Below are 57,671 nucleotides of genomic sequence, written 5' to 3' on the forward strand. Positions count from 1 at the left end.
AACCGGCCAAACTTATACTACATATTGTAGTAAGTGCCAGCCTCGTTAATAATTTCTTGTTCATTTTTTTCCTCCCCAGGGTTATTGTTTGACATTCGTTGCGAAGCGATTTGTCTCCCCGAGTATTGCAAAGTAATTGTCATACTGCCAAGATGCCATTATGTCACCATGATGCGTTTTTACTGTCATATGACGGCTTATCGCCCGATTAGGACGGGATTATGATGGTCCTGACCAGCATTTTGTCCAACAAGTCCTCCAGCTCGGTTGACGGTCGTTGTGACTGAACCCGTTGAATAAGAATTGCTCACGATTCCGATAGGATTGTATCCGACTAAACCACCAACGCGGGATAGTCCATCCACTTGGCCAGTTGCCATAACTTTGGCTGACGGTGCCACGCACATTATAGCCTGCAATTCCTCCAACGTATCCAGCAGATTTGGTTCCCCTCACGTTGACAGCCGATATAGACTGAGTAATCGATGCGTTGTTAACACCGACCAGACCACCCGCATAATCATAGGCGCCCTCTCCGAGCGCTTCTACACTGCCGGATGCAAATACATTACTGATTTGATCGAAACTTGTACCGGTAACACTTCCTACGTTCCTATTTCCGATTATGTTAACATCCATTAACCGGACGTTACGAACAACACCTGTAGCCGTTAAATTGCCAAAAAAACCGACATCCATTGACAAGGGCTGATTAATCGTCAAGCCAGAAATCGTGTATCCGTTCCCATCGAACGCACCCGCGAAATTGGCAATCGGGTTCCAAGTATAATCCGTTAGTTGGATATTAGCACCCAATTTGTAATAAGCGCTCGGATTAGTCCTGATGTCATCCAGCATCGCTGCCGTCGTGATGATATAAGGGTCCTGTTCCGTACCGTTTCCCGTTCCGGAAAACGCATGTGCCCGTGAAGGGGCGACGGAAACAATAGCTACGGCAAGAATAATGACCACTAGGATTAATTTTAAATAAGAAGTAAGATTTTGGTTTAAGCGAAATTTCTTAATTAATGGTAACAATAAAAGTTCCTCCTTCTTGTGCGACAAATAAAATCATCTGAATGGTTTAGGCTAATTCCACCTCATCTCATATAGTACTAAGTACAGCGACTCTATTTTCTCTCACGTGAAAATTTAAATTTAAGCATGAAAAATAACCGTTCATTGAAAGAACGGGTACCCGCTTTTCAGACTCTCTTTATTTTATCGCCGCTGCCCTATAATCAAATAACATTTATCTGTTATACCAAAATTAGGATGTTATTATATGCCTTGCAGTATCGACATACATTTAATAAATATTTATATGAAACAATGCTGCTTCCCTGTTCACAATCACTCTCTCTCCTTATGTAGGTTTTGGCTGTTATTTTGATACGAAGATTTTAGCATGGTATGACTGAACAAATTCTGAACATTCACACTCCTGTTTCTTCGAAGAATGCACTAATCCAAAATCTGGCTTAGATTATAGAATATTTGAGAAGAACAATAAAACTCTTTCTAAGAAGCCAAAGACTGGTGAGGATTTATATAAGTTTTTAGTTGATATTTACTATCAGCGATACAGCAGTATATCCCCTGTAAAGGATAACCTTCCCTACATCAATGATGATCAGAAGAATGCACTGGCCACGTATTATGGTTCAGGACAGCAACAACATCAACAGAGAAAATGCACGCACGAGGCATTTGGTTGTACAAGGGAACTGTTTAGAACAATTCCAGGAGAGCCTGAGAGTTAAGATTAATCAATTTGGAGGGGCATTAGAGGAGTTGGTGATACAACCTGACGTGGAGTTCAGTGAACCTAATGTGGAGATTGATGGAGTCATTCCGTGGCCAATTAATGAAATCACCGAGCTAGTTCTTAACGGGTTGGCAGTCGCGCTTTAGACAAAATGAAGGGTAACATCAATAGCAACATGACGATTAGCCTATTGTTCCCGCGGCTTAATGGGGTAGGATACTTTAATTTTGGATTTGATCATGTGGATTTTTTGAGAATAGTTTAGTAATCGTCACAGGTATTGCAAGTGATGATTAACATCCTTGGAATATGATATTTCTTTAGAATTAGTGGAAGCTTTGAATGGAAAAAATTCAGAGTACCGCCTTTTTTTTGTTTTTGAACTGTTGATCAAACTCACATGTATGTCAGTTATCCGTTGAAGGCGGGCAAAGGGAAAGAAAGTAAAGAACTGCCTGCGGTTAAGCCGGCATGACCAGGCTGAGACTCCCCTTGGTATATTACCGGTTCAAACCGAACGATGTTTGTTGAACAAATGTCTCTGCGGTGATGAATTTTTAAAGTTCATATCATTTAGACGTTTCAGGCTTTGAGCCAGCAACTCCCCATGTTTCCCCGTCAACTTTATAATCACCGCCTCTCCAATGAAGTATGTAGTCTCCAGAACGCAAACCATCGCTGAAACCTTGGTCGTTAGAATTCCAAGTCACTGTATCGTGAGGAGCGATTACTAAACTTTCGATATATAATTTGTTTGAATCAATGTGAGTTAAACTTACCTTTACTGGATGATCAGAATGATTCTTCAAACAAAGTTTAACATGACCCCCGCCTTTAGGGACACTAAACACTTCTCTTACTGTTGCGCTTCCGCCCGATCTTTGAGAAATAATATTGTCTCCGCTATTTTTACTTGGTGAGGCTGCAGCTTTTTCCTTCATGGTTTTCCACACCTATCTCTTGATATGGTTTACCAATTAGGGACTAGTGAATACAATCTGGTAGTCGCTTTTCTTATCTTCTCTATATTCAAATGCACAACTCTATAGACAAAAACGCCAAGGATAATGAATGCGATTTTTGTTGCCCAGAATACCACTTTTCCACTTTTTGAAAACACAAATAGGTCACTCTGAGCCCAAGTGACCTATTTGTTAAACAGTTTTATACCAGACGATCTAATACAATCATTGGCTCAGTCTCTTCCCACATCGGGTGCACGATTTATCCACGAACGCTCTACTTTGCGAAATATTTTGAACATCGGAAACCGGTGGAATGTCTTCTTCTTTCAGATGGGCAAGAGCAGGGTTTTTGGCCCACTCCCGGTATGATGCTAAATCCTTCCATCCCATCTGCCAGGAATCAACAGCATTAACAAAGCCCTAATTAATGATTACGCTTGAAGATTTGCGGAGTAGTCCTGTGTAAAAAACCGGCAATATTGCACCGGGCTTAACGCTTAATTTTATTTCCCGAAAATATCGTTTAGTTTTGTACCGACCACTTCCTTTATGGTAGAAGCCATTTTGCATTTTTAAGCGTGCAGCGGAATTTACAATGCTTATCCGGTACGACAGCGACATCCGATAAAAAGGAAAGTTTGAAAGTTAGCGTGATTAAATTTTTATTGCCCTGCAACCGCCGGTGTAGTATTCTACATCCTGAGTATTTTAACCACTTCATTACCGAACCTCAGGGGGAAGACATCATGATGCTTCGAACACGCACGAGACGATTCGCCGCGCTTATCGCGGCGGCAGTAACCTTCACTACACTAGTCCCAGGACTCCCGGCAAGCGCGGACGCAAGCCCGAACCCGATGGAGGGGATCGTGCTCACGAAGCATGAACGACTCGGTCCCGAAGGGTTTGGGACCATCAGCTATGAGGATGGGATCTTCTACCTCACTGGAAAGAACAACCGTGCGTACTCCGACGACGGTGGGTCGAGCTGGAAGAAGCTGTACGGCAATAACGCCCAGATGGACACGGCCGGCGACGGCAACGGGAATTTCCTCACCGTCGTCGGTTCTGGCGGATATATTCGCTGGGATACGACCACACGGGCATTGGAATCGTTCGAAAAAACCATCTACTACCCGGGATTTAAGCCGTCCATGCCAAGCGTGGCCTACTTCAAGGGGTCTTTTTATGCGGCAGGCTACGAGACGGCCACGATGCCGCAGCTCGGCAGAATCTTCAAGCTGAACGACGACGGCGAATCCTGGGAACACATCGCGGTGCAAGGTCCTGCGCTGGAGAACAAGCGGTTCAATAAAATCAGAACGAACGGAACCACGATGGTCGCCGTCGGGGAGTACGGTCTGATCGCGACCTCGACGGACGGCGTCACGTGGACCCAAAGAGAATCCGGGTCGAGTCAGCACTTGGTGGACGTCACGGTCCCGGCCGACGGAAGCCCTATCATGGCCGTGGGCATGTACAATACGATCACGATCTCCGAAGACGGCGGGGAAACTTGGCAAGCGTATGGCTTCAAATATGATGACCCGGATATTTACAGCGTTACTTATGCACGCGGGTATTACGTCATCTCCAATGAATACGGAAAAATCCTTTACTCAACCGATGCTCGGAATTGGTCGGAATTCAATCACGGCTTCGGAAGAATAGGGATTAACGCCATTAATATCGACCTGCCGGGGCAGATGGTGCTTGTCAGCGGAGGTGGCTTGGTATATTCCGTAAGTAAGGCTACTACCTCTACAGCGTTAGCAAGCAGCGCGAATCCGGCTTCGGTCGAACAAGAAGTCGTCTTTACGGCAACCGTGTCGAAGCCGTCGAATTCCCCGGTGACGGCCGCGCCGACGGGGACGGTTACGTTCAAGAACGGCGAATCGGTACTGGGCAGCGCTCCGCTCACGGTAGGACAGGCGACTTATTCCGTGTCGGATTTAAGCATCGGGACGCATCAAATTACTGCGGTATACAGCGGCGATGGAGCGTTTGGGACAAGCGCCTCCGCTCCGCTTGGTCAAGTCGTGACCGACGCAGTGCCGAAGAAGTCCACGACCACGACCGTGACGAGTACGCGAAATCCGTCTACGGTGGGTCAGTCCGTCACGATTCACGCGACGGTAACGGGACCCTCCGGTACGCCGACAGGTACCTTGACCTTCAAGGATGGCGACACGGTGTTGGATGCCGTACCGATGACGGTAGGCGCGGCAACCTACTCGACGACGCAGTTCATGGTAGGCGTGCATCCCATTACTGTGACGTACAGCGGAGACGTTCAGTTCGAAGGCAGCACCTCCGCCACGCTCCATCAGACGGTAAACGCCGACGATTCCGGCAACTCCGATAACGGGTCCGGCGGAAGCGGCGGCGGAAGTGGCGGTGGAAGCGACCCGACGACGGGAACGACCCCGACGGCGCAGCCAACGACGCCGGAACAGCCGGATGCGCAGAAGCCGGAAGGAAACGGGGAAATCCCCCAAGACCCGAACGATATTTTCAGAAGCCAAGTCGTTCGTGCGGACAGCAACGTCATTGCCGGCGTTCAAGCGAGAACGGCAGAAATCTTAGAAAACGGCGGACAATTCGCGTCGATTCAATACAACGATCTCGGGGATCACTGGTCTATCCCGAACGTCGAGAAGCTGACTAAGCTCGGCGTCATCCACGGGTACCCTACCGGTGGCTTCGAGCCCGATGCGGTCATTACGCGGGCCGAATTCGCGGCGATGATCGACAGGGGCTTCGTGGATATGGCTAGTAGAAAAGTTGAGATCAATGAGGAAGATTTCGCGGCCTTCAGCGATATCGAGGGGCATTGGTCTTCCGATAACTTAAAGCAGCTTGTAGCGGTCGGCGTTATGACGGGATACGAGGACGGCACGATCCGTCCGGAGAAGTTGATAACGCGCCAAGAGATGGCCCTCATGATCACTCGAGTACTGAATGCATATATTTTGAACCGCGATACATCTGATGTAGCGTTTAGCGATTTGGACGGCGCGTACGGCGCGGAGGCGATTAAGAAGGCTGCGGCACTGGGCATCTTCACTGGGAAGACGAAACAGCGCTTCGACCCGTTTGCGGGTGCGACGCGCGCCGAGTCCCTCCAGACGATCATCAACACTTATACGTTAAGCCCAGCCATCAAGGAAGCATTGGACAGCTTGAGTTGATGTCGGGCGTCTATAACATAAACCGATAGGACGACCCAAATATATAAAACCAGCGGCAGTCAAGGACCTGAAAATAAAGTCTTAGACTGCCGCTGGTTTATTGAACTAACGTTCTCTGTTAATTCGACCATATCTGGCGCACGGGTCAGCACTTTCCGATGCGACTTGCCGAGAATCCTCTGATATTCCTCGAATCTTCGTTCGATGAAATGTTGAAAAACCGCTCTGTAAACGGGCGGTTTTCTTATCTTGCATGAATGCTTCTAACGGCTCCAGAGTCGAGAACGTCTTCTTTGCATCCTTCTTCCGTTGCTCATCATAGAGTTTGGTTAACTCTACGAATGATTCAGCTTTAATCTTCGTATAACTCGATTTGGTGTATCTGATTATGTACGTCTTTTGCCCTTCCTCTTCAACCCATTCGTAAACGACGTCATATTTGTCCCTCAAATTCTTCAAATGAAGTGCCCGGCGCAACACTGCATAGTGTTCTTCAATGGCTTCATCGCATTCCTCCATAATCTTCTCGTATGCGCAGCCAACTCGCATCATAATCTCTAATGCCCGTTCATCGCCGTATCTCGCGAGAAATTCCTTCAACGAAACCAGCGCATATAGCGTTATTTGTTCCTTGTCATTCGGATTTCTGTATTCATAACAGCCTACAACCAAATTGCGGTCGGTCATTTCCTCCTTACTGAATTGCATCTTAAACAAATACTCGAGTGTCTTCTGCTTCATAACGGTTTCCAACATCTGTTCTTTATCAATCCTGATGCCCGTTGTCACCCACGGAAACGGTAGTTGGCCGTTACTTTCACGCGGTATGCTACCCCTAATATTCAAAATCGGCAAACCCGTAGCAATTGCGTACGACCTGTTATATCCTTCGTCCGCGAATATTTCCTGTTCTTCTCGCATGTGTCCTGCCCCTCCTTTTAGTACCAAGTTCCATTCGGCGCGAAGTGCCACCAGTTGTCTGCGAAGTGAATCTCCGCTCGATTGTATCATATGAGAACCATAAGTTCATCTAATGGTTGCATTATCCTGCCCGTTGGCTAATGCCGGCTGCCAGTCTACAACTTTATTTTTCAGTCTAACACTTTATTTTCACAGAACAGCGGTAACACGGCTCTCTGGCAGTCGCCTTAATTAAAGGCGGCTTACAAGGTGGGCTTTAAGAGGAAATACTTCTGCATAAATGCTTGTATTAATGTCGGTGTACATATTTTTCATAGATTAAGGTAATGATAGAAAAAAAATTATGGGAGTGAGCATGAGATGTTTAAAGACTGGGTGTACAATATACCTTCTTTGAGACACTGGCTAAGTAAGTTGCCTTCCTTACCTTATCCATTAAAAGCATTGTTGATTGTAGTGGTTGGAATTATGCTGTTTCGTCTTGCTGGAAAAAGATCGCTCGCAGAAATGACAGTGGCGAAGCCGTCATAAGAATAGCCATAGGTACGGTACTTATCCAACCCCTTGGTATGAAAAATGAGTGGGAGGCAATTTATGGAGGCACTCTGCTCATTATTGTAGTTATAATCATAACGAAAATGATGCAATACATACCGAAATTTAGGGATCTTATGATCGGCGTCCCTTCCGTAGTTATTAAAGACGGTGAAATGATGCTGAAGGAGATTAAAAAGGCCAAGTTAACCACTGGTGAGGTGGAAGTTAGCCTACGACAAAACAAAGTCGGTAATATAAAAGATGTAGATTTGGCTATTTTCGAATCAAACGGTAAATTATCGACTATTCTAAATAATGAGCAAGCTGCGGCAACAAAGAAGGACATCCAGATGACCCTGGATGTCCTAGCCAACAATGGTTTTCGCATTCCTGAAGAAAAAATTACCGAAGGGAAAACAGCACCATTATTTGAAAGAAGCTTATAAGGAGGCTGAAAAAGTTGATAACATACCAAATCAGTATTGAGTTTGACTCATATTTTTTTCTGCTGACTGGTTATGTAAACAGCTTACTATAAGGTATCCGAGAAATCCAGGCAGGTACGTGTAAAAAAGTTTCCAGATCGATACTAGCATACTTCGTCAGAATTATCTTAACGCAAGAATTTATTATAATAGTGCTGATCGCCAGCTTTCTGTATCCCATGAAAAATCTGATTGGCCTTTTAACACGTTTAGCCTTGTTCGGAATGATGGCCTACACTCTGTTTTCAGGCTCTATTCCGAATTGGGGGGATAAATTATTGCAATGGTCATATTGTCCTTGCCTATCCTCATAAATTTGTTGGTTAGATTCCTGAAAATGAAAATAATAAAGGCTTAAACCGTCCTTTCAACAGGACATTTTTTTTTCAACACATAACAAACTAAATGTCTGCTTTAAATACTCTCTTATATCAAATTTCAACTTACAAAAATCACTTATATTATTATTCAACTGTATATCAATCTTCTCATTTATTCTAAGTCCAGCTGATCGACTCAACAGCTGCCGTTAGATCTACAATGCCAGGGGTCGTGTAGATCATTGTCATCTAAATCCCATCTTCCTTGTAGTGTCCCATTAATATGGTCACTTGCTGTAAATCATTCCCGCACTAATTAAATAATGGCCAAACGTGTGTCTTAGCGCATGCAAAGTTAGATGTTCAATCCGCGTTCTATTCCGGTAATTCTCCACAATATGCTGTGCACCGCGATCGGACAATTTCTTCGATCGCTGAGAAACAAAGAAATAAGGACAAATTCATATTCTATGACCATTTCGAAGCGCAGTTCAGAAATTTTAGAAAACAGGCAACTAGGTGCTTGATGCTATAGAAATTTTTAAATTTTGCATATTGTCAGCAGAAAATAATGTTTTAGACTGTCGGTGCTTCATTAAATTAACGCACAGAATACCACGGAAATTAAACGTGAAAATTGAGAAGGTATAGAAAAATAAATTGAGACAGTAAATGATTAATAAACGAATCCATCAGGGGACTAACGTAAGATGAGTGTGCGGGCGTTCAGCGAATAACCGCTAGAGGGATGACGGCGCAGCATCGACTTCAAACTTACGATCATGGCCAGTAGGACAACGGACGCTGCTCGGCTAGTCGACTTTCGGACGCTCATGTTCAGTATCCGGCATGTTGAACCTTCGCCGCCATTATATGATGAAGACTTTGACAACGAATAACGGACTATATAATGGAATGCGTGGTTACTGGGTATATTAAGCCTGTATGACATTAGGAGGTCGATATCATAAAAGAACAGAAGAGGCAACAAGCGATAGTAGAAGGCGGACGTAACGAAGGGATGCATGGTCGTGGAATCAAATAAATATCAAAATATCCGAGATCAAATTAAAAATGGAGATTTTCTAATTTGTAGTGGTAACGGACCAATGAGTGAATTAATAAAAAAAGTAACCAATTCTCCTTATAGTCACGTTGCTTTTATTATGTGGTTCCACGATCGCCTTATGGTTCTAGAGAGTGTTGAAACAATCGGCGTGCGCATGGTGCCGTTATCATCCTATGTACAAAATTATAACAATACAAATAAACCTTATGATGGGGATGTATTTATCGGTAGACATAATACTCTTTCTCATCTATTGCTTAGTCAAAATACAGAAAAAACTACTACGTTACGTATAATGCAACGCGCCCTAGATTTACTGGGAAAAAAATATGGAACAAAAGATTTAGCGAAGATTGCATTAAGACTTACTGTTGGTTTAGGTAGACGAGAAGATGACGATGAATACATCTGTTCTGAATATGTCGCAGAGTGCCTTAGCCCTGGAGGAATATCTTTTACAAACATTGGAGGGTTTATTGTTCCGAAGCATATAGCGGAGGATCCAATGGTAAATGTGTGGAGTAGAATCAGCGTACGTTAAATATTCCTCCTTAATTTAGGCTTTGTCCAGGAATAATAACATCTTCAATGGGTACCATATGGAAAAACCGAACTTATGAATTGGAGTCGTGACCATGATGGTAATCATTGGCGTATTGTTGAGCAGACCCTAGATATTGGGCTGTGTTATTTTTTGTTTTTTTAAGTTCCCTTTCTTGCTGTCGCTGGCTACTTTTGATTTCGCTCCGTCAGTCAGCAGCATTTCATAACACAATTTTGCCAGCGCCAGTGCTGCATTCGTACCTACAGCAGACGGAGTATATCCTTCGCTTGATCCCATTGGCTCTGCCAAAATGTACGCAAAGATCCCGAACTGCTTCCCTACTGCCAAAAATGCGATTCACGCGGCGGGCTGGAAGCGGTTCGGTTGAATGAACCTTATGTATACCTGTGTCATTTCAATATTATTGATATCGCCATTCCCATCACCATTGATGGGAAATACATTGGAGCCGTGATGGCAGGGCAAGTTAAACTTGCAGATCCGGACAAAGGCACCCATCTGGAACAGATCGTCTCTTCCAAAAATGTGCCCATGCATGAAGCGAAGCTGCAGGAACTGCAGGACGATTATGAACAGCTGCCTGTCATGACCTATGAAGAGATTGTAAAAATCTCCAACATGCTGTCCCCGCTGTGCAACTATATTGTAGAGGAAGCTCTCAATAAAAACTTGCTGGTGGAGATGTTCGAGAAGGCTTCCGGCTCCCAGGAATCCGTTAATCTATCCACGATTTTGCCTGGGTACTCCATTCGCAATATTGAATCCATCAAAAAGGAAATGACCAATGCGATTGCGGATGCCTATCTCAAAAACTGCCCAAGCGATAATGCATGTACCAGCCCTGCGTTACAGCCTGCTTTTGAATATATTCACAGTCACAAGAGTGAGCAGGTGACATTGAAACACATGGCAGATCTATGCCACCTTAGTCCAAGCTATTTCAGCAGACTATCTGCCAAGGAAACCGGGGAGAATTTCACAACCTATCTGGCCAAGCTCAAAATCAAGTGGGCCAAGCAATTGCTGGAGGTTACCGACATGCCGATCTCACAGATCAGTGATGAGCTGGGTTTTAACGAATCAGGGTACTTTATCAAAATTTTCAAAAAATTCGAAGAGATCACGCCTGCCCTATATCGCAAATACATTCAAGAGCAATCTGTCACCTAGTCTGACTATTTCATCTGTTCCTGAACCCAGATCGCAGAACCGGCCAGCATCTCCATCAATCCGTTAAAGTGAGGCGCTACCTCCTGAAATGGATAATCTCCTGCATAGTCGTGGATAAGCATCAGAACTTTACCCGAATTCCGTTCCAGAACAGCAATGCTTCCTTCTCCAAAACCGCCAATCGGGAACGGATTCAGGTCTTCAGGCAGGTCGTACTCTTTCTTATACTCATGATACGCTTCCAAAAATGCAGGGTATGCCCAGTCCAATTCCTGTACGGAATAGAGCGCAGGATCACCGAAGTGGCAGGCACCGTAGTACAGCAAAAGGTCCCGGTACGACTCGGGAAGAATAACGTTGTGCTTTTTCTCAAAATCAACGATCGCCTGCTCCGATTCCCGCGTACAGCTCTTCCCCATTACGGTCTGATATGCCTGATTCAAAAGAGCCCGAATTGGTTCTAATGCCGCTGATTCCATGAAACATCCTCCTTTTATAGGTGAGATAAAGCCTGCCATCATTGTACCGATGTAAAATATTATTGATTAGGCCCTCGATCTAACGAATTCGAGTTCGTCCCTCACTGTTAATAACAATACAACCCCGATAGAGTTTTATGAAATAGAATTTTTTAGCCCCTGGTTGTCATTATCTCCAGCAAGCGACGTAATGCGGCCGATAGATGTTCACTTTGGGCATGTACAAGTCCCACTTCCAACCTGCAGTATGGCTCTGGCAAAGATATCACTAAAACCTCTCCTCTTAATTCGGCTTGAACAGCCGAAGATCGCGGGAGTAAAGATACCCCTATTCCGGCAGATACACCACTTAGGATCGTGTTCAGTGTACCAAATTCCATTACATTGAGCGTATGGACACCACGGCTATGTAGAAAAGCTTCAGTTTGAATTCTGTGTGTACACCCGATCTCAAAGAACAACATCGGTTTACCTAATACTTCGGGCATCTGATGCAAGCCGGGTTCCGCAATCAGAACCAGTTCTTCATCAAACACCTTGATTCAAGGATTCCATTGAAGTAATCGGAACATTCATTAGCAAAAACCGGTTCATTCTCTATTAACATACCAAATTCATGGTTCTTATAGAAACCATTAAACGTAAAGTTAGCAGATCTGGTAATAACCGAAGTCCCATCGAATATATATAGCTTTGAGTGTAGGTCCTGCAGCGCATATATGTTGGCACCAGCACTTAACAATCTATCTAAGCCATCAATGTTGCTTGCGCCTTGTATAAAATCCTCCCGATAGAAGCGGGTTATGATGTTGCACTCAAGCTCCTCATCGCTTTCTAAAACCGCAGAGAGACTTATGGCCGTGTTTCTCCCTATGAAAGGAGAAATAATGTTGATTTGCGTTGTACAGTTGTCTAGAAGCCTTAAATCTTCCCTGTTAGGCTTTGTCCTCTTTTAAGTTCATTGTTGGGAATCAAATTCAAACGCAAATCTGATGATATCACCCTTGGTATCAATTTCCTTGCATTCTTCGGTACTCGATCGGAGAGAGACCATTGCGCTTTTTGAACGTTTTACTGAACTGGTATACGTCAGAATAGCCACAGGCTCTCGCGATATCTGTGACGGAATCACTTGTGAACAGGAGCCGGCAAACCGGCAAACGGCATGCTCATTGCGAAGATGATTCAGGTACTCCTTGGGACTGCACCCGTACCGGGATCCAAAGGTTCTGCGTAAATAAACAGGTGAGAAACCCGTCTGCTCCGCCAATTCGGTAATCCGCAACTCGGTAGCAAATGCCGTATCTAACTTCTCCTTGAATTTACGAAGAGCCTCTACTATTCCGTCCCCATCGTTGTGCCTCCCTCCTGCTTCCGCTGCCTCGTGTACCTCTTGTACCAAACGATACCAGACTGACTTTACTCTGGTCTCTCGCACAAGATCTCCAGGTACCCATTCCCTTTCCGCTTCCCGGAATTGTTCCCCAATCCGGCCCGCACGCTCACTCTGTAGAGGCATAAGAAATGGAAGCCGCAGCCGCTCAATCGACTTTGGCGTATCCCATTCGTTCTCATTTTTTATGAGCGAAGCGCAATCAAACAGTATCATCGTCATTCGGAGTGGATGTGCATCAGACGATTTCATGTAAAGAGGCAGTCCAGGCCATAGGTATACCAATGTTCCCCCGCTAACCTCTAGATCACTCTCCTCACAACGAAAGGTTCCCTTCCCACTGTAAATGTAATAAAAGGTATGTCCTGATACCGTCTGTCGTATATCTTCCCAGCCTGGCAAGGGCGGCTTAGCGATTACCCAATGGATATGCACTACCATATTTCCCAAGGCGTAGTCCATATAAATTCCTCCTTTCCTTAATAGTATCATTTATGACAAATGATGAAGATTGTTTTTGCCATTGTCGCTGGCTTGGTACCAATGCTACACTCCCAACATACAGGCCATCCATGATGTTCTATTGCAAAAATATACTGGAGATGATGAATATGATTCGAACGTTTCAGCAGCATCGACTTAGGGAATCCCAACAGCTTGATGGATTATGGGATTTCGTTTTTGACAAGAATAATGTTGGATTATCTGAAGAGTGGAATACGAATTTCCCTTCCAATTATGATCGTGTGCCTGTGCCAGGTTGTTGGAATAACGAGCTCGGCAAATACGAATACGAAGGTGTTGCGTGGTACCGGACATGGGTAACCCTTGACAATCCCAGCCATCTACGTCTACTGTTCCACGCTGTCATGGGACATGCCGATGTATATTGGAATGGACAGCATTTAGGGTACCATTATGGTGGATTCACTCCTTTTGACTTTACTATTCAGGATGTTACCTCTGGTGTACACGAACTCATTGTCCGCACAGACAGCACTCTGGGGACCAATACGTTACCCTATCATATTGTAGACTGGTTTCATTACGGTGGAATCATCCGGCCCGTTGAGGTTCAACTTTTGCCTGATGTCTGGATTGAGGGGATGCGCATCACCTATGAAATGACTGGAGATTCCAGTGCAGATGTCCGAATCCTACTTAAGCTCTGCTCGATGTCGGATAAACCCGTCGAAGTACCTGTCTCTCTCTATCGAAACAATGAGATGTTTCAAAGTGATAGCGCTTACCTTTCTGCTAAGGGTAGCACGGAACTTGTGCTCGAACAAGCTTGGTCAGACCTCCAACGATGGGACACGGACGATCCTGCCCTATACATGATCAGAGCAGTCGTGGGTCAAGACGACCGGACAGATCGCATCGGGTTCCGTACCGTGGAGACGCGGGACAAGAAGATTTTACTGAACGGCAAGGAGCTTTATCTGCAAGGAGTTAATCGTCACGAAGAGCACCCGGAATGGGGCTTCGCTTTTCCCAACAAATTGATGACCAAGGAGCTTGGTATTATCCGCCAGATGGGATGCAACACGATACGCGGGTCACATTATCCTCAGAGTGAGTACTGGATCGACCTGCTTGATGAGCAAGGTATCCTCTTCTGGAGTGAAATTCCGATTTGGGGCGCTGCTTTTCCCGCTGAGGAGACAGATGATCCCCTCTTCGTGGAACGAGCATTGACCATGATGGATGAGATGATCGAGCGAGATTTTCACCATCCTTCAATCCTGTTCTGGTCTGTACACAACGAGATTGATACACGCTCTCAGCAGGCTTATGATCTATCTGTCAAAATGACCGAGCTCGTTCGAAGCAAGGATCAATCCAGACTGGTCGCTTTTGCCACGATGCACCCTATGACAGACATCTGTCTTGGACTATTCGATGTCATCGGGATTAACTATTATGGCGGATGGTACTTCGGACATGTCGAGTTTGAGGAGATGCTAGAAGCCTTTCATGAGCGTTGCAATGAGTATGGAGCCGAGTATACCCCGGTGCTCATGACCGAATTTGGTGGAGCTGGTGTATATGGAGATTCTGGCTGGGAACCGCGCTTATTCAGCGAGGATTATCAAGCTGATTTGCTCGGCAAGTCGCTGAAGCTCTTCCGAAGCGACCCGAAGATTAGTGGCACTTACGTTTGGCAATTTGCAGATACACGGGGCCAACTTCTGAGCCATCAACCGCACTTCAGAGACCGGGCACGCTCCTTCAATAACAAGGGGCTGGTTAACGAATATCGCAAACCCAAGCTTGCCTATCGTGTGGTGAAGGGTATTTACACCGACCACAGTGATCCGTATGACTGGGGTTCTACACTGAAATGAGTTTGTAGAGATTCTATAAGCTTTTTTTGAACTCGCACTAATTAGGGGGTACTTTTGGAACACGTACTTATATGGTCATAGGCTATCCTTTTGAGGATAGCCTCAAAATATAAAGCCGTTTTATAAACCGTCATCCCAATGGTAATGGCAAAGCCGGCGAAATTCCAATCTTCATGTCGGCAGGCGAGTTAGCTTTTGCGGGTGCCTTCGGAACCCCTGTCGGTTTCTACCAGGAGAATGACACCGTCAAATACGGCCCGATTATAGTTTAAGCCCGTTAGCTTAATAGCTTGTATCTTTACCATTATGAAAGCTTATTCATCATGCTTCATGGAGATTAAGCTCATAAGTCTGTTCAATGTGACGTTTACCCCAAGATTCGTTTTCTTGTTCGGAAATCTTCTGAAAACCTGCTTTCACATACATGCCAATAGCCGTTTTCTGGTCCTCTGTCGTTTCCAGAAAAATGAACTGGTAACCTCTTTCTTTGCAGTAACTGATCGCCTCATGTAAAAGCTTTTTCCCGAGTCCCATTCCTCTGGCATCCGGATGCAGCATAAACCACCTTAACTGCGCTTTTTCATTAGAATGGCTGATGATAGCTATGCTGCCAATTATTTCGCCATTGGCTTCCGCTAGCCAGAAACGGTCCTTGTCCGAGCTGTAGGTTTGAAGCAAGTCGTAAAACGTCTTGCAGACATATCCTTCAAAAAAAAGATTATAACCGCACTCCTTTGCATAGATCCATCCGTGCATATGAATGAGCATTCCTACGTCTCCTGGTTTCAATTCAGTCCGGATGCTTACGCTCCGCTCTGTAGGATTGTCCGATAGCTCTCTTTCAATGTTAGTCATGCTTCTGGCAATGCTTACTTGGCTTTGATACGGCAATCCGATGATCATATTGCGAATCTGATTATCGGACAAGGTATTCATTTTTGACAACGTCTCCTCACCGAGACTCGACAAGTACAGAAAAAAAGATCTGCCATCCTTCTCGGATTGGACCCGGTAGATTACGCCCAGCTTTTCGAACCGTTTGAGAATCCGGCTTAAATAGCCCGCGTCGATACTTAGAAGGTCGATGAGCATTCTGGCCGTGCAATGCTCCGTGTTGCCGATTTCGTAAAGAACTCGGGCTTCCGAAAGTGAAAAATTGCTATCCAGAAGGTGCTTATCAAGCAACCCGAGCACCTTCGTGTAGAATCGGTTAAATTTGCGAATAGTCGGGATTAAGGACATTTCCGAACCCATTTGTAAGCCTCCTAAATTAACTGAACTACATTAATCCTTATACTTTAATTGACTAATATCAACTAAGTAAAAAATATAATGATTTTAATTGACTTTGTCAACTATATTAGCAACAACAGTTGGAATTATCCTGTCCGTTAGCTTAATGAGGCTACGATAGTCCAACACTTTATTTTCTTTGGACAACAACCAGCCGCCGGAGCTTACCGACAGCTGGTTGCTTATATACAAAGTTTCTAATTATTAATGAAAAAATTCCCGAAAGATTTTTAAGTATATCAGCAAACAGACATGCCTGTATTAACAGCAGCACAGAAGTTTATCGATATAATAAAGGTTTAGTTTATATAAGTAGTACGAAAAAACTCAAAGGTTTGATCTTATGCTTTACCCATAACGAACTTCATTTGATTAGCAAAAAAGGCGTTCCCTTCAGCTGAATATTAAACTATAACACGAAACCTTTCTCTAACTAAGGTTAGAATTTATTATTTTTCATTAATGTGCGCTCACAAGCCATAATCCTATGGCTTGTGAGCATTAAATTAAATACACTCTTATCTCCCATCCAAATAAAAATTGATTCAGTTTCGTTTTACAAGTACCTGCCCTTCTCCTTTGCCATTTCGAATGACAAGCTATCTGACTATTCGGTTTGCTCGGAGGACTACAGGACTCACGGGTATTCTGTATTAACAAGAGTCAGTTGTTGGTTTTCTTCTTTACCTGAACAGGCACATTAAAATCATCGACATTAATATGTCCAAACCCGCCTTTGGATTGGTCGACCACCTTTATATAAAGCTCCTCGCCGATATAATCCGACGCATCCCAAATCTTCCGTTGATATTCCTCATAATTGGTTGCTGTCTCTTTAAATAACTCTTTGCCGTCCGACGCCCGAACCAGCGCAACATACAGACGATCTATATCCCGGCCGCCGCTGATAAGGAAGTTGATCTTACCGTTCCCACCAAGGACGAAATTTTGAGATCTTAGCGATCCGGTTAAGCTATCGCCGCCGGCTTGCTCGTTGAAGCCCCACAAATGGTAGCCGCCCGGAATTTTATGCGACGGGTTGAAGTAAATGTTGTCCCAGAAGAACTGGGTATTGGTCACATGGACATTCTGGAAGGCGTCTCCTTCCGTTATCCACCCCGTTAAGTCGCCCGTAGCAAAATCATGGTTAGGCAGCTCTGTAATATCCTTATACACAGAATTATCCCACTTATCGGGTACATAGACCGGAGCAGCCGGTTTACCCGTTAAAGCATTCATATCCCATACTTGCATGGATTTGATATTGATATCGCCATCGGCCCAGACCTGTAAGCCTAAGGAGTCGTATCTGCCTATATAGACACGAGTTGTCAGCTTCTTCTTGTAATTTGCAAAGGCTTCAATGACCGAGCGATCGAGAAAGATATGGAGTTTCAAGTTCTCTCCTTTAAGATCTACATATCCTCCTTGAATGCCGTCCACACGCACATCCGGATCAATGCTGCTCTTGGTTCGATCCACGTTAAATGTCCCGTTCTTCTTGTCGTAGTAAATGAGCGTCTCTTCTTGGCCTTTTTCCGAGCGTCTCACCTTGAGACCAAATTTCTGGGCTTCACGCGGATCAATCTCCATCACAATCTCTAGCATGTCGCCTTTGACATTCTTAATCAATTGATTGGCACTCTCCAAATTTTTGTCCGAAAAATCAACCCACTTTTTCCCTCGAAGACTCTGCAGTTCTTTAATCGGTTCGATATGCAATTTATCATGCTTATCGAGGCTTAGGGAAACCGGCAAAGATAAATTATGAGCCCATCCGGATTGATATTCAGCTTGCGGTGTTCTAACATTTTGCACCATGGAGAATACGACCGTTCTTCCGTCGGGTGTGACCAGACCGCTCTCTGCGGTTAAATAGCCGTCACCTACATCCATTTTGGAGGGTGCCTCCTGATCAGGAATAAATTTAAAGTTATCCCGGTCCCAGGTCCCGATCCAGTAAAAGACCTCAACATCTCTTTGCACATCGTTCGCTGGAGGAACATGCTCCGGCTTTTCATGGGGATTAATCATGAAAATATATTTTTGCTTGCCCGTACTATCCGTGCCTAACGGCAATAACACTGGTAACTCCCATACCGTACCCAACTCCGGATAACGGCTTCTGTCACTAACGTATAAAGGCCCCTTATATTCCCAATTGTACATATCATCGGATACATACACCAAAGCTGTGCCGCTGCTGAAGTCTGGAAGACCAGATGTCACTAACTGATACCACTTGTCCACCTCTTTGTCGTACCATACAAACGGATCGCGGAACTCGTTGTGGATGCCTTTTCCGTTCTGCTCCGTTACCGGTTTAGGATATTTCACCCATTTTTCCAAATAGGGATCGGACAAATCCGCCGGAGTTGCCAACCCTGTTCTTTGGTTCGGCGACAAGGAGTCGTTGCCAGCGGTATAGAACAGAACAGGATTGCCGTTTCGATCATACGCTGCACTGCCTGACCACGTGCCGTCCGGATCTAGGGTGCCCGCTTCGGGCACAAGAGCAGGTCTTACATTTTCCCAGTTCACCATATCGTCACTCACCCAATGCCCCCAGTGGATTTGATGCCAGAATGGACCTTGCGGGTTATGTTGATAAAATAAATGGTATTTGCCGTTATAGTAAATCGGTGCATGTGCTTCATTCATCCAGTTTTGCGGAGGCATCGCGTGGTACTGGGGTCGGTGCTGATCTCCGTCAAACACACTTGGATCCTCATCAATGTCCGCATTCGGAATTTTCGGAATTGAACCTCCATGAAGCGCCTTCACGCCCTCATATCCAGCAAGTATCTCCTGGTTCGTAAGGGCTTTATTATGCAGCTTCACTTCATCTAGGAGTCCGCTGAACATATTGAAGGAGAACACCCCTGCTAACTCTACAGGTTTATTATTTTTCCCGATGATCAGGCTTTCGGTAGATGGTGTGATCGGAACGTTGAGGGGGGTTACTTGGGAAGCCACTTCCTCACCGTTTAGATATAACTTAATTTTTCCATCTTCTTTACTGAAAGTAGCGGCCACATAATTCCACTTGTATTTTTCCAACGGGTGATCCTTTACCCATACCTGAATCCACTGACCGCCAATGCCTACTTGCATCGACCATGTACCGTGCCGATACATACCAAGAGAAAAGCCTTCCGCTTTATCCTGGTCGGATTGGTTTACGATCGCAGACAGCTTGTTTCCGTCTCCCCACTCATAGCTACGCGGTGCAACCCAAGCTTCGATGGTTAACGCGTCGCTTACAGGCACAGTATCGTTTGCATTGACCTCAATATAATTCGAGTATCCATCGAACAATAAGGCGCCGCCTTTTATTCCGCGCGGAGTCCATCTCGGATCCTTCGATGCCATATACCTGGCGTTGTTAAATACATAGTTCACATCGTGCTTAAGATTGTGTACTTTCTCCAACGCCTTCTTTCCTGTGCCTTCATCAAGGTTTAAGTAGAAAATAGTACCCTTACCACTTGCTTGGAAACTATCAACGGCAATGCTGGCTTCATTGGAATGATCGACAACCTTTACATAGAGCTTCTTGTTGTAGTGTTCTTGCACTTTCCATGAGATTTTCTCGTTCGCACTGACATTCCCGGTTTTCATAAGCAATGTATTGCTGTTCGCATCGTAAAGTGCAACATAGGCGTTTTCTGGTTTGAGGATATCCAAAACAGTAAAGTTAATCGTTCCGGTTCCCTGAAGCGTGAAAGTATTAGAAGTGATGGAGCCCTTTCCTTGCAGGGAGGATTTGGCATAGAAGTTCCCTTCTTTGCTCGCATGAGCTTCATCAGTCACTTCAAAAGCATCTCCCTCAACCGTCCAGCCATCGAGATTTCCGGTTTCAAAGCTTGGATTATCGATTTCATAGCGCTTGAAATCTGGCTTGATATCTGTCGCAACAAATCCTTCAGCTGGCTCCGACTCATGGTACATGGAGAATGCGTCCGCAAAAATGACTCCCCAATCCGAGGTTGCATTATCGACGACCTCCACATACAGTTTCTTGCCCAAATATGTGGAAAGATCCGCCTTGTATTGCACCATATTGGCAAGCCGCATGCCCAGCGCGGGATCTGGGAAGCCCACGTCGGCGAATGCGCTATTTCCGTATCGGGCAATAACTTGTCCCGTATCGACTTCCACAATATTTATAAATACCTTGTCTGGGTTCTTCGCACCGCCAAGCCTGAAGCTGATCCAGCCGCTGCCACCCAGCACGAAAGTGCTGGAATGGAGTATACCTGTCGCAGATTCGTCATACTTCCAGCCGTTTAAATGATAAGCTCCTTCCTGGTTATACGGTATTTTTTCCGCCCACCAAGTCGTTTCGTCGGTTACGCTATTCGGACCGAACGCATCGCCTTTGACAACGGTCCATCCCGTCAAATCTCCTGTTTCAAATCCAGGATTCCGGATTTGATAGACTGAATCCGGAACTGACAATCCCATGTCATTCTTAGGAATATTCTTGATTTGATAAATCGTATCCGTAACCGATGATTTCACATCATTCTTAGGAATGTGCGTTTCTCCAGCAACAGTTCTATTTTCGGATGCGACAGAGATTCCCGGAACAACAAGCTGGAGAACCATAGCCCATATAACCATTCCCAATATCCAACATTTTCCTATTTTGACTTTCCTCATTCTCGAGCCTCCTTCGAAACTTGTTATACTTGCGAACATCGATACCTCATTTCGAAATGCTCTCCTTGTACAAAGATGAATAGTCATGAAGAAGGGAGAATATGAATGAAACGTTTCCAAACGGAGGAATGCAAAGTTTCTTGATCATTTGTGCATACCCCATTCGTAAGGAGCGCCTAAACAACCGTCTTACCAAATGGACTGCATATCCCATATATCCAAGGATTTAACAAACGGTTCTCCATCTCCCCAAATCTCGAGTCCCAAAGCATCCATACGGCTCGGATATACCCGGGTTGTCAGGCTTTTCAATCCGTTTGCATAGGCTTCGACCATGGAGCGATCCAAATAAATGTGGAGCTTCAGATTTTCCCCAAGTAGCTCCAACTTTCCGCCTTGAACCCCTCCACACTTTTCTCCCGGGTGCAGCGTCGTTTTCGACCGGTCGACCAAGAGCATCGTTTGATTCCAATCATAATACAGCAGAGTTTCTTCCTCTCCGTCCGGCGTACAACGGACCTTGACTCCGAATTTTTTGGCGCTGCCGGGCTCCAATTCCAATTGAATCTCAAGCATGTCACCATGAACATTCCTAAGCTGCACATTAGTTTCAGCCAATGACTGGTCCCGAAGCGATAGCCGCTTAGGGCCACGCAGCGATTGAAGCTCCTGAATCGGCTCTATTCCCAGACGCCCGTCATCCCTCAAATACACGCTTAACGGCAAGCCTCCGTTATGAGCCCAACCCGACTTATATTCCATCTCAGACGTCCGGTCGCCTTGGGCTATCGTAAAGACGATATTTCTGCCGGTCTTCGGATCAACCATTCCGCTCGGTCCGGTAAAATGGAAATCCCCGACATCAATCAATTGAGGCTTTTCTTGATCGGGGATGAACGAAAGATTTTGCTTGTCAAGTTGTCCGATCCAATAGAACACCTCGACATCTGCTCCTTTTCCCACAGGGCTGACAAGCAGCAGATGTTTGTTCACCCCCAGCTTGTCCCTGCCAAGGGGAAGAAGCACAGGGAGCTCCCAGATGGGTCCAAGGTAAGGAAACTTCTGAATATCCGCTTTAAAAAACGGCCCTTTATACGTCCAATTCAGCATATCTTGTGACGCAAATGCCAGTGCTGCTCCACCTTCAATTCCGGACCCGACCAAAGCGTACCAGCCGTCATCGTCCTTCCATACGAATGGATCTCGGAAATCCCCAAATGCGCCCATTCCCTTCTTCTGCACGATCAACGGCTCTGGATGTTTGACCCACTGAACCAGATCCGGGTTTCCGTCAAGGGTATAAGTGCTTCGGGCAAGCGCTACGCTCTGATTCGGAGAAGCGCTGTCATTACCTGCCGTAAAGAACAAGACAGGAAGTCCGTCAGCATCATAGGTTGCGCTTCCCGACCAGATCCCGTCCGGTGCGAGCTGATCCTTTTCGGGCGCCAGGGCCACGGGTAGATCACGCCAATGCACCAAATCCTGACTTACCCAATGTCCCCAATGGATCTGATGAAAGAACGGCCCCTGCGGGTTATGCTGATAGAACAAATGATATTGCCCGTCAAAATAGATTGGTGCATGGGGTTCGTTCATCCAATGGGCCGGCGGGCTAACATGATATTGCGGTCTGTGCCGATCAAGTAGCAGTGGCGTCCGGTCTAGCTTGATCTCGTCATAGTTTAATTGTGGCCGGATACCTTCATGAAAGGTGTCCAGCACATGACGATAAGAAGCGGCCACTTCTTCCGCGCTCAGCGCCCGATTATAAATCTTGAGTTCATCAATGATACCGCTAAACATGTGAAGGCTGAACACTTCCGCCAGCAGGCTGCTATGGTTATTCTTGCCAATCAGGAGATCTGTTTCCGCCGCCTCAGCCAGACGGGAACCACGAGGCACGGCAGCTGAAGCGATTTCACTGCCGTTTAAATACAGCTTGATTTCCCCTTGGTTCCCATCGAACACAGCATTCACGTATGACCATGCATTCTTGGGCAGTTCATGGCCGTCCGGCGACCAAAGTTCCTTCCAGTCTCCTCCTTCCAGCCCGACTTGGAAGGACCAGGAACCGTGACGGAACATGCCGAGCAGATAACCCTGCTTGCGATCCAGGTTGTAGCGGTTCACGATGGCGGATAATTTGCCATCATCCCCCCATTCATAGGAGCGTGGGGCTACCCATACTCCTATGCTTAACGCTGATCGGTACTCTGGCTCGGTGTTCTGATTTCCCTCATCGAACGAATGCGCAATGTAAGTCGAATAACCATCGAACAGAAGCCCATTTCCAATTACCCCCTGTCTCCACCGTGGAGGGCAAGGTTGAGTAAACTCCGCTTGGTTAAATACGTACTGGATATTATCCTGGACTTGGGATACGCTCTCCAGAGCGCTTGTGCCGGTTCCTTCATTGAAGGCCCAATACATAATCAATCCCCGATTATCGGTTGCATGGCTCATACTTCAACCCTCCTGGATGTCTGCTCCGTTGGACCATTAGGAATATGAATGGAGTTAAGAGCATGCATATAAAACGAGTTCACTACAACTTCCCCTGATTTCGCACTTATCTCAATACGATCCATCGGAGCATCAGGGAATATTTGATCCGTCAGTGCAACCAAGCCCTCATTCGCGTACACTTCAACCGCGTTGCGATCCAGCCAGATATGCAGCTTGATCTTCCCATTCTCCGAAACCATTCTAGCACCGTGCTTGCACGCAAACGATGGATGGAAATCAGTCAGGCCCGATTTCGAGCGGTCGATGAATAGCCATTGGCGCACAGGGTCATAACCGATAATAGTCTCACTTTGCCCAGAGGACTTCATTTTAATATGAACCTCGTCTTCGGAACGAATGTCGATATCCGCTTCAATTTCAAGCAGAACATCATTCGTTTTTTGCGTAAACGGCACCTCTGGCGTAACCTTAACCTCATTCCAGCAGAGCGTTCCTTTCCGCAGTTGCTCTATTTCCCGAACAGGCATTTGGGTCAGAACTACGCCCTCGTCTCGGCTGGTCAATGATAAGACGCGAGGCAGAGTCATTGTGCCTCTCCAGGCCCCAGTAGGCGTTTGGTTAGCATATTTCCAGTTGCTCATCCATCCGATGATCACACGCCGTCCGTCCTGCTCAGCTATATCCGACCAGGTGACCCCCGCATAATTGTCCCGGCCATAATCCAGCCACAGGATATGATCGGCCGGATGGTCATTGATGAACGTATTTCCGTCGAACTCTCCGATAAAGTATTGCGTGCGTGAGCCTTCCGGGCAGTTGGGATTATCTCCGATGCTTATGATAAGTACCCATTTGGAATGTCCGCTGTCATCAACCGGCAATTCAAAGAGATCAGGGCATTCCCAAACTCCGTCATGCGAGCCTTCACTCTTTCCGAATTCGCCTGACAACGACCATTCACGCAAATTGTCGGAACGATAAAACCGAACGTGGTCTCCCGCGACAAGAGCCATAATCCAGGATTCACTTGACGAATGCCAGAACACCTTGGGGTCCCGGAAGTCGACCAGATCATGCTCGTCGAGTATTGGGTTCCCCTCATATTTGTGCCAAGTTCGGCCTTTATCGCTACTATAAGCCAGGCTTTGCCGCTGGCGAGGTTGTCCGGTCTCCGGACAGCTGTCTGCATGAGTGAAGAGTGCGATCAATCCATGGGAACCATCGAACAGTCCGCTGCTATTATTCCAGTCAACCACACAGCAACCAGAGAAAATTGCGCCATGCTCATCCGGGAACAGAGCGATAGGCATATGCTCCCAATGAACCAGGTCTTGGCTTACAGCATGACCCCAGTGCATTGGTCCCCATTGGTTACTATAAGGATGGTGCTGATAAAACAGATGATAGACTCCTTCGTAATAGACTAATCCGTTGGGATCATTCAACCAATGGGAGTGAGGTGAAAAATGAAAACCCGGCCTAAATCTATCATCATCGTGCTGTTTATTTGTCTCGATTATCTGGGTAATTTCATCTGTCGTCGGCATAGATTGAAGAGCCCCTTTCCGTGTGGTTACTAATGCACCGCCGGCATTAGCAAAAGTTAGCATACCGATGATTTGCTGTTTGGTCAGCTGATTCAAAGAAATACCGGCTTTCAGTATCTTATATAACAAGCAGCCCAGAAAAGCGTCGCCGGCTCCTGTCGTATCAGTGACCTCTACTTGAAAACCCGGCACATATCCGTCATGACCCACTAATCGGTAATAACAGCCTTTTTCCGCTAAAGTTACGAAGATCCCGGCGATGCCGAATTGCTGTTGCAACTCTAGCGAGCCTTTTTCCACATCAGTTGTACCCGTTATAAAGTGGAGCTCATCTTCTGATATTTTCAGGATGTCGGCATACTTCATGCCCCAAAGGATATTCCGTTTCGCTTCCTCTTTACTCTCCCATAAAGCAAACCGGATATTCGGATCGAATGAAAGCAGGACTCCTGCCTCTTTAGCCTTCACAACTGCCGCTCTTGTTGCCGTACGGGCCGGCTCATGGGTCATCGACAAAGAACCAAAGTGCAGTGCATGGCAGTTTTCAATCCTATCGAACGGGACATCCTGCGTGCGCAAGTATGTATCCGCTCCTGGTTTCCGGTAGAAGCTGAACGATCGGTCTCCGTTGTCATCCAGATGGACAAATGCCAGCGTTGTATTAGCTTCATCTGTAAACGTAAGCGCAGACACGTCGATGCCGCCGTTCATCAAGGTATCGTGCAGCAAGGAACCGAATTGATCATCCCCTACTTTGCTAATCAATGTCGCTCTAGCTCCTAAACGGGATAGAGCAGCTGCTACGTTAGCCGGAGCCCCTCCAGGATTGCATTCAAACTGTTCGTTGCCTCCCGCTGTACGACCTGATGGCGTAAAGTCTATCAATACTTCCCCAATGGTTATTACATCAAGCACAGTTTTCTCCCCACCTATCGTTTGATTATTTATTTTTTAAATTTGCATTATATCGGTCCAACCCTTTTTGATAGATTTCCATTAATTCGTTTAGCCCCATCTTCTCGAGTGTCTTCACATAGCTGTCCCACTTTTCATCTACCTCGCCATCGACGATGAACTTGCCTCTTTGGGTATTTACATATTTAATAAGTTCTGGCTCGATCCGATTGATTTTATCTAGTTCGTCCGGTTCAAAGAAGATGCTCGGATAGTTTTCCTTTTTCATATATGGAGTGTAATATTTCTCCAAATACTCAGCACGCTTCTGAGCTCGGGGTTCCATATCAACAACTTTTCCGAAGTCATCGAAAGTAATGACGCCCGGATTTCCTGTGCCAGGAGCCACTTTTTGGCGGAATTCACCTGCGGAGACTCCTTGGGGAAGCGGCAGGTTCACCATTTTTCCTTTTTCGTCCTTCTTGAATACGACATCCAACGGACCCCAGTGAATTTGAGCCGCCATGTAAGGGTCATACTGTTGATCGATCCAACGCATCGTCATTGCCGGATAACGGTTCTCTTTTGTAATCACAAAGCTACCTCGTCCCGGACCGCCGCCGTTGTTGCGACCAATCATTTGATCTCCATTTGGGCCTTTAAGCGGGGGGAGCAGAGCATAATCCTTACTACGCTCCGGTCCGACAACTTCTTCAACTTCCCACCAAACGTAGGAGCCGAGCGTTTCATCTAGTGTTTTGCCTTTTGCTAAATACTGAGCGGCATCCTGGGTGAACGATTCAGGGTCAATCAACCCCTGCTTATACCAGTTATCATGAATATATTTTAATGCTTCCTTATATTGAGGTTGCGAAGCGGTAAAGATCACTTTACCTTCGCGGACGATCCGATGTTCCAAATTATCCGGAATACCGAAAGCACCGAATATGCCAGCAATGTCACTACACCACTGCATGTGCATAAAGCTTAATGGGATTTCATCAGCCTTGCCATTGCCGTTCGGGTCCTTCGTTTTAAAGGCAATCAAAGCCTGCGTGTATTCGTCCAGCGTTTGAGGTACTTTTAAACCCAGTTTATCGAGCCAATTTTTATTGATGACGTGAAAGAAGGGGTTGGTATCGAGCTTATTCTCTTCCCACGACGGCAGCCCATAGATGTGACCGTCTGGTGCTGTGATGGCTAGTTTAATGTCAGGCCGACGATCAAGAAGCGCTTTCAAATTAGGCGCATATTGATCAATTAAATTCTCCAGCGGAATAATGGTTCCGTCTTTACCGTAATTGATTAGCTCGTAATCTGTGAATCCGGCTCCGTAAAAGGCATCTGGCAAATCTCCGCTGGCCAACAACAAATTTTTCTTTTCTGCAAAGTCAGTGTCCGGAATGTTTTCCCAATCAATTTTTACGTTTGTTTGTTTTTCCAGCCGCTTAAATATTTCCATTTTCGAGTAATCTGGCGCTAAAGCAGCTTTTGGGGACACCATCTTTAATGTCACCGCTTTTTTAACAATCGGAAGACCGGTTTTATTAAAATTTGCATCCTGATCCGGATTCACCGTCTGATTTTTTGACTCGCCACCGCCTCCCGAACATCCGCTAAGAGCAAACACTCCAGCCAGCATTAGAATTCCAGCCCTTTTGAATAATTTCATCGTACATACCCTCCCTATGTCAGTCCACAAGCTGAGAACTTCCCTTGTCCTTGTTACTTTATTTGTCTAAATGCTGAATTTATGGTTTCTGTTGCACATTCCCCCTTTCAGGCACCCTGGCAATGTTAGCCTTTGATCGAGCCGATCATCACGCCTTTTACAAAGTATTTTTGCAGGAAAGGATACAAAATCAGCAACGGTAGGCTGGATACCATGATGACACCATATTTGATAAGCTCTGTAACGCGCATCTTTGCTGCGTAGGATTCCACATCGATCATCATGCTCGAGTTGGCCTGATTCTGGACAAGAATGTTGCGAAGGACCAGTTGTAATGGATACTTGCTTTCATCGTTTAAGTAAATCAAAGCGTCAAAGAAACCATTCCAGAACCCGACAACATGATACAGTACCATTACGGCTATAACGGACTTAGACAAAGGCAATACAATGCTCCAAAAAAATCTGGTATTGGAACAACCATCAATGGAAGCGGCCTCCCACATTTCATCCGGGATGGTCGACTGAAAAAAAGTCCTTACGATAATGACATTAAACACACCTCCCGCTCCAGGAATAACAAGTGCCCAGATCGTATTCAGCATATGAAGATCTTTGATCAGCAAATAGGTTGGGATCAACCCCCCACTAAAAAACATGGAGATCAGTAAAAACCACATTATCACCGGCTTTCCAGCCAGTCCTTTACGGGCTAACGGGTAAGCTGCACATACGGTCACGGCAACTCCGATTAAGGTTCCTAGACTCGCATATAAAATCGAATTGGCATATCCAATCCATATAGATGAATCGCTGAATATTCGCCCGTATCCATCCAGCGTAAACCCTTTTGGAAAGAACCATACTTCACCTGAGTAGATGAGATTGGGGTCACTGAGTGAAGCAATCAATACAAAATACAGCGGGAATAATACAAGCAACATAACTATGGTCAGCATGACGTAGTTGATGATGTCAAACCATAAGTCTCCTTTACTTTTTCTCTTTAATAATTGATTCATAATGATCTCCCCCTTACCACAGGCTGGTTTCCGTCAATTTTTTTGCGATCCGGTTGACGGTGACTATCAGGATAATATTTACAACCGAATTAAACAGGCCAATTGCTGTAGAAAAGCTGTATTGTGCTTTTTGGATCCCAATTTCATAAACGTAGGTCGGAATAATATTGGAGGTGGCATAATTCAAATCGTTCTGCATAAGGAAAGCCTTTTCAAAACCGATGCCCATAATGTTGCCGAGTGCGAGAATCAATAAGATGACGATCGTCGGCAAAATGTTTGGAATATCCACATGCATTACGCGCTTCCATTTGCTTGCTCCATCCATGATCGCCGCTTCATGCAATTCCGGATTGACCCCTGCCAAAGCTGCAAGGTAAATGATGGTAGCAAAACCTGTCTCTTGCCAAACCCCTGATAATATATACAAAGGACGGAACCACCCTTCGTCGGCCAAAAACATAATGGGGTCCCCTCCAAACCAAGTGATGATGTGATTCACAATTCCGCTGTTTGGAGACAGAAAAACATTAAGCATACCGACGAGCACTACGGTAGAAATAAAGTGTGGTGCATAAATTACAGTTTGTACAATTTTCTTGTATCTCTTGGCCAGCATCTGATTGAGCATAATTGCTATAATAATCGGAGCTGGGAAGCTAAATACAAGCGATAGAACACTGAGTGTAAGCGTATTAGTCATGATCGTCCAGAAGTTATAGGAATCGAAAAAATCAATAAAGTGCTTAAAGCCTACCCACTCGCTTTCCCAGATTCCCCGACTTGGTGAAAAATCCTTAAAAGCAATTTGTATTCCATACATCGGATAGTACTTAAATACGAGATAAATAATAATGATTGGCAGCAAAAACAAATACAGTTCATAATCGCGTTTGATCTGGTTCCATATTTTGCGATTTGGCTTAATCGTGGAGTGATCTAATTCGCTAATTTTTGTATTCACCATTACATTCCCTTTCTTGACATAGGATATTTTCATTTTTGAAACGTTTCCAATTTGATATAAAAAAACGTCAATCGGCAGAGCCATACATGAACCACCGATTGAATTCGAGTTTTTCTAAAATCAAAAACAATCTTGTCTAAAAAAACGGGAAGACGATGCATTTGTTGATCCAAACTTATTCCTTTGATCTTTTAACAAAGTAGTTTCATCTCCAAATGAAACGTTTCCAATTTATTATAAAAAAATGACGAGTTTATAGATTCAAACAGAGATCCAACTGAAATGAGCTAATATCTTTACATTTAAGATCATGTCGTTTCGCCTTGCCTGAAGATAACGGGGAGACGATACACTTGCTGATCTAAAGTTATACCATCCATCTTTTGATACAGCAGTCTGATTGTCATACGTGCCATTTCCTCCACTGGCTGCCTGATTGTGGACAATATCGGATGAAAATAAGGATGATTCTGAATCCCGTCGTAACCGATGACCTTTACATCCTCTGGAACGCGAATACCCTGCCTGCCTACTCTTTCTATATATTTAGCGGCTAACATATCGGTAATAGCGAAAATGCCGTCCACATCCTGATACTTATGTAGAAATTCGCTAAAATAGGCATCGTCGTTCACAATAGGGTCTGGTTTCTCGTATACAACATAGTCGACACCTAATTTTTTCGCCTCATCAATGAAACCTTTTCTTCGATTCATGGTTTCACTAAATACGGAAGTTACACTTCCTATAAAAGCCGGCCTCTGGGCTCCCGCTTTAATAAGTTCCCTTAAAGCCATACTCCCTCCCTTATAATTATCCGAGGTCACACAGGTAATTTTTTTGCTAAAGTGTCTGTCAATACTTACAATCGGAATGTCATTGCTTATGCTATTCTCAATATCATTGTAGGTAATGCCGACAATTCCAGCCACTTTATTTTGCCGTAGCATATCCAGATAATACAGTTCCTTTTCGGGCTTGCCACCGCTATTACATAGCATGAGCTTAAAGCCTTCCCTATCCAACTCATCCTCAATGTAATAAGCCAGTTCAGAAAAAAAAGGATTCCAGATACTTGGAAGTAGCAAGGCTACCATCTTGGATTTCCTCATCTTAAAATTTCGAGCGACTTCATTAGGGATATAATTCAATTCTTGTATAGCTTTTTCCACCTTATGGCGTGTATCTGGTTTTACAGAGCCCGAGTTGTTAATAACACGGGAAACAGTTCCCACAGCTACGCCAGCCAGGTTAGCGACATCTTTAATACTTGGCATTTAGCCCCCCCTCTCTCTTATGAAAATTATAATAACACGAAGTTGGAAACGTTTCAATAATCTTTGAAACGCTTTTTTTTGACTTTTTTTCCTAGCCCATGTAGCTAAATCAAGTGTAATCCGGTCAGAAAGATGATAAGCCAGCTTCCTGATCTTTCTCCTTCTTCACTACTCGAATACATATATGATTATGAAACCTTCTTTAACTATCTTCTGGCTGAAGGACTTACTCCTGCTGGCCCTATTAGTCAAATTCCGTTAGAAACTCTTGAGAAGCTTTCATTGGATTCAATTCTCGGATATAGATTTCATCTTCTCACCAAAGCAGGAAACTCAAGAACGACAGTATCAAGAAAGCTATCATCGCTTCGAACTTTATTTAATTACTTGAATCAAAAAGCTGAGGACGAAAACTTCAATCCTTTACTAATTGGAAATGTGATGGCGAAAGTTGATATTTGCAAAAAGAAGAAATCTAAGTATACAGCAGCTAGCATCCTAGCTGGGAAATTGCTTCGAGATAATGAGATTACTGAATTTGTGGAATATATAAATTAAAGGATACGAAAAAGTTTGGTAGTTAACGAACTTTTGGAGTACTTCTCCGGCAAGACGTATTTTCAACTCAAAGAACTCATCACATATTTCAGACTTGTTTAAAATAATACGATTACAATCTACTTGATACCTGACCGTTGCCATCAGATCTATAGCGGACTGAACATCAGTGATTAATTTTTACCACTAGTAACATAGACAATTCCTATTCCATTGCATTAATTTTCCTAATGTTTATCATCTTCTTTTTCCTCATTTCAATCTTATACTTATAAAATAGTACTCTATTCGTCATGATTCGATTCATTCATAAACAAGAACCCAATATCTCGCCCCAGGCTCTCCTTCCTCGACAACGGCTTTCCAACCCCGCTTCTTATAGAAACTCAACGCATTATTATACAAAAACTCTGCTCTCTTTCTTATAGGTCAGCGCATTTTTTTTCTTTACCAGCCCAGGGTTTGAATCGTCTTTGGACTCCATTTGCTCGTCTGGGTAAGTGTTTCAATGACTTCGTTGGTGTTGATCGGCGTATGACTCCAGATAATTTTCATTACTTCGAATTCGGCTTCTGATATTTGCAGCAATTCTTTCATCGTAGGAACCTCCAATCGCTGTTGACCCCAAATTTCTCAATTATATTTTTAGCGGATGAAATTCAGGATCAAATGCGAACGCTTCGATTTATCGGAATTGCTTCATTATTTCCGCTGCTGCATGCATAACCCCAAGTTCAAACCAATCAAAAGAATACTCTAATCCAGAGGAATTCTTGCGATTCCCTGTTTGGCAAACAGGTCGAGAACAGGAGCATGTTTCCCCTTGTCTCGACCTTTTGTGCTTGGTTTAATTAGCCCTATCGACTTACCCAACAGCTCTGCTACGCTTACTCCAGAGCCTTAAAGGCCGCCTTGGCTGCCTCAGTGATTAGGGCATTGTTATACTCTGCATCTTTGGTATCACGGCTGGACATTACAGCAATAATGATCGGCTCCCTGTCCGGAGGCCATACGATGGCAACATCGTTGCGTGTGCCATAGCTTCCTGCGCCTGTCTTGTCACCAACTACCCAGCCCTCTGGCACAGCCGCCCGAATTAGTTCGTCGCCGGTAGTATTTTCCTTTAACCAGCCGATAAGCAGTTCTTGTTTGTCATTAGGCATGGAATCGTTAATCGTCAGCACTTTTAAGCTGTTGGCAAGGGCGTTGGGCGTACTCGTATCACGGTGGTCCCCAGGAATCGCTTCGTTCAACTCATGTCTCATAACGGTTGGCCATAACCACATTGTCACCGTTGTCTCTCATCGCTTTTTCGAACCCTTCGGGCCCGCCGAGCGCCTTTAGCAGCAAATTTCCTGCCGTATGTCGCTATAACGAATAGCCGCATCACTGATTTCCTTGAGATTCATCCCGGTATCCACATGCTGTTCCGTAATCGGTGAATACGTGACCAGATCATCCTTGGCAAACTTAATGACTTTGCCCAGTTCATCGTTAGACTTCTGCTGCAGGACCGCGCCTGCTGCCAGTGCCTTGTAAGTGGATGCATAGGCAAAACGTTCATCGGCCCGATAGGCAACCTCTTTCCCTGTTCCCGTATCAATAACATATACGCCCAGCCGTGCGTCAAACTTGATTTCAAGCTGTTTAAAAACCACATTCGCTGCGTTTGAGTTTGGCGGCTCCTTTTCAGTCGGCGGAGTTGAAGCCCCCTGTTTTGTACAGCCAACGAGCAGCACAAGAAAGAGTGTCATCGCAAATAAAGCTATTCTATTTGTATTTAATACGTATTTTTTCAAGATTTTAGCCTTCTTTCCCTAAAAATATATCGTCTGTTTGAACCCCTCAGCAGGTTATACCCGATGTCCTCCTCTCTTCTCATTTCCACATGTATTACAAATGTAATATTTTAGTTATTATATTTGTGGTTTTTAAAAGTCAAGTTACAGAATTTTGATAGTAGAGCTCACCGACCGAATATAAAATACGCCGTCGTTATGTCCCTAGTACATCTTATCTATTTGAAGTCGTTTTCTTCTGAATGCTTACATATGTGCCTTGATTGCATAAAACGACGGTTAATTATAGCAGAAACCGACATTCGCCCTCAAATAAAGGGCGCGATGTCGGCTTTAAACTTAACGGCCAAACTCCTTATCGATTATTTTATTGTGAGCCGGCTCCACTTCCGGGGCTACCGAGTTGATGCACGTTAGCAAAATACGCTGCCCGCCTAAAGATCCGAAGGCTCTTGATTCAAATCCGAAAGTACGGCCGGTATGTCCCCAGAATGATTGCCCGTCAGAAGTGCTACTCCTTTTCGAATGGTGAATGATTTCATAAACGCAATCACTCCTATTATTTTAGAATGTTGTTCTGCTTTACCCCCTCACCTTACCTCCGATATTGTTAAATCGAACAGTGATAAAACCGCCAAACTTTTGATGACATCGTACTTGGACCTGTCACATATACCGCATGACAAACTGTCAACTGTCTTATATGACGTGCTTGCTAAGATAAGGATCTCTAGTACAAAAGGTGTTAGGACGACAACCTTTACCGATAGGCAAAGAAACATGCCCAGAATGAGTTGTTGTTCTAACTATGTTATTTGATAGAGCTAATACAATTTAGTTAGCAAGGATAAACTAGTGTACTTTCTTTTTTGATTGCAATCGTAGGAGTCCTGCTTGAGAAAAGCCAGCAGCCCATGAAGCACATCTTTAGAGGCTAAGAAACCGATATAGGTCAAGGTGTTGTTGCTCGGCGGAATGGGGAGCGCGATGAAGTTAGCTGCAAGCCGATGAGCAAGACCAGGTATCCATATTCGTGAAACAATTGTTCAACTAACCCGATCAGGTCCATGAGCATTCTCCCTCTTGTGCTGCAATGTCCCGCGAGCCGAGACAAGCTTGTTTTGCGGCAAAATTAAATAAAAAAGTGCAAGAACAGCCAGTAAAGCAGCGCTGATGCTAATGGCAGCTTCATTCGTATACTGGCTGGCTATCCATCCCCCGATGACCGGACCAATCATAATACCGAGCCCTTCAATCCCTGAGAGTACTCCCCACCCGGTCCCCTTCTGATCCTCCGGAACAAGGTACGACAGCACCGCATTCCAGGCCGGAAGCACGGCTGAGTAAGACAATCCCAGCATAAAGGCAAACAGCATCGTTAATGCAGGCGGCGGCATGGATACGATTAACAGAGCCAATATGACCGTAAGCGATACGAAACCGGCGAACAGCATTTGCTTGTGCCCCCATCGATCGGCCAGCTTCCCCATCGGGACCAGAAACAGCATCGCACCGGCCCCGCCGAATATGAGCATTATCGAATATTGCGGCTGGCTCAGACCGAGATGGTCAGCGGCAAAACCGGGCAGTATCGGCAGCAGCAGTCCCGCGGCGGTCATCTGCAGAACCATGCCTGGCAGTAGCCATTTCAGCTGAACGAGTCTTCTTCGCAGTCTTGTCGCTTGTTCGGCAAAGCTGACGTTCTGGAGGTGCAAGGGGGTTGTTCTGTTAATCCCGAACGATGCAATGCAGCCGACGGCGAGCAGCGCAGCCATCAGCCGGAAGGCAGGTACGAAGCCATAATCGAAGGTGAGATTGATTGTGATCGGCCCCAGACCGATGCAGGCCAGCCACACGGTGTATATCGCCCCAATCTGGGCTGCCCGCTCCGTCAGCCGGATTTTCTCCAGACAAATGAGCCATATAGGCGACGCCCCCATCCCAAGCATCACGGAACCGGCAACGAGCCCCCAGGCATATGGACTAACGAACACAGCGGCTAGTCCGGACAGCATCAGGACGAAAGTGGCGGGCAGCAGCCAGCGCAGCGAAAACCTGTCCAGCAAATATCCAGCCACACATTTAATCAGCGTATCGGCTGTATAATGAAGCGAGACGGCAAGACCGACCAAAGCAACGGTTTGCCCCGATTCGTTGACGGCAAAGTTCGGCAGGAACGAGAACAAGAAAGCGCTTCGGACAAACTCTGTGCAAAAAAGCACCGTGAACAGCATCAGAGTAGAAAGCTTGAACGCGCTCCTCCCGCTCATCATATTCCACCCCTTCTTAAGGGGCTTGCCTCAGGAAACAAATGCCGAACAATATGGTCCGCAGACGTTTTCTGCCTTGCTGCGAGCAGCCCGTTCATCATTGACTGCTTGATCGGCTCAGAGGAGATCATCGCTTGTATCTGCAACACCAGATCATGAATCGTAAAGGCCACGGCTGCCGCTCCTTTGCGCTGCAAATACAAGGCATTCTCCTTCTCCTGCCCCAGAAACGGATTTAGGATGAAAATCGGAACCCCGGCCTGAATCGTCTCGGATAGTGTAACGCCTCCCGCTTTCGTGATGACGCAGCAGGCACTGCTCATCAAAACATGCAATTGATAGGTGAAGCCGAATACATCCACTCTTGCATCATCCGCCCAGCTCTCCGTAAGTCTCCGTCTCCATCTTTTCTGCCGGCCGCAAATCACTTGAATGCGGACGCCTGACAAGAGTAGCAGCTTCCCGATGAGCCTCGATAGCGATTGCAATGTGCCGCAGACGTTGGCCATAAGCAGAATCACATGCTCATCTGCCTCTTTAACGGAGCTGGAACCGATCATTGCCGCATCATAAAATGATTCCCTGACCGGAATTCCGGTCACGGTAATACGACTCTCGGGGACGCCCTGCCTGATCATGGCCTCTTTCACGTCGCTGGCAGGGACAAAATAGTGATCCGGCTTGGCGAACAGCCATCTTCGGTGAACGTCAAAGTCCGTTATAACAACAGCAGTCCGGGGACGGATCGCAGATAATGCTTCGCTGCTTGGCAAGCTGCCGAACGGGAATGTATATATGATGACCTCCGGCTGGTAATGGAGGATGATTTTCTTGAGCCTGTCGCCGCCAAGACTGTTCATCCAGGCCGCAATCTTTCCCTTCATGGGAAGCCGGTTGGTCAGATGGTAGATCCATCCGTAATAGGGAATGCCTAAACTGGCTGCATGCGGGCTTTGCCGGTATAGAAAGCGGATTATTTTGTTCAGCACAGGATAAGCTTCCCGGAACAAGTCGACAACCGCCACCTCGCTATAACCATTGCGAATTAAGCTTTGCTGCAACACCTTGGACACCTGATGATGACCTTCTCCGTAATCGGCCGTTAAAATTAAAATTTGTGGTTCCTGTCTCACTATTGTCACCTCATTTCACTTGTCAAGCCATTTCATCCAGACGAACAAATTGCAAGTTGCGTCCCTGTAATTGATGTAGTACTTCCTCCAGAGCCTGAAGCATAAAATATGGCGCGTGACGGTCCGCTCCCGGCGTATCTCCGCTGTCATGCAGTAAAATAACAGATCCGTCCGTAATTCCGTTCAGCAGCGTTGCCTTCAGCTTCTTGCGGCAGCTCCTGCTGCGCCAATCCCCCGCCTTCAAGGACCAGAGTACGATGCGGTACGATTTGGGATGAAAGAAATCGAAAGCGTTCATGAGCCCCCATGGCGGACGATAGTGATTCGGCCTTTTTCCAATTATAGATTCAATAATATCTGCGGTCCGTTTCATATGATCACGCCGCACCGTCCAGGGAAGCATCAGCCAATTGGAGGTGTGAGCGTAATTGTGGATTCCAATCTGATGACCTTCACGATCCATTCTTCTGATTAGATCCGGGTGCAGTTCCGCCTGCGAGCCAAGCACGAAGAATGTGGCCTTCACTTGATAATCCTGCAATAAATCCAATAATTCCGGTGTATACCTCGGATGCGGCCCATCGTCGAATGTGAACGCTACCTGGTTCTTGGTCGTTCCCTTACGAAAGGCTCCCAATCTGACTATTCTTGGCAGAAAACTGGGAATTAGCATATACAGACTGATGAAGCCTATGAGCCCAATCAACAAATATTTAACAAGCAACGTCTTTATCCCCCTTAGTGAAAATTAAGCTTAAGCATATTGCTGCAAGGAGCAAACCCATTTTTCTTCCTGGGTATCGCTCTGCATGCTCAGAATTTGCATGACCGCATGTCTGGCGGAATCCTGCTGTCTGCACAGCCCTGCATTCTCCCTCATTTCTTCCAATAGGGAAGGCTGTTGAACCAGCCGCTGAAGCTGATCCTCCAAATTGTCATTCTGACATAGATACGCTACTCCCGCTTGAATCAAATAACTAGCATTATCCTTTTCCTGCCCCATTCGTGGCTCCAGCAGCAGCATGGGAAGCTGAAGCGCCAGCGCTTCGGAGGTCGTCAGTCCGCCCGGCTTGGTAATCAATACGTCTGCGGACGCCATCCATTCATGGATTCCCTCCAGGAAGCCTGTCAGCATGACGTTATCCCTGTCTCCCAACGCTTCATGCAGACGGTTCAGCAGCTTCACATTGCGTCCGCATACGATCACAAATTGCACGTTAGGGGGAAAAGAGTCAGATTGCATTTGCTCGATGAAGGATTTATCGATAATCCCGCAACCGCCCCCCATCACCAGCACGACAAAGGCGTCAAGAGGCAAGGCCAGCTTCTCGCGCAGCCGGTCTTTATTGTCGGTCTGACTGTAGGATGGGCGAACAGGGATGCCCGTTACAGCAATTTTGTGGTCAGCAACGCCTTTTCTCTGCAGAGCTGCACGCACACCTTCGGAGCCGACCAGATACAGATCCGTAAACGGATGTATCCAATAACTATGATCGGAATGGTCAGTAATGACTGTTGCCGCAGGCAGATCCGTCATCCCTTTTTCCTTAAGCAAGGAAATGGCGGCTGATGCCAGCGGGAACGTACTGACAATCAACGTCGGCTGTTCCTCATTCAGAAGTTTGAGCAGCCGCTGTAGGCTGGTTGTGAGAAAATGCTTCAGGAAGAAAGTAAGTGTACTGTCCGTCCGGGTCTTCTGATACATATATCCGTATGAGGAGGGAAAATGCTTCACCCATTGCAGGAAGCAATACCGTTCAACCACATGCATGCGGGGATGGATCCATTGCATAAAGTCGACCACCTCTACTCCCTGTTTGTACAACACCGATGCCTCCAAAATCGCCTTGGCCGCCTGCATATGTCCATCCCCGAGCGCGCCGGACAAAATCAGCAGCTTTTCCCGTTTTATGTTATTCATCAACAATCGCCTCCTTCGTGAAATTTAACTATGTATGAACAAAATAACCAGCACCGCCGTTAGGAATCCGACCATCCCACCAGCCACACAATCGATTGGATAGTGATAGCCCCAATAAACCCGGGATATGGCCACCAACAAGGCCAGACCAATCAAGACAAGCATAATTGCCGGCGATGAGGCCAACATAAAAGGTGTAACCAAGGCGAAAATAGCGGTTGTATGGCCGGATGGGAAGGAATAATCTTTCAACGGGAATTTGCCTACCTTTACCTGCTCCAGCTTGCGGAAAGGCCGGTCTCTGCGCACCTTTCTCTTGATCAGAACAGCAACGATATGGCTAACGGCCAGTGCGATCAAGCTTTGCAGCCCGATTCTGCTGAACTCCCCCTCGGCGAACCATGCCAAGGATACTGCGCAAATGATGGTAAATAAAGCTCCGCCCAAATGGGTAATCCATCCGAACAATCGGTCCAAGACCCGACTACTCAGCCGATGGTTGCACCAGAAGAACATCGTTTGATCAATTCGCCTTATCCACTGCATCCTTCTTTCCGCCTCCATTCCCTTTTTTTTTCATAGATTGATGTTCCCCCCTTATCTTCCTCCGCTCAGACAGCTTCCGTATTAAGAACCATATTGCCGCAATCGCTATACCAACGCCCACCAGCATAATCGTGAGAACTTGGTTCACCATATTCTCTGCCGCGCGGCCATATATATAGAAGAGAAAACCGACTACATAAAACTTCACCGCCCGGCCAATGGCCGCATAGCTGAGCAGCTTCCATAACGTATAATTCATGCATCCGGATAAAATCGTAAATATTTTAAACGGGATCGGAGTGAACGATCCGATCAGGATTGCGGCCTCGCCATGGCGGGCAAATAAGTCGCTTGCCGAATCCAGCCATTTTTTCTTCATTACACTGCCTAAAACATGCTTTCCCGACAGCTTGCCGATCCCATAACCGATCGGTGTCCCAAGCAGGCTTCCGGCAAAGCCTACCGTAGCGAGCCATAAAGCCGACTCCGGTTGCATCGCGCTTAAAGAAAGCTGCAGGAAGAACGCCGGGATAGGGAAGATAATCGCATCGAGCATAGCGTGAATAAAAAGTCCCGTCGCTCCGAAGTTCTGTAAAAATTCCATAATTTCATCCATGAATGCCTTCCCGCCTTTGTTACAGAGCATGATGAAAAATAGGTTACCTTTGGGTGGTATGGGTTTCCAGTCGCTGTGTTTCAACTCCATACCGCCCTCCAGGAACTTACCCACCACGCTCCTAGTTTCTTTTGTTTTTAATTAATTGGATCTTGATTTGGGTAGACATAACTCCTTTGAAACGGACTGTCTCTTCATCGTCATAAATCGGTTCCTCAGCGAGCTGCGGGAGTGAATCAGCATCATCGGTATCAATTGTTCGGTCTTGCGGCCAATCCGCTTCTTGCCTTCAGGGTGCATGACGGATAACAACAATCGTAGATAAGCCGTTGTAATTCGTTGAAACAGATCGGACTTCATCGGCTGTTGTTCGAAACCAAGACCATGTATCAAACCACGATGAAGCAGCGTAATGGCGACTAACGCCTTTACCTCTCTGAACTCCGGCTGACTTGCGAATGCCTCGCTGATCTGCTGCATGGATTTCCGTGTAAGCCGGGCCGTCATGAGCGCCGCGCGGTCTGAGTCTTCGGATTTGATCAGCATCAGAATCTTTTCATTATTGAGATGGAGTTCTCCGACCAGATCGCCTCTATCGATGATGGTGGAGTCCGCACAGACGATGCTCTCCCCTCGGTGTTTCTTAATCATGACTTTGCAAATTCCAAAGTGCGATGTATGCGATCCGCGAAAGCGTGAAATCCAATCGAACCCTCTTTCCCACACCATCCAGACTGCCTGCATTGAAGATTTGCGTAAACGAAGCAACATTGATCCAACCATCCCTCATTCTTATTTTTATCGACAAATTCCATTGAAATTGTCAAACTGAAATAATATTTCTATGTGAATTCCTTATCTCTGTTAACTTAATGATAGAGGATTTAACCAAGAGAGCATACGGGCTGAAGTACTGGCAGGGCCGGATACATCCGGTTGCCTACTGTACATGATTAAGTATGAAAAACAAATCTTAATTAAACGTAAAGAGATTCTTAAAAAAAAGTTAATTTTTGTTTCGGGTTGGAGGTCCGTCACTCAATTTGATGCACATCGCTGCTCGCTCAAGTTTTCATATATAAGTGCGACCAAAAATAGTAAGCCAATAAGAAACACTTAAACTTTGATGAGGTAAGTATCAGAGTGGCAAATAGGTCGGAATGGTATTGAAAATCTGCCATATTTCACTCCTTTTCGAATGATGAATGATTTCATAACGCAATCGCTCCATTATTTTAGAATGTTGTTCTGCTTTACCCCCTCACCTTACCTCCGATATTGTTAAATCGAACAGTGATAAAACCGCCAAGCTTTGATGACATCGTACTTGGGCCTGTCACATATACCGCATGACAAACTGTCAACTATCTTATATGACTAGGTCTGAATCATTCGAAAATTGATTTGCAAAAAAATATAAGAAGGTGTGCGTAATTCGTGTTCTCGATAATGAAAAAAAGGTTCTGATTATAATAATGGAATTTATTCACTCACTTTCTAAGGAAATTCTGCCCGTTAAAAAAGGAGCCGATCACGTTGATCAGCTCCTTTTTTTATTAAGTTAGCGTTTGCCGTTAAAGTTTAATGGATCACATTTGTTGCCTTAATGGAACCTGGCACTTATTCCATTAATCTCCCTTTACTTCATTATCATTCGGAATTAATTCATACAATGTACGAACATCACAACCGATGGAATCGGCGATCGATATGGCAATTTTGAGAGGCATCACTCTCTTGTTTTCAATAAAGTCGTAAACTCGTTCCGGTTTAAAAAGCAAGTCTTTTGCCAGCCATTCTGCTGACTTTCCAGATTCCATCAATCGTTCACTCAGTAAGCAACGTCCTAGTTCAAATTTCAAGAAGCGATGACCTCCCGCATAAGATAATATTTAACCTAAGCGTTGTCCATTGCCAGCATGAATATACTTCATAAAGGGAGCCATAACGATAAAGTTCCTCTTGCGTCGGCCCAATTTGTTGGGTGAGCTCCTTCCCGTCGCTATCGTTTCCCCTTATTTATCCATTACAAAAATTCGATATACCCTTCTGTTCCATGCACGCGAATTCGTTGCCCATCTTTTATCGATTTGGTCGCATTCTCCACTCCGACAACGGCTGGCAAGCCATATTCACGTGCGATAACGGCTCCGTGGGTCATCAGTCCGCCCACCTCCGTAACCAACCCTTTTATGGATAAAAACAATGGAGTCCAGCTGGGATCAGTAAAGGCGGTGACTAGTATATCGCCATCTTCCAGATCAGCCCCTTCTATATTCAGGAGCACACGTGCCCGCCCCTCTACAACACCCGAAGAAACAGCGAGGCCTACAATAGCTTTAGCGGGGATATTTTCTCGTTTGTACTGACCCGTAATGATTTCGCCATCAGACGTGATAACACGTGGCGGAGTTAGTTTTTCATATAATCTATACTCGTCTTTGCGTTTGTCGATGACCTGGTAATCCAGTTTATTTGTGCGTATGGTTTCCTGCAATTCTTCAAAAGCGAGATAGTAAATATCTTCTTTTTCATGAAGAACGTTGGCTTGTACGAGTCGTTCCGCTTCCTTTAGTAAAGCCTGTTTATAAATGAAGTAGCGACTAACAATGTCGTATTTCGGATATTCACGATAACCGATGAAATTCCGGATCTGGTCGATCATTTGTTTTGTCTCTTCGGCTTTTTGTTCACCATCCGGTAATTGTTTCAATCGGGCTAATAAATCCTGTTCTTTTTTCATTGCCTCCTGTCGCCCTTGCTCAAATTTTCGTTTACTGGCGCCAGGCTCAAGGTTTTTGATGTTACTGAGGATCATAGGTACCAATATATTTGGTTTTTCACTCCAGCGTGTTCTTGTAATATCGATCTCCCCGGCACATCGCATTCCATATTTGTCGAGATAAGCAGTAATAACATCACGCACCTGCTGTCCACCTTCGAATTGAACCAGTTCTTCTAAAAAGTTATCATCCTTTACCTGTTGTAAATACTCAATTATTTTCGGGTAGGGACGAATCACATCTGCAACATCCAATAGCTCCATACCCATTTCAGAAGTGACGTTGTTAGGTACAGATAAGGAAAGTGTGTCTGCTACGTTTTTTTCACCTAACCATTCATCCATTTTTTCATTGATCCATGCTGAAGCATGGATGGCGGACATAATCACACTCAAGTTTTTCAGATCTGACGCACGCTGCCTCCGTTGCTGCATATCTTCCAGGATACAATCTAATACATCCAATCCTGATTTCGTTTGGGTGTTATGTTTTAACGCTGATAACGATGTCTCACTACTCTTAATCAAATCGACAACAATTGCCGGGTCGTTTCCTGCTTCTGCCAGAATATCCGCAGACGACATACCCTTATGGCTTTTAACGGGTCCCGGTTCGCTTTTGTCAGATGGGTCCAATTTTATGAAATCTCCCCGCTCTATGATGGTAATAAGCGCGTCTTTTATGAGCGGATCGGAGTGTCCTAAAACATCCAATAAATTTTGCCTGCCATCTGGTGAAGCCAGACCCATCGTGATATCCACAAACAGCCTTCCACCACCAGTTTTAAACATGGGTGTGGCACCTGTTAACATCCAAACAGATATTCCCAGTGGTTTAATAGGATCAGTCATCATTTGCTGATGGCCGACAGATACATACACGTGATTCTCCTGGTCATTTGCTTCAGGTATGGGATATAAAGTGGTGATCGGCCGGCTCTGGACAATATAAAATATATCATCAGCCAAACACCATTCGATGTCTTGGGGGCAGCCGAAATGTTCTTCGATCTGTCTTCCAATGCGTGCCAGTTGTAAAATTTGTTGATCCGTAAGGGTTTGCGTTTTTTGCTGATCAGGATTGAGCTGCTTGGTCTCTGTTCCGCCTTCTTTCCGTCCATAAATAGCCATTTTTTTGGTTTCTATCCTCTTGCTGACGATTACCCCATTCTGTACTTGATAACAATCGGCAGATACCAAGCCGGAGACCAGCGCTTCTCCAAGTCCGAAACTTGCATCGATAGAGAGCAGCTTTCGGTTGCCATTGATGGGATCAGCGGTAAATAAAATCCCTGAAGCTTGTGGGAACACCATCCTTTGAACGATGACAGATAAATAAACTTGGCTGTGATCAAATCCATTCAGCATTCGGTAAATTACCGCGCGTTCCGTAAATAAAGAAGCCCAACATTTGCGGATATGCTCCAGGATGGATTCTTTGCCGATAATATTTAAATAGGTATCTTGTTGACCAGCAAAAGAAGCATGCGGCAAATCCTCAGCAGTCGCACTAGAACGTACGGCATAAGCATATTCATCACCAAACTGGGAGAGATAGTGAGCAACTGCTTTCACAACATCAGAAGGAATGGCTACTTCCATAATGGCCTGTCGAATCTTCTTGCTGATATCATCAATTTGTTCTCGATCTTCTACTTTAAGCGTAGCTAGCTGATCCAGAAAAGCATGAACTATTTCGTTTTGTTCGATGGCTTTTTGATATCCCAATGTTGTAACACAAAACCCTTCTGGCACTTGTATTCCTTCCATTTTGGTTAATGCCCCTAAGTGCAATCCTTTTCCACCAACAAGCAAAAGCTGAGTGTTATCCATTTCTTGAAAATCGAGAACCAGTGAATTCATTCAACATCTCTCCTAACCATTAATATAGAGAAAAAAGCGAACAATCATGATCATGCCTAGTCACCGCCGAAGTAAGTCGCCGCGTACTTCTTCTCAAAACCGCTTGATTATGTACGCAGCCTGATTGCACATTCCATCTTCCTTTCTATTTTCTGGGGGGGTAAAAAAAACATTGACAAATCAAAGTTCTAGATGTACTCTAATAATAGGGATAATATTTTTTTCGATTGTTTATATGATTTGTCAATAACGCTATCGATTATATCATAGCTATTTTTTGTGTTCAATTATTTTATGTAAAAAGAGATGATCCTTGAATTTATCAGGGTCATCTCTTTTTGTGATTACTCTTTTACCGATCCTACAACAATTCCAGTCACAAAATATTTTTGAAGTAACGGATAAATCAGCAGTAGCGGGATGACAGCGACTACGATTTTTGCCGCATTTAGATTTTTATTTGAAATTTCAGTCAAGTTGCTAAGTTGTGCTGAGTTGGTGCCGGATTGAAGAAGTTCCGCAATATTCACGTTAAGGGACTGAATATACGTCATGAGCGGATAGTTGCTGACTTGAGTCATATAGATCAAACCGCTGAAGAAATCATTCCACGTTCCCACGATACTGAATAGTGCTACCGTCGCCAGCGCAGGGATGGACACGGGAACATACACTTTGAACAGGACCTGCAACGGACTTGCCCCATCGATGAATGCTGCTTCCTCTAGGGCCTTAGGTACAGCAGAGAAGAAGTTCATGACAAGGATGACACTGAATATAGGGACAGCTCCTGGTAGAACAAGCGACCAAATTGTATTGAGCATATCGAGGTTTTTGATCAATAGATAACTCGGGATCATCCCACCGCTGAACAGCATGGCAAAAATCATGACGTTCATATAAATGTTTCTGCCCTTAAATTCTCTTTTTGACTTGGAGAGCGGGTATGCCATTAGAACAATTAGAATCATGTTGAGAAGAAGTGTAAGCACAACACGTAGAACAGATATGCCAAAGGAACGCCAGAACTGAGCATCATCGATAATTTTCGTATACGCTGCGGTTGTAAAATTGACCGGTACGAGACCTACAGCATTAGCTGACACGGCCTCACTGCTGCTAAATGAAATCGCAACGATATTCCATAATGGAAGTAGGCAGATCAATGCCAGCAATATGACGATGGCATAGATGACTAACCCGCCAATTCGATTTTTTTGGCTTACAGAATACGACACAGGCTTCGCCTCCTTAAAATATTTTTCGGTCGGTGTATTTTTTGGCTAATTGGTTGGCGGACAATAGCAAAACAATACCAATCACTGACTTGAACAGGCCAACAGCCGTACCGAAGCTATACTGTCGCCCAACGAGTCCAATCCGATATACATAAGTATCCAGAATATCTCCCGATTCATAGACAACTGGGTTATACAGATTATAAATTTGATCGAAGCCGGCACTCAAAATATTGGTCAGACTCATCACTCCCATGAGCAGGATAATAGGCAGCATGCCTGGCAACGTAATATGCCATACTTTTCTCCACCAGCTGGCTCCATCCATTCCTGCCGCTTCATACAGACCCGGATCAATCGAAGTAATTGCAGCCAAATAGACGATGGAACTGTAACCGAATTCCTTCCACACGTCTGTCCCAATAATCAGCGGCTGGAACCAGGTGTTGCTGCCGAGAAAATTAATATTCTCCAGACCGAAAAAAGCCAAAATTTGATTCACAATCCCATCCAAACTGAACATGTTAACAACCACGGATGCTAGAACTACCCAGGATAGAAAGTGTGGCAGATAAACGATTGTCTGCACGGATTTTTTAACGAATTTGATGCGGATCTCATTTAACAAAATGGAAAAAATGATAGCCATCAGTGTTCCCAATAGAATCTTGGCAATGGCAATCACCAACGTATTACTAAAAACCTGTGCGATGTCCGGCAGCTTAAACATATAAATAAAGTGCTTCAGCCCTACAAATTTGGAGCCTAACATTCCCTTGGCTGGTATATAATCCTGAAACGCCGTAATGACACCGACCATCGGAACATAGCTGAATACCAGCAAAAATAAAATACCCGGAAGCATCATCAGATGATATATGGCACCCGTGCCGAACCGGATTTTTGCTTTATCGTTTCCCTGTTTCATGGATGGACCCCTTTCCTAAAAGCAGGGCTGCAATACGCAGCCCTGTTAGCAGTTTAAGATTGTTTATTTTTTGGATGCAACCTCGTCTTTAATTTCCTGAATTACCTGGTCACCGCCTTGCTTCTTCCAATTGCTAACGAATGTATCGAAGTAATTCAGAGGTTCTGCACCTGTCACGATTTTGATAAAAGATTCCTGCTCCATCTTGGTCAGATTAGCCCAGGTCTGTTTCATGCTTGGTGTAGTTCCGGAGAAAGCGGGTGTCATCCATACAAATTTGTTTTCCCGTGTCAGTTTGTCAATGAGTCCCACTCCGTTGATACGCGAGTGATATTTCGACCAGGCTGTTACGTTATCCGTATCCATATTACTTAAGTAAGTCTGGATACTTTTAATATTGTTCTTTGATTCTGTTGTCCGGACCTGATCCAAACTTATCTCTCCTTTAATTCCTCGAACGATATCAGAGTAGTCATCCAGTAACGAGGTCGCCGAGTTGACTTCAATATTAAACGGTCTGGTAGAACCGTCTACGCCGTTCTCTTGATACTTGGCAGCTTCTGGCATAGATGTTCCCACATTTTTATCATTTGCCAGTTTATCGTAGAAAAGGTTTACGATTTTAACGGCGAGTTCCGGGTGTTCGTATCCTTTTCTTACAACGATAAACTGATTAGCTGGATTGGCGTGTGCCACGTTTACCTTTCCATCTGCATCTTCCAAAGTGTAAGCCGTGAATTTCGCATTCTTATCCTTCTGCTTCACGTTGCCCAGACCCCAGTCGGGAATATGCCATGGTCCAAAAGCAATACCGCATTGGCCGTTGGTGTACAGTGCCGTAATATCATCAAATGTGCGTGTTCCAAATTGCGGGTCGATGATGCCTCTCTTGAACCAATCTGCCATGACGCCTAGCATCTGCTTGGTTTCCTCTGTTGTTGAGCCATAAACAATGCTGCCGTCTTTACCCTTCATCCAATACTGAGGGAATGAACCCTTCGTTGAGGCAACTCCAAGCATGGTATAGGCAGAACCATTATAGTCAGTTGTATTCAGGGTGTTCACAAAGGGAATACCTACCGGTTTCCCGGTTTGACCCGGATCTCTTTTCAAGAATTCCTCGGCCGTTTTCTCCACATCGTCCAGCTTGATGGTACCATCTCCGTCTGCATCAAGCTGGATTCCCAGTAGATCCAGCCAATCCTGACGAACCCAGACCATGGTTGGTGCGGAATCTAGGGAAGTAGCTGGAAGCGCCATTAAACGTCCATCTATCGTCGCATTGTCTAACGCCCGGCCCTCATACGAGTCGTAAATATTCTTGATATTATCTGTGGCATACTGTTTGTAAATTTCCGTCATATCTTCAATCAGATCATTATCAACCAGTTCTTTGAGTTCATCCTTGGAATCGACACGCATCATGTCAGGCAGTTCTCCAGAGGCGATGGCGAGCGAAACCTGACGGCTGTAATCTTCTCCGTTGGCTTCAAATTGGTCTTTAATCTGAGCGTTAAACGCTTTTTTGACCAGTCGAGTATACGCATTGTTCTCATACGAATCTCCAGCCGGCAGCTTCGGGTTGGCCGTAGTCACACGACCCATCGTGACGGTTATTTCGTCTTTATAGGCACTGAATGGGTCTCCGGGTGTTACCTCATATTTGCCCGCTTCCTTCGCAGTGGGAGGGTTGGATGAAGCCCCACAGGCTGCAAGGGTTGAAATCATTAGGGCAGATATCGATAGTACGGCCAGACGTCTCGTCAACAATTTGCTTTTTACGGACCATTTAGTTGTCATCTCATTCGATTCCCCTTCGTTGTGAATATTTCTCTATCATTGTTGTTTACGCTTTCATTATAAAACTCGATGAAGACTAAACGAGATAGGGAATAAACGTCTGTTTGGATAGAAAAATGTATGCGGTTTCACGTCAGGCAGTGAAGTCATACTTGGCTTGTAAGCATTTATCCTACCTGCCGACATACATTTGTCTATCTTTACTTACTAACCAAAGTAAAGCACAAAAACCGGCAGCTCCTATCAGGAATCTGTCGGCTTGACTGAATTATAAAAGAGTACGCTTTTTATCCCCTCTGCCCAGCTGTCGATATTCACTTGGAAGCAGGCCTGTCAACTCGCGGAAAATTCGGCTGAAATATTTTTCATCCGTATAACCCACTCGCTCAGCAATCCAGAAAATCTGATTATTTGTATTCAATAAATACTCTTTAGACTTCTCTATTCGTATAAAACGGGAGTACTCATTAAAGGTTTTCCCCATCAGATCCTTGAAGCATTGACTGAAATAGCTTCGGCTGATGTTCAGTTGCCGGGACAGACCTGAAGCAGTAAAAGCTTGATCCAAATCATTTTGCATGATCATAATCGCTTTTTTCACGGCGTCTACAATTTCCTGTGAATACGAGGTCTGTTCATCTGCCTTACGAATGTCCACAGAGGTCTGCTTGATCCAAGCTTCTACCTCGTACCACGATAGAAAAGAATGGATCATTGAGATTCTACCAAGCGTAGACTCGGCAAAAAGGTGATTCCATTCCATAACTATCGAGTATAGCAATCCCATCAACTGGCTTTTTTGCAGTCTTAGTGATTTGAACTGTTCAATCAGTTGGTTGTAGTAACTGTCGTTATGTGTCCATGGTGATAGAAACCAACTTTGCTTAATTCGATCCATGTCTTCATCCTGCGGTTCTATTGGAAATGATTCCTCCACATTCATCGAAACGGCAATGACAGGATCATAAGGGTCGTATGCATAGAATAAGGACGTTTCTGTATAATTCATAATCCAGTTTTGGATTTGCGACCACGTTCGCTCTTGTACATCGGACATAACTAGCAAGGCGCCTTGGGGAACTTGGTCCCGGTATTCCTTCAGTTTGTGGAACAGTTGATCCTCTAAGTCCATGGGTGCCGCCCACATCCAACTGTTCCGTTCAACCTCCCATCGGATCTCATCTACACTGGATGTCGGTTCAATCGGCCAGCTCTGTCCTAACTTGCGATCCAGTGAAACAAGTGCATACACATGGCGGTAATGGACATTAGTCTCACTAAGCAGCGGCAGCTTTCGTTTTTTATTCGCCAGCTCGTCAATCCGGATATGTATTCGATGCAGCACGTGTTCGAATTGCTCCTTCTCGAGCTGAACCTTGGCTATATAGTCGATGGCTCCCAGCCTGAGCGCTTCCTGGATATAATCGAAATCTTGATGCAGTGTTAATACGACAATATGAAGCTCTGGATAGAGTTGCCTTGCAGCTCGCATCAGTTCAATACCTGACATCACCGGCATCGCGAGATCCGTCAACATCAGATCGACCGGTTGGGATTTCAGAAAATCCAGTGCTTTCAACCCGTTACTTGCTTCTCCTACAACTTCCATATTGAACTCATTCCACGGCATCGCGGAGCTTATGCCTTTTCGTACCAATTTGTCGTCATCCACAATCAATACTTTAATCATCCCCGAACATCTTCTCCTTTGATAGGAAGTATGAGCAGAATACTTGTCCCTGTACCCAATTCACTTTCGATCACCAGTTGTGCTTGATCTCCGTACTGTGCCCTCAACATGCGGTGAACATAATTGAGTCCGATGCCCATCCCTACTTTTTTATGTTCTGCTATACGATTGTTCAAGAGTTTTTGAATCGCTTCCTCGGTCATGCCGGCTCCATTATCCTGTATCAGAATATTCAGCGTTTTGGTGAGTGTAACTTCAATCTGAATAAAACCTTCGTCACTCAGTCCATGATAGAGAGAATTTTCAACCAACGGTTGCAGAATAAAACGAGGCACAGGTATTTGAAGCACATGGTCATCCGCTGAAATACGCACGTCAAATTCAAAGTCATATCGAATTTGCTGCAGGACTAGATACTGTCTTAGCGCATCAATTTCCTCTTCCATCGTCGATACTTGCCCTAATTTACCCAAATTGTAATACAACAGTTTGTTCAAGGATTGCACCAACTTGTCAATCTCCCCTTGTCCATTCATGACGGCCAGCCAATGTACAGTATCTAGCGTATTCATCAGAAAGTGAGGATTGATCTGATATAACAATTTTTCCACTTCCAAATCTGCACGGATCTTCTCTTTCTGCTGCACTTCCTTGAACAGGTCACCGATTTGATGCTGCATATTTGAGAATTCTCCCAATAGAAAATCGAACTCGGGAATATGAGTGCGAGTCTGGCTGCCTGCCTTTTGTGGATTCTGAGACATTCCGTTAATTTCCGAATGGAACAGACCGAGTGGCTTGTAGACCATCTTCCACAGAAGCCAAGCAAGAAATACAGTAAAGCCGAGAAAAAATAAAGCGACCAGTAATATTTGAAGCAACCACTGGTTTTTCTCCTGTTGATACTTAGCCTGCGAAATTACCGAGATGACGCTCCAATTCTGAGCGGAGTCCTCCTTAAACCAATGGTAGTCACGGGATATTCCGTCTTTTGCAGTACTTTTTGATAAGTTGAAGAAATTCTCCCCCACTTTCATCGTTTCCGGAATTTCACTGTAAACAATTTGACCTTCACCATTCAGGATCAAATGCGATAAAGCTCCTTGGTATTGGTTGTAACCTAGTATATTCTGTGTAAGACGAAAGCCGGATTCGACGTAAATATATACATCGTCCCTTTGAGGCAGTTGTACCTTTCGCATGGCAGATAAAACGAGCTGGTCATTAAATCGGTTCATACTGATATGGGGACCATAGTACGAAATGCCATAAGATTTGAAAAGCACAGGCAAAGACTCAGGGGCAAAGCGATCTTTGATGGGAAAGTTAGCGAACTGTGTAGCGCCTTCTTTCTGGAAATAATATAAGGTCAAGCCTATATTCGGATTAGTAAACGTTACAACATTTAACTCATTCTTTAATTCATCTCTAGCCTCAATCAATTCAATTATATTGGAGGAAGGTTGCAAGACTTCATCCAGTTTTTTGCCTAAAGTGCCGCTATATGATAATTGCTGAGTAACATGATTCAGATTGGTAATTGAATTTTCCAGTGATGAAGTTACCTGCTGTAGATTGCTCCTAATTCCATCATTGATTTTATTCACAAAAATGGAATCAATGGTATAATAAGAAATTGCAAATATACTAATAAAGGGAATAAACGCGCTGAGAAAAAACAATAAAAAGATTCTTTTTTTAAGTGTCATTCCGCCCCATTCTCCTTAGGTAAATAAAAGAGCAAGCCCCTGATTATGGAGCTTACTGTTTATTGAACAACAGCTCTATCAATTATCGTATTCCTCATAGACAGCGACCTATTTGAGAATAGACAACATCTTCATCCGATTCAGACTGGAAAAATCAGGATTTTTCCATCTCGGTGAGGTCCAATTCTGTTCATAATTATAGAATGATATTCCAATATGTCAAACGCTTTCATGGAATTCATAGAACTTATTCTCCCTTCCTCTTTGCATACATGGCATTGTATTTGTTCTTCTTAGACAAAGAAAAATTCCCCTTCAATTAGCGGTTTATTTATTAAACCTGTCTACTTGAAGGGGAGTATATCAAAATCGGTAGCCTGTTCCGTAATTTATAATAGCGAGGTTACGAACTTCACCTCCGGAAAGCGGCTATCCGGTCCTTTCATTAAGATTCCGCCTTGATTTTTCAGATACCTATCGAAGAAATCCAGCATATAGGCATTGATAACGGAGTTCGCTCTTTCGGGCGCAATCTTTCCTGTAATGCCCAGCATTTTGAAAATCGGAGAAATGAATTGTACGTCGGCAAAATTCAAATGCTCCGTATTTTCGATATAGAGGACTTGTCCCCCTTCGTCGACCGTTTCGCGCATCCGTTCAAGCTCCAACTTTTTATCTTCCGTTACTTGGTCCTCCCACTCTCTTGTAGATCCCATACGGTTAAGCTCTGCATCCGTGTAGACCCGGTTATCCATCACCATTTTTAATTTTTCGAAATAGCTTTCCGAGTTGATGAACAAAAACGGCTTTCGCAGACCCTCTCTGTCACGCAGTCGATAAAGCCCTCCATCTAAGTCTACTCCAACCGCGATTCGCGGATCGTAAGAAGCGTCATAGGCCGTCGCTCCGCCGATGGAATGACCGAACACCCCGACATGACCGAGATCAATCCTCCCTTTTAGATGGCTTGGAATCTGCCCCGATTGGATGAGCTCGAATTGGTCCAGCGCAAACGCCACATCGCCGGTTAAAACTTTTCCCAACTTGTCGCGATTTCCTCTACTCGTCTGGTAATCATGGTCGGGCGAGAATAAGTCGTTGGTTGTGCTGGTCGTGATTCGACCATCCGGAAACTCAGTTGCAAATGTATTGTAGGTGTGGTCGATCACTGCCACGATATATCCATGACTCGCGAGATTTTCGGCTTGCGACGTGTGGAGGAACCTGGAAGAGCCGTTGCCGGGATTCGCAAGGATCAGCGGGTATGAAGTCTGTGCCGAAGAAACTTCGGCCCCCGAATAAGTATGACTGGATACGTACCTCAGGTGTTGAAACGTAAACCCGGGAAGACCATAGTTCGCGGCCATATAACGTAAAATCTGGGTGTCGGGAATAAAGGGAGCATACTTGCCAGTGCTAGCTTGAGCCGGATACCAGACCTGAACCATCAATTCTCTCTTACCCTCTCTGGATTCGTCGAAAATCTCTTCCCTATTTGTATCCACGAAATGAAAAGTTTGCGTTCCTACCTTAAATTCGCCTGTCGGTTCAGGTAGTTTAAATACAGGAAAAGCATACATGAGGCCCGCTGTTACGACTAGCATTATTGCTATAGCAGTATAAGCTAAACCCAACATGAATCGTGGGATTTTTTTGGGGCCGTTTTTTTTAAAATAGCTATAACCTGAAATGGCTAAAAAAATGATCGTTATGCAATATGGGAAAAATAGCTGAATTCTGTATCCTTCCACCGTCCAATGAATGACCAGTAAAAGTGTGGCAATCCCGCTTGTAACGAATACTGGAATTCTACGCCGTCCTTTTTTTAATAGGAAGGTTAATGAAAACAAGCCGATGTTTGACAATAATAGCAACAGTTCAAACAGCCTCATCTCGATTCTCCTTTTAAAAAATTTCTATTTTTGTTTGTTCCAATCTTATCCTGCCAGGCTGGCATAAGCTATCGATTTGCCTTACATCTACCTTACAATTTTGTAATTCGATCTTGCGGTATTGGAGGACTCGTAAAAACAGTAAGTTCAATCATTCAATCATATATGGAGAAATACGGGTATCGAGCTGAAGCGGTCTAATTGTTTATTTGCAGTCAATGCTATCAACCTTTCTCTATAGAAAAATAATGTTGCGCCTAGAATGCCTCTCCATAGCAACAAGCAATCGGTGATCATAATGTGACCCTCTAATTAAATGAAAATAATTATCATTATCAATTATGGTGTATCAAGATCTACGGAAATTGCAAATACACAAATTGTGAATGCTATATATAAAGACAAAAGCCCTCGCATCTAGAGGGCTTTTGGAATAAATCAGCTATTCATTTGAGTCGCCTCAATCCGTCACTTGCATCAACGGAGTATCAGCACGCACAGGACTCCAAGAGGATCAGATTTTGCATAACCCGACAAAAACTCTAGCTTTGCTTCACTCATCTGCACCGATATTCACGGCTTTCCCTTTCACACGGGGTTCCCCGTCGATATCCTCGGTTCCGATGATGGCGTTATCCGTTGATCCGGAATCGATCGCTAGTGACGAAGACTGCAAACGGAAGTCGCCATTCGTGGCATTCACGAATTTAGGATCGGCAAACAGAGAATGCGCATCGTTGCCCGTTCCCGATTTGTACGTGGGGAATCCTGTATATTCTTTATCTTTCCAGGTCCAGTTGGCCCCCGAACTGCCACCAGGTGCAAAATATAAATTATAATCAACAACATTGCCCGAATTTTGAGTATATCCATTGTAGATCAACACATCAGTCGAACTGGCTACGAAAATATTGTTCTTGATCACGTTGTTTCGTGTATCATACTGAACCAAAAGCTGGCCGCTTCCGTCGTCCAATGTATCGTTCTTGTACAGCGTATTGTTCACGATCTTGCTGTTTACCGTTGAGCCACGCTCGTCATCGTAGCCGCCCATAGCGATGCCAGTTAACCGGTTGTTATATATCACGTTACTGCGGACCGTAATATTGCTGGTGGTTTTGCCGGCATGCTCGGAGGCAATTTCGACGCCGATGTCATTGTTATAGCTGTAATTCTGCTCGATAATGTTGTCCTTGCCCCCATCCACATAAATGCCGCCGGCCGAGTTGTCATCACTCTTGTAGGATGGGTTATTTCGAACCGAATTATTGTACACTCGATTGCCTTTTACCACCCCGTTCCGCACCTGATCGTAAGCAGTAGTCGGCGCGGTTCCTTCAAAGCCGATCAGATCGATTCCAATGTTGTCGTTATCGTGAATGAGGTTGCTGGTCACTGCAAAGCCGTTCACATTCCCGTTTAAAACAAGCGATTCGCTGGAGCCGAGCACGAGATTGTATAGTTCATTGCCGTTGATTGTAAGGTTGTGAATCGATGCAGGAGCTTTCGTGCCATAAACAGCGATGCCGTGAGCGTCCCGGCCTAGCCGGTCTTTTCCAGTTGGGGTGGCCGTGTTTTTGATGTCGTGGATTTTGTTATCAGACAGATTAATGAAACCCCCTGCACCGTGAACGTAAATGCCTGTAGGCACTGCGTTCTTGGAAGCAGTGGTAAAATTGCGGATTTCAAACCCTTGGATGGTGACGTAATCGACATCGGCCAATTCGATTAACCCTTCGTTCCCACTGACCGATAGGCCAGTACCGTCAACAATGGCGGTTTCCGTGCCATAGCTTGCGAACACGGTTGGGCCTTGCGAGGCGGAGCCAGAGCGGGTGATTTTCAGTTTCTCCTTATAAACACCACCTCGGACATAGACCTTGCTGCCCGGAGGGACTGTGTCGGCCGCATGCTGGAGCGTTTTCCACGGCGCGTCGCTTGTTCCCGCGTTGGAATCGCTACCACTTGTCGCCACATAATATTCGGTACCAGCGGCAGAGGCGGCAGGAGTCTGCACATTACCGATTGCAAGGCCCAACCCCAAGCTTAAACCTATAAGCAAAATTTTACCGAATTTCTTCAAGAAATTTCAACTCCCATCCTAATTCAGCTTTCGTCAAACTAACGTTATCATCACTTTACGGCTTCTTGCAAGCGAAGAACCTCCTCTACCGTCCATGGGCCAGGCTTTCCGTGCAAGAGTCGATAGCGCCCACACGCATTGGTGAATTGCAGTAATTCTTCGCCTTGACAAAGAAAACTAAATAAAAGCAACCCTGAAAATATTATGTATATTTTCAGGGTTGAACGGCTAACTCAATGTCTCCAATAACACTGAACACTCTGAAATAAAACTGTTGGATGTTGCCTGTATGAAGGGCCATTATGATAACACACCATGAGAAGACTGCCGATAAATTTCATCGACAGCCCTTCTCTTCCAAGTAGTATACTCCTCAATCTTGTTCGCTGGACAATTCCTTGAGCGATTTGATTTTACCATGGGGATGCTGTTCTTGCTTTCGTGACTTCCATGCAGCTTCTTTCCTTCTCTTCTGGTGAGCCATAACAGATATCCTCCTTTGGAAATTGTGAATATATACTACTTCCTTAAGTTGTCATTTCTCGACTCTGTTCATTCATAAAATTAAATTCGTTGGGTTTTGTTTTTAGTTAACGGGCATCTCGTTAAAGAATGTGATATCGTCTATCGGCAGCCGAGTTGTCTGATGACCCGGTTGTGCCGCTTTACCGAGCGCAATCAGCATGATTGGAATGTATCGGTCACTAATACCGAACGATTGCTTAAGCTCGGCCGCATTATAGCCGCCCATCGCGACGGTATCGTAGCCGTGAGCACGTGCAACCAGCATAAGCTGCTGGGATACAATACCACCATCAATATGAATGACTTTATGAAGTGTTTCCTCTGGCAATGAAGCATACGTATGAATCGATCTTTCCACGAACGATTTGGCGGTATCTTCTGCTATATAGCCGTGTTTTACTGCTTCGCCGAAAACTTCATCGAGCTTCTTATATCCTTCCGTATCACCAAGCACAACGATCACCGCTGCAGCCTCAGTAACCTGGGATTGATTGTAGGCGATTGGCTGCAGTTTTGCTTTCAATTCCTCTGTCTCAATAACCAAGAAGCGCCAGGGCTGAACGTTACTCGAAGAAGGCGCAAGCGTCGCTTCTTTCAGAAGATCCTTAATCTCCTCGTGAGACAGACGAACCGATTTGTCGTAATGACGCACAGAGCGGCGCTCGCGGATGACATCGGCGAACAAGGCGGAGCTCTGACCAGTATGAGTTGAAGTTGACATTATGAATCCTCCTTTAAATAAATACTGTTTTTTATTCAGCACAGTTAAATCCAGACTAAGCGATTAGTCAAAGTTTGAAATCTATTAAAACGAAGTGCCTTGAAAAAATTCCAACAATATTTCCGCTTATGCGCACAGGTATAACTGTGTTCATTATCACACAGTATAACCTTAAAAATTAACGTTGCGCGCGGCTTGCGTTTAACTGTTGTTTATATTGCACAGTATAAAATCTAAGCAAGCCGCTGTCAACCGTCTTTTTTCCAGGTTCATCTAAAGCTTGGCTTCCAGTTGATTGGCGAGATCAGCAATCGTGTACTTGCTTAATACTCCACGTATGCTATCGTCCATTTCTTGGGTAATATCCTCAAGCGTAGATTTCATACATTTACCGAGCGGATGCGTGCCAGCTGTCTCGGTAATACCAAAGGAAAGCCTGCTGTCTGAACGGAATACATCGTACACATCAACTAGCCGTATAGACTCTGCCGGTTTCCTAAGGTGGTACCCGCCGTCACGGCCTTCCCGGGTTCCGATAAGCCCTTCCTTGGCGAGAACGGAAAGTATGCGGCGCAGCAAAGAA

The 57,671-nt window shown here is 45.0% G+C and carries 45 protein-coding genes and 5 pseudogenes (2 of these 50 cut by a window edge); 8 read left to right on the top strand and 42 right to left on the bottom strand.

Annotation, left to right across the window (positions count from 1 at the left end; translation table 11 throughout):
* On the bottom strand, positions 1-64 hold the 5' end (the start) of the coding sequence (locus PPM_RS12625; RefSeq protein ID WP_013371266.1) for an erythromycin esterase family protein. 1,292 nt of this gene lie to the left of the window's left edge; the window shows 64 of its 1,356 coding nt (coding positions 1-64); it begins with the start codon at positions 62-64; the stop codon falls past the left edge of the window.
* Between the two features lie 133 nt (positions 65-197).
* Entirely contained in the window at positions 198-407 is a 210-nt protein-coding gene (locus PPM_RS30625; RefSeq protein WP_080567859.1) for a GLUG motif-containing protein, read from the bottom strand.
* Positions 408-1,641: 1,234 nt separating this feature from the next.
* On the opposite strand from PPM_RS30625, the gene PPM_RS12635 reads away from it, so the two are divergent.
* Positions 1,642-1,914 (top strand): hypothetical protein, encoded by a 273-nt coding sequence (locus tag PPM_RS12635; RefSeq protein ID WP_013371268.1) that lies wholly within the window; start codon positions 1,642-1,644, stop codon positions 1,912-1,914.
* A gap of 423 nt (positions 1,915-2,337) precedes the next feature.
* On the opposite strand, the gene PPM_RS30060 is transcribed toward PPM_RS12635, so the two are convergent.
* Positions 2,338-2,709, bottom strand: coding sequence for a hypothetical protein (locus PPM_RS30060; RefSeq protein WP_043885963.1), 372 nt, complete (start codon positions 2,707-2,709; stop codon positions 2,338-2,340).
* A 770-nt stretch (positions 2,710-3,479) separates the two neighbouring features.
* Here PPM_RS30060 and PPM_RS12645 point away from each other — a divergent pair.
* The gene (locus PPM_RS12645) at positions 3,480-5,924 is read left to right on the top strand and encodes an Ig-like domain repeat protein (protein ID WP_013371272.1); all 2,445 of its coding nucleotides are present in this window, start codon (positions 3,480-3,482) and stop codon (positions 5,922-5,924) included.
* A gap of 105 nt (positions 5,925-6,029) precedes the next feature.
* Here the strand turns inward: PPM_RS12645 and PPM_RS12650 are convergent, their stop codons facing one another.
* Positions 6,030-6,845, bottom strand: a complete 816-nt coding sequence (locus PPM_RS12650; RefSeq protein ID WP_013371273.1) for a hypothetical protein — start codon at positions 6,843-6,845, stop codon at positions 6,030-6,032.
* 360 nt (positions 6,846-7,205) lie between these two features.
* Here PPM_RS12650 and PPM_RS29425 point away from each other — a divergent pair, with 360 nt between their 5' ends.
* Positions 7,206-7,376: a hypothetical protein gene (locus PPM_RS29425; RefSeq protein WP_013371274.1), complete on the top strand. Its 171-nt coding sequence runs from the start codon at positions 7,206-7,208 to the stop codon at positions 7,374-7,376.
* Between the two features lie 110 nt (positions 7,377-7,486).
* A complete protein-coding gene (locus PPM_RS12655; RefSeq protein ID WP_331458206.1) occupies positions 7,487-7,828 on the top strand; it encodes a YetF domain-containing protein in 342 nt (113 codons plus the stop codon).
* 646 nt (positions 7,829-8,474) lie between these two features.
* Here the strand turns inward: PPM_RS12655 and PPM_RS30630 are convergent.
* Both PPM_RS30630 and PPM_RS30400 read right to left on the bottom strand, forming a co-directional pair.
* Entirely contained in the window at positions 8,475-8,648 is a 174-nt protein-coding gene (locus PPM_RS30630; protein WP_080567860.1) for a tyrosine-type recombinase/integrase, read from the bottom strand.
* A 239-nt stretch (positions 8,649-8,887) separates the two neighbouring features.
* On the bottom strand, positions 8,888-9,022 hold the full coding sequence (locus PPM_RS30400) for a hypothetical protein (RefSeq protein WP_267127951.1): 135 nt from the start codon (positions 9,020-9,022) through the stop codon (positions 8,888-8,890).
* A 196-nt stretch (positions 9,023-9,218) separates the two neighbouring features.
* Between PPM_RS30400 and PPM_RS12660 the strand changes: the two genes are divergently transcribed.
* On the top strand, positions 9,219-9,797 hold the full coding sequence (locus PPM_RS12660; RefSeq protein ID WP_013371277.1) for a YiiX/YebB-like N1pC/P60 family cysteine hydrolase: 579 nt from the start codon (positions 9,219-9,221) through the stop codon (positions 9,795-9,797).
* A gap of 129 nt (positions 9,798-9,926) precedes the next feature.
* On the opposite strand, the gene PPM_RS30635 is transcribed toward PPM_RS12660, so the two are convergent.
* Positions 9,927-10,148 (bottom strand): glycerol dehydrogenase, encoded by a 222-nt coding sequence (locus tag PPM_RS30635; protein ID WP_014599779.1) that lies wholly within the window; start codon positions 10,146-10,148, stop codon positions 9,927-9,929.
* On the opposite strand from PPM_RS30635, the gene PPM_RS12670 reads away from it, so the two are divergent.
* Positions 10,131-10,991, top strand: coding sequence for a PocR ligand-binding domain-containing protein (locus PPM_RS12670; protein ID WP_080567861.1), 861 nt, complete (start codon positions 10,131-10,133; stop codon positions 10,989-10,991). The genes PPM_RS30635 and PPM_RS12670 overlap by 18 nt on opposite strands.
* 5 nt (positions 10,992-10,996) lie before the next feature.
* Here PPM_RS12670 and PPM_RS12675 read toward each other — a convergent pair whose 3' ends face one another.
* The 5 genes and pseudogenes from PPM_RS12675 to PPM_RS30510 all read right to left on the bottom strand — a co-directional run.
* Positions 10,997-11,470, bottom strand: a complete 474-nt coding sequence (locus PPM_RS12675; protein WP_013371280.1) for an SMI1/KNR4 family protein — start codon at positions 11,468-11,470, stop codon at positions 10,997-10,999.
* 152 nt (positions 11,471-11,622) lie between these two features.
* Complete coding sequence (locus tag PPM_RS12680) at positions 11,623-12,006, bottom strand: LysR substrate-binding domain-containing protein (RefSeq protein WP_025679561.1); 384 nt, start codon at positions 12,004-12,006, stop codon at positions 11,623-11,625.
* Positions 11,982-12,380: pseudogene (locus tag PPM_RS28540) on the bottom strand (phospholipase D family protein); the annotation flags it as partial. The gene PPM_RS12680 and the pseudogene PPM_RS28540, both read right to left, overlap by 25 nt.
* A 100-nt stretch (positions 12,381-12,480) precedes the next feature.
* On the bottom strand, positions 12,481-12,630 hold the full coding sequence (locus PPM_RS30065) for a helix-turn-helix domain-containing protein (RefSeq protein ID WP_228392929.1): 150 nt from the start codon (positions 12,628-12,630) through the stop codon (positions 12,481-12,483).
* Between the two features lie 77 nt (positions 12,631-12,707).
* Positions 12,708-13,355, bottom strand: a pseudogene (locus PPM_RS30510) (AraC family ligand binding domain-containing protein); the annotation flags it as partial.
* A 119-nt stretch (positions 13,356-13,474) separates the two neighbouring features.
* Between PPM_RS30510 and PPM_RS12690 the strand changes: the two are divergent.
* Complete coding sequence (locus PPM_RS12690) at positions 13,475-15,211, top strand: glycoside hydrolase family 2 protein (RefSeq protein WP_013371283.1); 1,737 nt, start codon at positions 13,475-13,477, stop codon at positions 15,209-15,211.
* 321 nt (positions 15,212-15,532) lie between these two features.
* Here the strand turns inward: PPM_RS12690 and PPM_RS12695 are convergent, their stop codons facing one another.
* From PPM_RS12695 to PPM_RS12730, 8 genes are all read right to left on the bottom strand, one after another.
* Entirely contained in the window at positions 15,533-16,465 is a 933-nt protein-coding gene (locus tag PPM_RS12695; protein WP_013371284.1) for a bifunctional helix-turn-helix transcriptional regulator/GNAT family N-acetyltransferase, read from the bottom strand.
* Between the two features lie 702 nt (positions 16,466-17,167).
* Positions 17,168-21,169 carry a GH32 C-terminal domain-containing protein gene (locus tag PPM_RS12700; RefSeq protein ID WP_013371285.1) on the bottom strand — a complete coding sequence of 1,334 codons (4,002 nt, stop codon included), beginning with the start codon at positions 21,167-21,169 and terminating at the stop codon, positions 17,168-17,170.
* Positions 21,170-21,358: 189 nt separating this feature from the next.
* A complete protein-coding gene (locus PPM_RS12705) occupies positions 21,359-23,632 on the bottom strand; it encodes a GH32 C-terminal domain-containing protein (RefSeq protein WP_013371286.1) in 2,274 nt (757 codons plus the stop codon).
* Positions 23,629-26,097: a PfkB family carbohydrate kinase gene (locus tag PPM_RS28555; protein WP_013371287.1), complete on the bottom strand. Its 2,469-nt coding sequence runs from the start codon at positions 26,095-26,097 to the stop codon at positions 23,629-23,631. Before PPM_RS28555 ends, PPM_RS12705 begins: the two co-directional genes overlap by 4 nt.
* A gap of 25 nt (positions 26,098-26,122) precedes the next feature.
* Positions 26,123-27,748 (bottom strand): ABC transporter substrate-binding protein, encoded by a 1,626-nt coding sequence (locus PPM_RS12715; protein ID WP_013371288.1) that lies wholly within the window; start codon positions 27,746-27,748, stop codon positions 26,123-26,125.
* A 125-nt stretch (positions 27,749-27,873) separates the two neighbouring features.
* Positions 27,874-28,770, bottom strand: coding sequence for a carbohydrate ABC transporter permease (locus PPM_RS12720; RefSeq protein ID WP_013371289.1), 897 nt, complete (start codon positions 28,768-28,770; stop codon positions 27,874-27,876).
* A gap of 13 nt (positions 28,771-28,783) precedes the next feature.
* Positions 28,784-29,737: an ABC transporter permease gene (locus PPM_RS12725; protein WP_414056455.1), complete on the bottom strand. Its 954-nt coding sequence runs from the start codon at positions 29,735-29,737 to the stop codon at positions 28,784-28,786.
* 308 nt (positions 29,738-30,045) lie between these two features.
* Entirely contained in the window at positions 30,046-31,014 is a 969-nt protein-coding gene (locus PPM_RS12730) for a LacI family DNA-binding transcriptional regulator (RefSeq protein WP_013371291.1), read from the bottom strand.
* A 132-nt stretch (positions 31,015-31,146) separates the two neighbouring features.
* On the opposite strand from PPM_RS12730, the gene PPM_RS29520 reads away from it, so the two are divergent.
* Entirely contained in the window at positions 31,147-31,572 is a 426-nt protein-coding gene (locus PPM_RS29520) for a hypothetical protein (RefSeq protein WP_051507724.1), read from the top strand.
* A 15-nt stretch (positions 31,573-31,587) separates the two neighbouring features.
* Here the strand turns inward: PPM_RS29520 and PPM_RS30075 are convergent.
* The 22 genes and pseudogenes from PPM_RS30075 to PPM_RS12835 all read right to left on the bottom strand — a co-directional run.
* Positions 31,588-31,749, bottom strand: a pseudogene (locus PPM_RS30075) (DUF4180 domain-containing protein); the annotation flags it as partial.
* A gap of 223 nt (positions 31,750-31,972) precedes the next feature.
* Positions 31,973-32,169, bottom strand: a pseudogene (locus PPM_RS12740) (BlaI/MecI/CopY family transcriptional regulator); the annotation flags it as partial.
* Positions 32,170-32,459: 290 nt separating this feature from the next.
* Positions 32,460-33,326: pseudogene (bla, locus tag PPM_RS12745) on the bottom strand (class A beta-lactamase).
* Between the two features lie 1,091 nt (positions 33,327-34,417).
* Complete coding sequence (locus PPM_RS12750) at positions 34,418-35,644, bottom strand: MFS transporter (protein WP_014599783.1); 1,227 nt, start codon at positions 35,642-35,644, stop codon at positions 34,418-34,420.
* On the bottom strand, positions 35,641-36,774 hold the full coding sequence (locus tag PPM_RS12755) for an MGDG synthase family glycosyltransferase (protein ID WP_013371299.1): 1,134 nt from the start codon (positions 36,772-36,774) through the stop codon (positions 35,641-35,643). The genes PPM_RS12750 and PPM_RS12755 overlap by 4 nt, the downstream gene beginning before the upstream one ends.
* 22 nt (positions 36,775-36,796) lie before the next feature.
* A complete protein-coding gene (locus PPM_RS12760) occupies positions 36,797-37,498 on the bottom strand; it encodes a polysaccharide deacetylase family protein (RefSeq protein ID WP_013371300.1) in 702 nt (233 codons plus the stop codon).
* Positions 37,499-37,528: 30 nt separating this feature from the next.
* On the bottom strand, positions 37,529-38,695 hold the full coding sequence (locus PPM_RS12765) for an MGDG synthase family glycosyltransferase (protein ID WP_013371301.1): 1,167 nt from the start codon (positions 38,693-38,695) through the stop codon (positions 37,529-37,531).
* 24 nt (positions 38,696-38,719) lie between these two features.
* Positions 38,720-39,241 carry a phosphatase PAP2 family protein gene (locus tag PPM_RS12770; RefSeq protein ID WP_014599784.1) on the bottom strand — a complete coding sequence of 174 codons (522 nt, stop codon included), beginning with the start codon at positions 39,239-39,241 and terminating at the stop codon, positions 38,720-38,722.
* A complete protein-coding gene (locus tag PPM_RS12775; RefSeq protein WP_013371303.1) occupies positions 39,219-39,947 on the bottom strand; it encodes a YqaA family protein in 729 nt (242 codons plus the stop codon). Before PPM_RS12775 ends, PPM_RS12770 begins: the two co-directional genes overlap by 23 nt.
* A 51-nt stretch (positions 39,948-39,998) precedes the next feature.
* Positions 39,999-40,628, bottom strand: a complete 630-nt coding sequence (locus PPM_RS12780) for a YkoP family protein (protein WP_013371304.1) — start codon at positions 40,626-40,628, stop codon at positions 39,999-40,001.
* A gap of 857 nt (positions 40,629-41,485) precedes the next feature.
* Positions 41,486-41,719, bottom strand: coding sequence for a hypothetical protein (locus tag PPM_RS12785; RefSeq protein ID WP_013371305.1), 234 nt, complete (start codon positions 41,717-41,719; stop codon positions 41,486-41,488).
* A 164-nt stretch (positions 41,720-41,883) separates the two neighbouring features.
* Positions 41,884-44,502, bottom strand: coding sequence for a phosphoenolpyruvate synthase (gene ppsA / locus PPM_RS12790; protein ID WP_013371306.1), 2,619 nt, complete (start codon positions 44,500-44,502; stop codon positions 41,884-41,886).
* A 344-nt stretch (positions 44,503-44,846) separates the two neighbouring features.
* Positions 44,847-45,740: a carbohydrate ABC transporter permease gene (locus PPM_RS12795; RefSeq protein WP_013371307.1), complete on the bottom strand. Its 894-nt coding sequence runs from the start codon at positions 45,738-45,740 to the stop codon at positions 44,847-44,849.
* A gap of 13 nt (positions 45,741-45,753) precedes the next feature.
* A complete protein-coding gene (locus PPM_RS12800) occupies positions 45,754-46,668 on the bottom strand; it encodes an ABC transporter permease (RefSeq protein WP_014599785.1) in 915 nt (304 codons plus the stop codon).
* Between the two features lie 63 nt (positions 46,669-46,731).
* A complete protein-coding gene (locus PPM_RS12805; protein WP_014599786.1) occupies positions 46,732-48,468 on the bottom strand; it encodes a sugar ABC transporter substrate-binding protein in 1,737 nt (578 codons plus the stop codon).
* A gap of 268 nt (positions 48,469-48,736) precedes the next feature.
* Complete coding sequence (locus tag PPM_RS12810; protein ID WP_013371311.1) at positions 48,737-50,158, bottom strand: response regulator transcription factor; 1,422 nt, start codon at positions 50,156-50,158, stop codon at positions 48,737-48,739.
* The gene (locus PPM_RS12815) at positions 50,155-51,867 is read right to left on the bottom strand and encodes a sensor histidine kinase (protein WP_013371312.1); all 1,713 of its coding nucleotides are present in this window, start codon (positions 51,865-51,867) and stop codon (positions 50,155-50,157) included. The genes PPM_RS12810 and PPM_RS12815 overlap by 4 nt, the downstream gene beginning before the upstream one ends.
* 389 nt (positions 51,868-52,256) lie before the next feature.
* The gene (locus tag PPM_RS12820; protein WP_013371313.1) at positions 52,257-53,759 is read right to left on the bottom strand and encodes an alpha/beta hydrolase family protein; all 1,503 of its coding nucleotides are present in this window, start codon (positions 53,757-53,759) and stop codon (positions 52,257-52,259) included.
* A gap of 553 nt (positions 53,760-54,312) precedes the next feature.
* Positions 54,313-55,842: a right-handed parallel beta-helix repeat-containing protein gene (locus PPM_RS12825; RefSeq protein WP_013371314.1), complete on the bottom strand. Its 1,530-nt coding sequence runs from the start codon at positions 55,840-55,842 to the stop codon at positions 54,313-54,315.
* 373 nt (positions 55,843-56,215) lie between these two features.
* Positions 56,216-56,326: a DUF6254 family protein gene (locus PPM_RS30080; RefSeq protein WP_014599788.1), complete on the bottom strand. Its 111-nt coding sequence runs from the start codon at positions 56,324-56,326 to the stop codon at positions 56,216-56,218.
* Positions 56,327-56,428: 102 nt separating this feature from the next.
* On the bottom strand, positions 56,429-57,088 hold the full coding sequence (locus tag PPM_RS12830) for a nitroreductase family protein (RefSeq protein WP_013371315.1): 660 nt from the start codon (positions 57,086-57,088) through the stop codon (positions 56,429-56,431).
* Positions 57,089-57,361: 273 nt separating this feature from the next.
* A protein-coding gene (locus PPM_RS12835) for an RrF2 family transcriptional regulator (protein ID WP_013371316.1) crosses the window boundary here: on the bottom strand, positions 57,362-57,671 show its 3' portion. The gene runs 140 nt beyond the window's last position; only the last 310 of its 450 coding nucleotides appear in the window; the start codon falls outside the window, past its right edge; the stop codon is at positions 57,362-57,364.

Origin of the sequence: Paenibacillus polymyxa M1, from assembly GCF_000237325.1 — a bacterium.
In the GTDB taxonomy this organism is placed as follows: Bacteria; Bacillota; Bacilli; order Paenibacillales; family Paenibacillaceae; genus Paenibacillus; species Paenibacillus polymyxa_C.

Bases quoted from the DNA above. Each gene is read 5' to 3' on its own strand.
- PPM_RS12695 (WP_013371284.1), bottom strand. From the start codon at position 16,465: ATGGGTTCGGAAATGTCCTTAATCCCGACTATTCGCAAATTTAACCGA.
- PPM_RS12770 (WP_014599784.1), bottom strand. From the start codon at position 39,241: ATGCAGTGGATAAGGCGAATTGATCAAACGATGTTCTTCTGGTGCAAC.
- PPM_RS29520 (WP_051507724.1), top strand. From the start codon at position 31,147: ATGATAAGCCAGCTTCCTGATCTTTCTCCTTCTTCACTACTCGAATAC.
- PPM_RS12765 (WP_013371301.1), bottom strand. From the start codon at position 38,695: ATGAATAACATAAAACGGGAAAAGCTGCTGATTTTGTCCGGCGCGCTC.
- PPM_RS12715 (WP_013371288.1), bottom strand. From the start codon at position 27,748: ATGAAATTATTCAAAAGGGCTGGAATTCTAATGCTGGCTGGAGTGTTT.
- PPM_RS12725 (WP_414056455.1), bottom strand. From the start codon at position 29,737: ATGGTGAATACAAAAATTAGCGAATTAGATCACTCCACGATTAAGCCA.
- PPM_RS12820 (WP_013371313.1), bottom strand. From the start codon at position 53,759: ATGAGGCTGTTTGAACTGTTGCTATTATTGTCAAACATCGGCTTGTTT.
- PPM_RS12815 (WP_013371312.1), bottom strand. From the start codon at position 51,867: ATGACACTTAAAAAAAGAATCTTTTTATTGTTTTTTCTCAGCGCGTTT.
- PPM_RS12805 (WP_014599786.1), bottom strand. From the start codon at position 48,468: ATGACAACTAAATGGTCCGTAAAAAGCAAATTGTTGACGAGACGTCTG.
- PPM_RS30400 (WP_267127951.1), bottom strand. From the start codon at position 9,022: ATGAGCGTCCGAAAGTCGACTAGCCGAGCAGCGTCCGTTGTCCTACTG.
- PPM_RS12650 (WP_013371273.1), bottom strand. From the start codon at position 6,845: ATGCGAGAAGAACAGGAAATATTCGCGGACGAAGGATATAACAGGTCG.
- PPM_RS12780 (WP_013371304.1), bottom strand. From the start codon at position 40,628: ATGTTGCTTCGTTTACGCAAATCTTCAATGCAGGCAGTCTGGATGGTG.
- PPM_RS30080 (WP_014599788.1), bottom strand. From the start codon at position 56,326: ATGGCTCACCAGAAGAGAAGGAAAGAAGCTGCATGGAAGTCACGAAAG.
- PPM_RS12720 (WP_013371289.1), bottom strand. From the start codon at position 28,770: ATGAATCAATTATTAAAGAGAAAAAGTAAAGGAGACTTATGGTTTGAC.
- PPM_RS12750 (WP_014599783.1), bottom strand. From the start codon at position 35,644: ATGATGAGCGGGAGGAGCGCGTTCAAGCTTTCTACTCTGATGCTGTTC.
- PPM_RS30060 (WP_043885963.1), bottom strand. From the start codon at position 2,709: ATGAAGGAAAAAGCTGCAGCCTCACCAAGTAAAAATAGCGGAGACAAT.
- PPM_RS12810 (WP_013371311.1), bottom strand. From the start codon at position 50,158: ATGATTAAAGTATTGATTGTGGATGACGACAAATTGGTACGAAAAGGC.
- PPM_RS12730 (WP_013371291.1), bottom strand. From the start codon at position 31,014: ATGCCAAGTATTAAAGATGTCGCTAACCTGGCTGGCGTAGCTGTGGGA.
- PPM_RS30625 (WP_080567859.1), bottom strand. From the start codon at position 407: ATGTGCGTGGCACCGTCAGCCAAAGTTATGGCAACTGGCCAAGTGGAT.
- PPM_RS12645 (WP_013371272.1), top strand. From the start codon at position 3,480: ATGATGCTTCGAACACGCACGAGACGATTCGCCGCGCTTATCGCGGCG.
- PPM_RS29425 (WP_013371274.1), top strand. From the start codon at position 7,206: ATGTTTAAAGACTGGGTGTACAATATACCTTCTTTGAGACACTGGCTA.
- PPM_RS12690 (WP_013371283.1), top strand. From the start codon at position 13,475: ATGATTCGAACGTTTCAGCAGCATCGACTTAGGGAATCCCAACAGCTT.
- PPM_RS12700 (WP_013371285.1), bottom strand. From the start codon at position 21,169: ATGAGGAAAGTCAAAATAGGAAAATGTTGGATATTGGGAATGGTTATA.
- PPM_RS12675 (WP_013371280.1), bottom strand. From the start codon at position 11,470: ATGGAATCAGCGGCATTAGAACCAATTCGGGCTCTTTTGAATCAGGCA.
- PPM_RS12655 (WP_331458206.1), top strand. From the start codon at position 7,487: ATGCAATACATACCGAAATTTAGGGATCTTATGATCGGCGTCCCTTCC.
- PPM_RS12775 (WP_013371303.1), bottom strand. From the start codon at position 39,947: ATGGAGTTGAAACACAGCGACTGGAAACCCATACCACCCAAAGGTAAC.
- PPM_RS12635 (WP_013371268.1), top strand. From the start codon at position 1,642: ATGCACTGGCCACGTATTATGGTTCAGGACAGCAACAACATCAACAGA.
- PPM_RS12830 (WP_013371315.1), bottom strand. From the start codon at position 57,088: ATGTCAACTTCAACTCATACTGGTCAGAGCTCCGCCTTGTTCGCCGAT.
- ppsA (WP_013371306.1), bottom strand. From the start codon at position 44,502: ATGAATTCACTGGTTCTCGATTTTCAAGAAATGGATAACACTCAGCTT.
- PPM_RS12800 (WP_014599785.1), bottom strand. From the start codon at position 46,668: ATGAAACAGGGAAACGATAAAGCAAAAATCCGGTTCGGCACGGGTGCC.
- PPM_RS12705 (WP_013371286.1), bottom strand. From the start codon at position 23,632: ATGAGCCATGCAACCGATAATCGGGGATTGATTATGTATTGGGCCTTC.